Origin of the sequence: Nonomuraea helvata (assembly GCF_039535785.1) — a bacterium.
Taxonomy (GTDB): Bacteria; Actinomycetota; Actinomycetes; order Streptosporangiales; family Streptosporangiaceae; genus Nonomuraea; species Nonomuraea helvata.
Genome location: NZ_BAAAXV010000001.1, coordinates 740,230 through 795,072 on the forward strand (window position 1 = coordinate 740,230; position 54,843 = coordinate 795,072).

General features: G+C 71.0%; 55 protein-coding genes (2 of these 55 cut by a window edge). 27 read left to right on the forward strand and 28 right to left on the reverse strand.

Features of this window, described 5'->3' with window-relative positions:
• Positions 1-13 carry the 3' portion of a phosphotransferase family protein gene (locus ABD830_RS03240; RefSeq protein WP_344984773.1) on the forward strand. The gene continues 983 nt to the left of window position 1, outside the view, so the window shows 13 of its 996 coding nt (coding positions 984-996); its start codon lies off the left edge, out of view; it ends in the stop codon at positions 11-13.
• A 142-nt stretch (positions 14-155) separates the two neighbouring features.
• Here ABD830_RS03240 and ABD830_RS03245 read toward each other — a convergent pair whose 3' ends face one another.
• Positions 156-1,070, reverse strand: coding sequence for an anti-sigma factor (locus ABD830_RS03245; protein WP_344984774.1), 915 nt, complete (start codon positions 1,068-1,070; stop codon positions 156-158).
• 120 nt (positions 1,071-1,190) lie between these two features.
• Here ABD830_RS03245 and ABD830_RS03250 point away from each other — a divergent pair, with 120 nt between their 5' ends.
• The 3 genes from ABD830_RS03250 (at position 1,191) to ABD830_RS03260 (ending at position 4,812) form a co-directional block, all read left to right on the forward strand.
• Positions 1,191-2,387 (forward strand): FAD-dependent oxidoreductase, encoded by a 1,197-nt coding sequence (locus tag ABD830_RS03250; RefSeq protein WP_344984775.1) that lies wholly within the window; start codon positions 1,191-1,193, stop codon positions 2,385-2,387.
• Between the two features lie 102 nt (positions 2,388-2,489).
• A complete protein-coding gene (locus ABD830_RS03255; RefSeq protein WP_344984776.1) occupies positions 2,490-3,827 on the forward strand; it encodes a class II 3-deoxy-7-phosphoheptulonate synthase in 1,338 nt (445 codons plus the stop codon).
• 208 nt (positions 3,828-4,035) lie between these two features.
• The gene (locus tag ABD830_RS03260; protein ID WP_344984778.1) at positions 4,036-4,812 is read left to right on the forward strand and encodes an SAM-dependent methyltransferase; all 777 of its coding nucleotides are present in this window, start codon (positions 4,036-4,038) and stop codon (positions 4,810-4,812) included.
• Here the strand turns inward: ABD830_RS03260 and ABD830_RS03265 are convergent.
• Positions 4,809-5,174 (reverse strand): thioredoxin family protein, encoded by a 366-nt coding sequence (locus tag ABD830_RS03265; protein WP_344984779.1) that lies wholly within the window; start codon positions 5,172-5,174, stop codon positions 4,809-4,811. The genes ABD830_RS03260 and ABD830_RS03265 overlap by 4 nt on opposite strands.
• Before the next feature lie 396 nt (positions 5,175-5,570).
• Between ABD830_RS03265 and ABD830_RS03270 the strand changes: the two genes are divergently transcribed.
• Positions 5,571-6,935 carry a pentapeptide repeat-containing protein gene (locus ABD830_RS03270; RefSeq protein ID WP_344984780.1) on the forward strand — a complete coding sequence of 455 codons (1,365 nt, stop codon included), beginning with the start codon at positions 5,571-5,573 and terminating at the stop codon, positions 6,933-6,935.
• Here ABD830_RS03270 and ABD830_RS03275 read toward each other — a convergent pair.
• From ABD830_RS03275 to ABD830_RS03285, 3 genes are read right to left on the reverse strand one after another with little or no spacing between them, the layout of a single operon-like run.
• On the reverse strand, positions 6,932-7,381 hold the full coding sequence (locus ABD830_RS03275; RefSeq protein ID WP_344984781.1) for an SRPBCC family protein: 450 nt from the start codon (positions 7,379-7,381) through the stop codon (positions 6,932-6,934). The two genes, ABD830_RS03270 and ABD830_RS03275, sit on opposite strands and share 4 nt — an antisense overlap.
• Positions 7,359-7,703, reverse strand: a complete 345-nt coding sequence (locus tag ABD830_RS03280; RefSeq protein ID WP_344984782.1) for an ArsR/SmtB family transcription factor — start codon at positions 7,701-7,703, stop codon at positions 7,359-7,361. Before ABD830_RS03280 ends, ABD830_RS03275 begins: the two co-directional genes overlap by 23 nt.
• Positions 7,700-8,053 carry a VOC family protein gene (locus tag ABD830_RS03285; RefSeq protein WP_344984783.1) on the reverse strand — a complete coding sequence of 118 codons (354 nt, stop codon included), beginning with the start codon at positions 8,051-8,053 and terminating at the stop codon, positions 7,700-7,702. The genes ABD830_RS03280 and ABD830_RS03285 overlap by 4 nt, the downstream gene beginning before the upstream one ends.
• 106 nt (positions 8,054-8,159) lie before the next feature.
• On the opposite strand from ABD830_RS03285, the gene ABD830_RS03290 reads away from it, so the two are divergent.
• Positions 8,160-8,828: a permease prefix domain 1-containing protein gene (locus ABD830_RS03290; RefSeq protein ID WP_344984784.1), complete on the forward strand. Its 669-nt coding sequence runs from the start codon at positions 8,160-8,162 to the stop codon at positions 8,826-8,828.
• Here ABD830_RS03290 and ABD830_RS03295 read toward each other — a convergent pair.
• Positions 8,800-9,156: a PadR family transcriptional regulator gene (locus tag ABD830_RS03295; RefSeq protein WP_344984785.1), complete on the reverse strand. Its 357-nt coding sequence runs from the start codon at positions 9,154-9,156 to the stop codon at positions 8,800-8,802. The two genes, ABD830_RS03290 and ABD830_RS03295, sit on opposite strands and share 29 nt — an antisense overlap.
• 147 nt (positions 9,157-9,303) lie before the next feature.
• Between ABD830_RS03295 and ABD830_RS03300 the strand changes: the two genes are divergently transcribed.
• The 9 genes from ABD830_RS03300 to ABD830_RS03340 all read left to right on the forward strand — a co-directional run bounded on the left by ABD830_RS03300 (position 9,304) and on the right by ABD830_RS03340 (position 17,418).
• Positions 9,304-10,473, forward strand: a complete 1,170-nt coding sequence (locus ABD830_RS03300) for a cytochrome ubiquinol oxidase subunit I (protein WP_344984786.1) — start codon at positions 9,304-9,306, stop codon at positions 10,471-10,473.
• 11 nt (positions 10,474-10,484) lie between these two features.
• A complete protein-coding gene (locus ABD830_RS03305; protein ID WP_344984787.1) occupies positions 10,485-11,249 on the forward strand; it encodes a cytochrome d ubiquinol oxidase subunit II in 765 nt (254 codons plus the stop codon).
• A 6-nt stretch (positions 11,250-11,255) separates the two neighbouring features.
• Positions 11,256-13,022, forward strand: a complete 1,767-nt coding sequence (gene cydD, locus ABD830_RS03310; RefSeq protein WP_344984788.1) for a thiol reductant ABC exporter subunit CydD — start codon at positions 11,256-11,258, stop codon at positions 13,020-13,022.
• A gap of 59 nt (positions 13,023-13,081) precedes the next feature.
• The gene (cydC, locus tag ABD830_RS03315) at positions 13,082-14,782 is read left to right on the forward strand and encodes a thiol reductant ABC exporter subunit CydC (protein ID WP_344984789.1); all 1,701 of its coding nucleotides are present in this window, start codon (positions 13,082-13,084) and stop codon (positions 14,780-14,782) included.
• Positions 14,783-14,864: 82 nt separating this feature from the next.
• Positions 14,865-15,488, forward strand: a complete 624-nt coding sequence (locus ABD830_RS03320) for a hypothetical protein (RefSeq protein WP_344984790.1) — start codon at positions 14,865-14,867, stop codon at positions 15,486-15,488.
• A complete protein-coding gene (locus tag ABD830_RS03325) occupies positions 15,485-15,808 on the forward strand; it encodes a winged helix-turn-helix domain-containing protein (protein WP_344984791.1) in 324 nt (107 codons plus the stop codon). Before ABD830_RS03320 ends, ABD830_RS03325 begins: the two co-directional genes overlap by 4 nt.
• Positions 15,805-15,942 (forward strand): hypothetical protein, encoded by a 138-nt coding sequence (locus ABD830_RS03330; RefSeq protein ID WP_344984792.1) that lies wholly within the window; start codon positions 15,805-15,807, stop codon positions 15,940-15,942. Before ABD830_RS03325 ends, ABD830_RS03330 begins: the two co-directional genes overlap by 4 nt.
• Positions 15,943-15,947: 5 nt before the next feature.
• Positions 15,948-16,685, forward strand: coding sequence for an ATP-binding cassette domain-containing protein (locus tag ABD830_RS03335; RefSeq protein ID WP_344987612.1), 738 nt, complete (start codon positions 15,948-15,950; stop codon positions 16,683-16,685).
• Positions 16,678-17,418 carry an ABC transporter permease gene (locus ABD830_RS03340; protein ID WP_344984793.1) on the forward strand — a complete coding sequence of 247 codons (741 nt, stop codon included), beginning with the start codon at positions 16,678-16,680 and terminating at the stop codon, positions 17,416-17,418. The genes ABD830_RS03335 and ABD830_RS03340 overlap by 8 nt, the downstream gene beginning before the upstream one ends.
• A 70-nt stretch (positions 17,419-17,488) precedes the next feature.
• Here ABD830_RS03340 and ABD830_RS03345 read toward each other — a convergent pair whose 3' ends face one another.
• The 7 genes from ABD830_RS03345 to ABD830_RS03375 all read right to left on the reverse strand — a co-directional run bounded on the left by ABD830_RS03345 (position 17,489) and on the right by ABD830_RS03375 (position 25,437).
• Complete coding sequence (locus ABD830_RS03345; protein WP_344984794.1) at positions 17,489-18,727, reverse strand: S1C family serine protease; 1,239 nt, start codon at positions 18,725-18,727, stop codon at positions 17,489-17,491.
• A 154-nt stretch (positions 18,728-18,881) separates the two neighbouring features.
• On the reverse strand, positions 18,882-20,417 hold the full coding sequence (locus tag ABD830_RS03350) for an acyl-CoA synthetase (RefSeq protein WP_344984795.1): 1,536 nt from the start codon (positions 20,415-20,417) through the stop codon (positions 18,882-18,884).
• Positions 20,418-20,529: 112 nt separating this feature from the next.
• On the reverse strand, positions 20,530-21,351 hold the full coding sequence (locus tag ABD830_RS03355) for a MetQ/NlpA family ABC transporter substrate-binding protein (protein ID WP_344984796.1): 822 nt from the start codon (positions 21,349-21,351) through the stop codon (positions 20,530-20,532).
• Positions 21,352-21,360: 9 nt separating this feature from the next.
• The gene (locus tag ABD830_RS03360) at positions 21,361-22,017 is read right to left on the reverse strand and encodes a methionine ABC transporter permease (RefSeq protein WP_344984797.1); all 657 of its coding nucleotides are present in this window, start codon (positions 22,015-22,017) and stop codon (positions 21,361-21,363) included.
• Positions 22,014-22,970 carry a methionine ABC transporter ATP-binding protein gene (locus tag ABD830_RS03365; RefSeq protein WP_344984799.1) on the reverse strand — a complete coding sequence of 319 codons (957 nt, stop codon included), beginning with the start codon at positions 22,968-22,970 and terminating at the stop codon, positions 22,014-22,016. Before ABD830_RS03365 ends, ABD830_RS03360 begins: the two co-directional genes overlap by 4 nt.
• A gap of 291 nt (positions 22,971-23,261) precedes the next feature.
• Positions 23,262-24,437 carry an alpha-amylase family protein gene (locus tag ABD830_RS03370; RefSeq protein ID WP_344984800.1) on the reverse strand — a complete coding sequence of 392 codons (1,176 nt, stop codon included), beginning with the start codon at positions 24,435-24,437 and terminating at the stop codon, positions 23,262-23,264.
• Entirely contained in the window at positions 24,421-25,437 is a 1,017-nt protein-coding gene (locus ABD830_RS03375) for an FUSC family protein (RefSeq protein WP_344984802.1), read from the reverse strand. Before ABD830_RS03375 ends, ABD830_RS03370 begins: the two co-directional genes overlap by 17 nt.
• 113 nt (positions 25,438-25,550) lie before the next feature.
• On the opposite strand from ABD830_RS03375, the gene ABD830_RS03380 reads away from it, so the two are divergent.
• Complete coding sequence (locus ABD830_RS03380) at positions 25,551-25,979, forward strand: MarR family winged helix-turn-helix transcriptional regulator (RefSeq protein ID WP_344984803.1); 429 nt, start codon at positions 25,551-25,553, stop codon at positions 25,977-25,979.
• A 3-nt stretch (positions 25,980-25,982) separates the two neighbouring features.
• Here the strand turns inward: ABD830_RS03380 and ABD830_RS03385 are convergent, their stop codons facing one another.
• On the reverse strand, positions 25,983-27,113 hold the full coding sequence (locus tag ABD830_RS03385; protein ID WP_344984804.1) for a Fic family protein: 1,131 nt from the start codon (positions 27,111-27,113) through the stop codon (positions 25,983-25,985).
• A 67-nt stretch (positions 27,114-27,180) separates the two neighbouring features.
• Positions 27,181-29,538 carry an endopeptidase La gene (lon, locus tag ABD830_RS03390; protein WP_344984805.1) on the reverse strand — a complete coding sequence of 786 codons (2,358 nt, stop codon included), beginning with the start codon at positions 29,536-29,538 and terminating at the stop codon, positions 27,181-27,183.
• 141 nt (positions 29,539-29,679) lie between these two features.
• Here lon and ABD830_RS03395 point away from each other — a divergent pair, with 141 nt between their 5' ends.
• From ABD830_RS03395 to ABD830_RS03410, 4 genes are all read left to right on the forward strand, one after another.
• A complete protein-coding gene (locus tag ABD830_RS03395; RefSeq protein ID WP_344984806.1) occupies positions 29,680-31,041 on the forward strand; it encodes a phenylacetate--CoA ligase family protein in 1,362 nt (453 codons plus the stop codon).
• A 142-nt stretch (positions 31,042-31,183) separates the two neighbouring features.
• Positions 31,184-31,825 (forward strand): biliverdin-producing heme oxygenase, encoded by a 642-nt coding sequence (locus tag ABD830_RS03400; protein WP_344984807.1) that lies wholly within the window; start codon positions 31,184-31,186, stop codon positions 31,823-31,825.
• A 73-nt stretch (positions 31,826-31,898) separates the two neighbouring features.
• On the forward strand, positions 31,899-32,504 hold the full coding sequence (locus tag ABD830_RS03405; RefSeq protein WP_344984808.1) for a TetR/AcrR family transcriptional regulator: 606 nt from the start codon (positions 31,899-31,901) through the stop codon (positions 32,502-32,504).
• A complete protein-coding gene (locus ABD830_RS03410; protein WP_344984809.1) occupies positions 32,501-33,913 on the forward strand; it encodes an MFS transporter in 1,413 nt (470 codons plus the stop codon). Before ABD830_RS03405 ends, ABD830_RS03410 begins: the two co-directional genes overlap by 4 nt.
• Positions 33,914-33,925: 12 nt before the next feature.
• On the opposite strand, the gene ABD830_RS03415 is transcribed toward ABD830_RS03410, so the two are convergent.
• Positions 33,926-35,155: a cytochrome P450 gene (locus tag ABD830_RS03415; RefSeq protein ID WP_344984810.1), complete on the reverse strand. Its 1,230-nt coding sequence runs from the start codon at positions 35,153-35,155 to the stop codon at positions 33,926-33,928.
• Positions 35,156-35,275: 120 nt separating this feature from the next.
• On the opposite strand from ABD830_RS03415, the gene ABD830_RS03420 reads away from it, so the two are divergent.
• Positions 35,276-36,652 carry an FG-GAP and VCBS repeat-containing protein gene (locus ABD830_RS03420; RefSeq protein ID WP_344984811.1) on the forward strand — a complete coding sequence of 459 codons (1,377 nt, stop codon included), beginning with the start codon at positions 35,276-35,278 and terminating at the stop codon, positions 36,650-36,652.
• Here ABD830_RS03420 and ABD830_RS54085 read toward each other — a convergent pair.
• The 6 genes from ABD830_RS54085 to ABD830_RS03455 are packed head-to-tail and all read right to left on the reverse strand — an operon-like array spanning position 36,612 to position 42,623.
• Complete coding sequence (locus ABD830_RS54085; RefSeq protein ID WP_425567063.1) at positions 36,612-38,204, reverse strand: histidine kinase dimerization/phospho-acceptor domain-containing protein; 1,593 nt, start codon at positions 38,202-38,204, stop codon at positions 36,612-36,614. The genes ABD830_RS03420 and ABD830_RS54085 overlap by 41 nt on opposite strands.
• Entirely contained in the window at positions 38,201-38,893 is a 693-nt protein-coding gene (locus ABD830_RS03435; RefSeq protein ID WP_344984812.1) for a response regulator transcription factor, read from the reverse strand. The genes ABD830_RS54085 and ABD830_RS03435 overlap by 4 nt, the downstream gene beginning before the upstream one ends.
• Entirely contained in the window at positions 38,890-39,453 is a 564-nt protein-coding gene (locus ABD830_RS03440; RefSeq protein ID WP_344984814.1) for a hypothetical protein, read from the reverse strand. The genes ABD830_RS03435 and ABD830_RS03440 overlap by 4 nt, the downstream gene beginning before the upstream one ends.
• 10 nt (positions 39,454-39,463) lie before the next feature.
• A complete protein-coding gene (locus tag ABD830_RS03445; protein WP_344984815.1) occupies positions 39,464-40,717 on the reverse strand; it encodes an ABC transporter permease in 1,254 nt (417 codons plus the stop codon).
• On the reverse strand, positions 40,714-41,487 hold the full coding sequence (locus tag ABD830_RS03450; RefSeq protein WP_344984816.1) for an ABC transporter ATP-binding protein: 774 nt from the start codon (positions 41,485-41,487) through the stop codon (positions 40,714-40,716). The genes ABD830_RS03445 and ABD830_RS03450 overlap by 4 nt, the downstream gene beginning before the upstream one ends.
• On the reverse strand, positions 41,484-42,623 hold the full coding sequence (locus ABD830_RS03455) for an efflux RND transporter periplasmic adaptor subunit (RefSeq protein ID WP_344984817.1): 1,140 nt from the start codon (positions 42,621-42,623) through the stop codon (positions 41,484-41,486). Before ABD830_RS03455 ends, ABD830_RS03450 begins: the two co-directional genes overlap by 4 nt.
• Positions 42,624-42,799: 176 nt before the next feature.
• On the opposite strand from ABD830_RS03455, the gene ABD830_RS03460 reads away from it, so the two are divergent.
• Complete coding sequence (locus ABD830_RS03460) at positions 42,800-44,353, forward strand: efflux RND transporter periplasmic adaptor subunit (protein WP_344984818.1); 1,554 nt, start codon at positions 42,800-42,802, stop codon at positions 44,351-44,353.
• Positions 44,354-44,594: 241 nt separating this feature from the next.
• On the opposite strand, the gene ABD830_RS03465 is transcribed toward ABD830_RS03460, so the two are convergent.
• The 3 genes from ABD830_RS03465 to ABD830_RS03475 all read right to left on the reverse strand — a co-directional run bounded on the left by ABD830_RS03465 (position 44,595) and on the right by ABD830_RS03475 (position 47,634).
• The gene (locus ABD830_RS03465) at positions 44,595-46,139 is read right to left on the reverse strand and encodes an alkaline phosphatase D family protein (RefSeq protein ID WP_344984819.1); all 1,545 of its coding nucleotides are present in this window, start codon (positions 46,137-46,139) and stop codon (positions 44,595-44,597) included.
• An 89-nt stretch (positions 46,140-46,228) separates the two neighbouring features.
• Positions 46,229-46,816, reverse strand: a complete 588-nt coding sequence (locus ABD830_RS03470) for an HAD family hydrolase (protein WP_344984820.1) — start codon at positions 46,814-46,816, stop codon at positions 46,229-46,231.
• A complete protein-coding gene (locus ABD830_RS03475) occupies positions 46,813-47,634 on the reverse strand; it encodes a hypothetical protein (RefSeq protein ID WP_344984821.1) in 822 nt (273 codons plus the stop codon). Before ABD830_RS03475 ends, ABD830_RS03470 begins: the two co-directional genes overlap by 4 nt.
• A gap of 168 nt (positions 47,635-47,802) precedes the next feature.
• Here ABD830_RS03475 and ABD830_RS03480 point away from each other — a divergent pair, with 168 nt between their 5' ends.
• A complete protein-coding gene (locus ABD830_RS03480) occupies positions 47,803-48,081 on the forward strand; it encodes a helix-turn-helix domain-containing protein (protein ID WP_344984822.1) in 279 nt (92 codons plus the stop codon).
• A 28-nt stretch (positions 48,082-48,109) separates the two neighbouring features.
• Here ABD830_RS03480 and ABD830_RS03485 read toward each other — a convergent pair whose 3' ends face one another.
• Positions 48,110-48,886: a hypothetical protein gene (locus ABD830_RS03485; RefSeq protein ID WP_344984823.1), complete on the reverse strand. Its 777-nt coding sequence runs from the start codon at positions 48,884-48,886 to the stop codon at positions 48,110-48,112.
• Between the two features lie 133 nt (positions 48,887-49,019).
• On the opposite strand from ABD830_RS03485, the gene arfB reads away from it, so the two are divergent.
• On the forward strand, positions 49,020-49,427 hold the full coding sequence (gene arfB, locus ABD830_RS03490; RefSeq protein ID WP_378520879.1) for an alternative ribosome rescue aminoacyl-tRNA hydrolase ArfB: 408 nt from the start codon (positions 49,020-49,022) through the stop codon (positions 49,425-49,427).
• 4 nt (positions 49,428-49,431) lie between these two features.
• Here the strand turns inward: arfB and ABD830_RS03495 are convergent, their stop codons facing one another.
• A complete protein-coding gene (locus tag ABD830_RS03495; RefSeq protein WP_344984824.1) occupies positions 49,432-49,872 on the reverse strand; it encodes an NUDIX domain-containing protein in 441 nt (146 codons plus the stop codon).
• A 77-nt stretch (positions 49,873-49,949) separates the two neighbouring features.
• On the opposite strand from ABD830_RS03495, the gene ABD830_RS03500 reads away from it, so the two are divergent.
• A complete protein-coding gene (locus ABD830_RS03500) occupies positions 49,950-50,879 on the forward strand; it encodes an acyl-ACP desaturase (RefSeq protein ID WP_344984825.1) in 930 nt (309 codons plus the stop codon).
• A gap of 51 nt (positions 50,880-50,930) precedes the next feature.
• Here the strand turns inward: ABD830_RS03500 and ABD830_RS03505 are convergent, their stop codons facing one another.
• A complete protein-coding gene (locus ABD830_RS03505; RefSeq protein WP_344984826.1) occupies positions 50,931-51,881 on the reverse strand; it encodes an aldo/keto reductase in 951 nt (316 codons plus the stop codon).
• Between the two features lie 108 nt (positions 51,882-51,989).
• On the opposite strand from ABD830_RS03505, the gene ABD830_RS03510 reads away from it, so the two are divergent.
• Entirely contained in the window at positions 51,990-52,523 is a 534-nt protein-coding gene (locus ABD830_RS03510) for an NADPH-dependent FMN reductase (RefSeq protein WP_344984827.1), read from the forward strand.
• 82 nt (positions 52,524-52,605) lie between these two features.
• A protein-coding gene (locus tag ABD830_RS03515) for an AfsR/SARP family transcriptional regulator (protein ID WP_344984828.1) crosses the window boundary here: on the forward strand, positions 52,606-54,843 show its 5' portion. Its footprint extends 501 nt past the window's final position; 2,238 of the gene's 2,739 nt are visible here — the first part of the coding sequence; its start codon is at positions 52,606-52,608; its stop codon lies off the right edge, out of view.

The following is a 54,843-nucleotide window of genomic DNA, read 5'->3' on the forward strand; positions in this document are numbered from 1 at the left end:
CGCCCGCGGATAGCGCCCCGACACACGGCGCCGAGCCCTTGCTGGGCACGCTGAGGTCCACGGGCTGCTCTCCGCGCACACCAGGGCGCCCCTGACCGTGGTGCCCGACAGGATCGGCGCCGTGTTGCCCGCCAGCAGCGCCGCGCCACCAAGGGTCAGGCCTCGGGAAGATCGGCCAGGAGGATGGGCCGGGTGGTCGGCTTCCCTGATCCGGCCGCGGGCTCGACCGTCAGCGCCACCCGGTCGTCCTCCCGCTCCGGCGTGACCAGCAGGGGCGTGGTCAGGCCGTCCCCGGCGCGGTCCAGCATGCCGGCGGGGCGGGGGCCGTCGCGGCCCATCAGCCACAGCTCGTACCCCTTGGTTCCGGGCAGCCGGGGCAGGCCGGACGAGGCGAACACCATGCGGCCGCTGGACCGGGAGATGACGAGCGTGGCGGTGCCGCCCGCGGTCACGGGCCGGCGTACCGTCTCGGCGTCGGGCGCGGCCAGCACGGCGATCACCTCCCCGTTCCGCGCGGCCAGGTCGTCCAGGTCGCGGCGGGCGTCGATGGCGACCGCGCCGAAGGCGACGGCGGCTGCCACGGACACCGCCGCCAGGCCCGCCAGCACCTTGCTCCGCCCGCGCCTGAACGGCACGACCCGGCCTTCCCCGGGCGCCGCCTGCACCTCCGGCGCCCCCGTGGCGGCGGGCTGCCACGCCCCGGGCGGGACACGGATCGTCGGCGGGTTCGCCAGGCCGGGCGGGAGCGCGAGCGTGGGCGGGTTCGCCGGATGCGGCGGGAGCGCGAGCGTGGCCGGGTTCTCGGATCCGCGTTCGGGCGGGTCCGCGTGCTCCGGCGGGGCGGCGGGACGCCGGGACCCGTGCGCGGCGGCGAGCAGGCGCAGGCGGAGCGCGGCGGGCGGTGGCGTGGCCACCGTCGCCGCCAGCCTGGCCGCCGTCTCCCGCAGCCGCCGTACCTCCGTCCCGCACACCTGGCACGCCGCCAGGTGCTCCTCGAACAGCACCCACTCGGCGTACGGCAGTGCGTGCACGGCGTAGGCGCCAGAGAGGGTGTGGAGTCCGTCGGTCATGTCCACTCCCTTTGTGAGAGGCGGCTCACGCATGTACTTCGGCCGCTCGGGCATGTCGGATTGCCATGAAGGGGTTGCTCTTTTCCCATGACGTGAGACAATCTCATCGGGTGATGAATTATGGACTGCGTAATCGCGGGAGGCGGCCCGGCAGGCGCGATGCTCGCGCTGCTGCTGGCCAGGGCGGGCGTCGAGGTGACGCTGCTGGAGAAGCACGGCGATTTCCTGCGTGACTTCCGGGGCGACACGATCCATCCGTCCACGTTGCAGGTGCTCGACGAGGTCGGGCTGGCCGAGGATTTCCTGAAGATCCCGCACCGCAAGGCGTACGAGATCAGCATGGTGACCGACGTGGGGGACGTCAGGCTGGCGAGCCTGCGCGGCCTGTCCGGCGCCTACGACTACATCGCGTGGGTCCCGCAGTGGGATTTCCTCAAGCTCGTCACGTCGGCCGCCGAGAAGTACCCGGGCTTCCGGCTGCTCATGAACGCCGAGGCGCACGACCTGATCCGCGAGGGCCGGGCCGTACGCGGGCTGCGGTACCGCGACGCGTCCGGCGAGCACGAGATCAGGGCCGACCTGACGGTGGCCGCCGACGGGCGCCACTCGATCCTGCGCGAACGGGCGGGGCTCGTGCCCGAGGAGCTCGGCGCGCCGATGGACGTGGTGTGGTTCCGGCTGCCGAGGCACGCCTCCGACCGCGACGACACGTTCCTGCGGATCTCCAGCGGCCGCATGATGGTCGCGATCAACAGGGAGAGCTACTGGCAGCTCGCGTACGTGATCCCCAAGGGCGGGTTCGACGAGCTCGTACGCGAGGGCATCGGCGCGCTCCGTGAGCCGGTCGTGTCGCTGCTGCCGTGGCTGGCCGACCGGATCGGGCAGATCGAGAGCTACGACCACGTCAGCGTGCTCACGGTCGTGATCAACCGGCTGCGCCGCTGGCACCGGCCGGGGTTCCTGTGCATCGGGGACGCCGCGCACGCCATGTCGCCGGTGTTCGGGGTGGGGATCAACCTGGCCGTGCAGGACGCGGTCGCCGCGGCCAACCTGCTGGCGGGCTCGCTCAGGTCCGGCGCGCCGATCCCCGAGTCGACCCTGCACCTGCTGCAGAAGCGGCGGATGCCACCCACCAGGGTGACGCAGGCGGCCCAGCGAGTGGTCCAGAACATGGTGATCAAGCGGGCGCTGAGGCAGGAGTTCGACCCGTCGCCGCTGCCGCGCGACCTCGCGAGGATCCCGCTGGTGAACCGGATGGTACGGCGGTTCATCGGGCTCGGCGTCCGGCCGGAACACGTGACGGTACGGGAGTCCTGACCTCGGTCTCTGCCGGGAAACCTTTTTCTCACGCGCCAGGTGCATCCAAAACGTGGACAACACGGTCGGCAGGGCAGAGCCGGTGGATTACCCTCGTATCTCGTGAGCAGCAATCTCGTGGATCTCGATACCTGGCGAGCCCTTCCCGTGGCGCAGCAGCCAGACTGGCCCGACCGCGGCGAGCTCGACAAGGTCGTCGCCGAGCTGGGCGGCCTGCCCCCGCTGGTCTTCGCCGGGGAGTGCGACCAGCTCAAGGAGCAGCTGGCCGCCGTCGCCCGCGGTGAGGCCTTCGTCCTGCAGGGCGGCGACTGCGCGGAGACCTTCTCCGGCGCCACCGCCGACAACGTGCGCAACAAGCTCAAGACGCTGCTGCAGATGGCGATCGTGCTGACGTACGCGGGCAAGGTGCCGGTCGTGAAGATCGGCCGGGTGGCGGGGCAGTTCGCCAAGCCGCGCTCCAAGCCCACCGAGACCCGCGACGGGATCGAGCTGCCGGCCTACCGGGGCGACATGGTCAACGGCTTCGACTTCACCGCCGAGGCGCGCAGGCCCGACCCGTGGCGGCTGCTCAAGGCGTACCACTCCTCGGCCGTGACCCTCAACCTCGCGCGCGCGTTCACCAAGGGTGGCTACGCGGACCTGCGCCAGGTGCACGCCTGGAACCAGGACTTCGTGGCCGAGTCGCCCGCCGGGCGCCGCTACGAGCAGCTGGCCAGGGAGATCGACCAGGCCCTCGCGTTCATGCGGGCCTGCGGCGCCGACCCGGAGGAGTTCCACACCGTGGAGTTCTACTCCTCGCACGAGGCGCTCATCCTCGACTACGACCGGGCGCTCACCCGGATCGACTCGCGTACGGGGCGGCCCTACGACGTGTCGGCCCACATGGTCTGGATCGGCGAGCGCACCCGCCAGCTGGACGGGGCGCACGTCGACTTCTTCTCCAAGATCCGCAACCCGATCGGCGTCAAGCTCGGGCCCACGACGACGCCTGACGAGGCGCTCGCGCTCATCGACAAGCTCAACCCGGGCAACGAGGAGGGGCGGCTCACGTTCATCACCCGGATGGGCGCCTCCAAGATCCGCGAGCGCCTGCCCGCCCTGGTCAAGGAGGTCACGGCCACGGGGGCGCGGGTGGCCTGGATCTGCGACCCGATGCACGGCAACACGTTCGAGGCGCCCAGCGGGCACAAGACGCGGCGGCTCGACGACGTGCTCGACGAAGTGGCGGGGTTCTTCGAGGTGCACCGGTCGCTGGGGACGCACCCCGGCGGCATCCACATCGAGTTCACCGGCGACGACGTGACGGAGTGCGTCGGGGGCGGGCACGAGATCGTGGAGGGTGACCTCGCGACCCGCTACGAGACGGCCTGCGACCCCAGGCTCAACCGCGGCCAGTCCCTCGACCTCGCCTTCCGCGTCGCCGAGCTCTACCGCGGCTGACCCCTGCCCCCCGGGCGGTTCACTCCGCTCGGGGCGGACGCGTAACATCGCGCGGCCCCAGGAAACGGAATGAAGCGGCCCCGATACGGGACGCTGACAACCCGTGATGTGCGTCTCATCAGGGCGAAAAAGAGAACTGAATTCGGGGGAAATTTAGGGTTCCGCGGATATGATCGCCCGGAAAGAGGGCGAAATTTCGGGAGTAACCGTGGACAGTGCCCCCGAAGGGGTGGACCCCAATGTCCCCAACGTCGCGCGTATGTACGACTATTACCTCGACGGCAAGGACAATTTCGCGGTCGACCGGGCTGCCGCCGAGCAGATCCTGGAGACGTTCCCCCACACCAAGGAGGGCGCCCGCGCGAACAGGGCGTACCTGCGCCGCGCGGTGCGGCACCTGGTCGAGTCGGGGGTGCGGCAGATCGTGGACCTCGGCGCGGGGCTGCCGACCCAGGGGAACACGCACGAGATCGCCCCGGAGGCGCGCGTCGTCTACGTGGACAACGACCCCGTGGTCTGCGCGCACGGCAGGGCCCTGCTGGCCAGGACCGACGATGTGGACGTGCTGCAGGCCGACGTGCGCGAGACGGACGCGCTGCTGGACAAGCTGGGCGGCCTGGTGGACTTCGACCGGCCGGTGGCGTTCCTGATGCTGGCCATCCTGCACTTCATCCCGGACGACTTCGCGTACGACCTGGTGGCGAAGGTGCGCAAGGTGAGCGTGCCCGGCAGCCGGCTGGTGATCAGCCACGCCGTCGACGCCACGCCGGACACCACCCCGCAGGCCATCGAGATCTACCGCAGGGCCACGGCCGCGCTCAGCCTCAGGACCCGCCAGGAGATCCTGCGCTTCTTCGACGGCTACGAGCTGGAGGCGCCCGGGTTGACGTACCCGAACGGCTGGCGTCCCGACGACCCGGACGCGCCGGGCAACGGGATCACGTTCGGGTACGTCGGAGTAGGCCGCAAACCGGACAACGCCTAGTTCTGCTTGAGCTCCTCCGCGAGCTCGGCCCTGATGGCGTCCATGTCGAGCGCCCGGACCTGCCGGACCAGGTCTTCCAGCGCGGGCGCCGGGATGGCGCCGGCCTGGGCGAAGACCACGATGCCGTCGCGGATCGCCATGAGGGTGGGGATCGAGGTGATGTCGAAACCCTGTGCCAGCCCCTGCTCGGCGTCCGTGTCAATCTTGCCGAACGTGATGTCGTCGTGCTTGTCGGAAGCCTGCTCGAAAATCGGGCCGAACTTCTTGCACGGCGGGCACCACTCCGCCCAGAAGTCGAGCAGCACGATCCCCTTGTCGGCGATGTCGTTGAAGTTCTTCTCGGTTACTTCGATGGTCGCCACAAGTGGCTCCTCGTTCGTCGCTGATAATTTTCCATCGGTATGAACCCCTACCCGCTCCCGGGCATTCCACTGACTATGCCACGCGAACTCCGCCACGTGGCAGGGATGGCCGGAGAACGTCGGGACGGGGCCCTGCGGCCGGCTGGGGACCCGCAGCGGCAACCTGGTGGCCGGCGCGATGCCGGAGGACCCCACCGGTTCGGCAGGTGTTGTGACGTTCGCCACTCTACTCCGACAGGCCGGCTCGACGGGATCAGCCTGACAGGCGCCACGGTCGTGAATGGTCTCGTCCGAAAACAACCGTCCATCGAATCCTCTTCAATTACGGCCGATCCCTGAATAGAACGTCAAAACCTCGAACCTTGACATCGGCGTCCCGCGGGTATGAACCAGGGCATGGACTGGGTCACCTGCGCGTATTCGGCTGCCTGCACCGGAATCGCTAGCCGTCCGACCGGCTTCTGCTTCGCCCACCTCACTCCTGACCAGCTCTCCGAGGTCCTTGACGAGATGGTTCCCGGTCGCCTGCTCGACCTGCGCGGCACAACGGTCAACAGCGAGCTGCTGTCCAGAGTCCTCGAGGCCGCCGGCGCCAGGCCGGGCAGGGCCCGGCTCGACCGGGTCAGGTTCACCGGCGACGTGCGGTTCGCGGGCGTGACGTTCATGGGCGACGTGTCGCTGGACGGAGCCAGGTTCGAGCGGCTGGCCTCGTTCTTCGGCGCCCGCTTCGAGGGCAACGTGTCGCTGGCGGGCGCCAGGTTCACCCGCGAGCTCTCCTTCCACGGCGTCGCCGTGCGCGGGCACGTCTCGCTCGACCGGGCCGTGATGTCCCGGGACGCGCTGTTCAGCCAGGCCGTCTTCGGCCACGGGCTGTCGTGCGAGCGGGCCAGGTTCGACGGGTACGCCACCTTCGACGGCGCCAGGCTGGGCGACGGGGCCACGTTCAGGGGGGCGCGTTTCGGCCGTACCGTGTCCTTCCGCAAGGTCAGCGGGCACGCCGGGTTCGAGGGCGCGCACTTCGCCGCCGACGCGTACCTCTCGGCCACCGGCCGGCTGTCGGTGGCCAGGGCCCGCGCCGACGGGCTGCTGGACGTGGCGGTGGCGCGGTGCGGCGTGGACCTGCGCGGCGTCGAGGTGGCCGGCTCGACGACGCTGCGGCTGACCGACTCGCAGGCCGACCTCGAAGGCGCGGTGCTGCGCGGGCCCGCCACCGTGACCGGCCGGGGCAGGTCCATGCTGTCGTCGCTGCGGCTGGTGGATGCGGCCAACCTGGCGCTGTTCGGGCTGGACCTGTCGGCGTGCAGGTTCGCCGGCCTGGCGCATCCCTCGGGAGTGCGGGTCAAGGACTGCACGTTCGCGCTCACGCCGCGCGGCGTGCGGGTGAGCCTGCGCTGGCCGATGCTGCGCTGGTTCTCCCGCCGCCGGGCGCTGGCGGACGAGCACACCATGCGCGGCTGGGCGGCGGCGGGCGACCCCGGCGCGACGCCCGACGGGCTGGCCGCGCTCTACGCGGGGCTGCGGCCCAGCGACAGCGCCACCTCGACCGACTTCGCGTTCGCGGCCATGGAGATGCGCCGCCAGGCCGATCACCGCTGGTGGCTGTCGGTCTCCTGGCTCGTGTGCGGGTACGGCCTGCGCATGGGGCGGGCGGCGGGCTGGTTCGCGATGCTGCTGACGCTCGTCGCGGCCGCCGTGCTGTGGACCTCGACCTCACACGCCGAACGCCAGGCCGAGCCGCCCCAGCCGGCCGTGCATCCCTAGAGCTCGTCGAGGAGTGCGGCGATGGCGCGGAAGACGTGCGAGCGCCAGCCGCCGCCCATGATCCGGCGGGAGAGCTGCTGCACCTCGTCGTCCGGGTCGAAACCCTCGTGGTCGAGGAAGAGCCTGGTGCCCTTGCCCTCGGACTCCAGCCGCCAGGTGACCGTCCAGTCGGCCTTCTTGCGGTCGCTCCAACTGATCTTCAGCAGCTTCTCCGGCTCCAGCTCCAGCACCTCGCAGTGGACGGTGCCGTCGAAGCCCACCTGGGGTTTGGGCTCGGTCGTGAACGTGAACCGGTGCCCCACCTCCGGCTTGAAGTCGTTGGGCATGAGCCAGCGGGCCAGCAGCTCGGGCTCGGTGAGCGCCCGCCACACCTTCGCGGGCGGGTGCGCGACGAACTGGTCGAGCCTGATCGCGCGCAGGTCTTCAGCTGTCCTGTCGTGGGGCATGGTCGTCGTCTTCCATCTCGTCGAGCAGGGTCGTGAGGTCGGCGAGCTTCTCCCGCCAGAACCGTTCGTACGGGGTCAGCCAGTCGCGGATCTCCATGAGCGGCGCCGCCTCCAGCCGGTAGTGCCGTTCCCGCCCGCTGCGGGTCTCGGCGACCAGCCCCGCGTCCCTGAGCACCTTGAGATGCTCCGACACGCTGGGCCTGCTCATGTCGAACCGCTCGGCCAGCCGCCCGGCGGGCTGGGCGCCCTCGTCGAGCAGCAGGCGCAGCAGCTCCCGCCTGGCCGGGCTGGCCAGCGCGGCGAACACGTGGTCCGCGGTCATGCCTGGCTGACCACGAACCCGTTGCCGAACGGGTCGTGGAACAGCAGTTGCCGGCCCCACGGCTCGTCGCTCGGCCCCTCGAAGGCGACCTCGTGCTCGCGCAGCCGCGCGGCCAGCGCGTCGAGGTCGGGCGCGGCCACCACCAGGCCGCCGATCGGCGCCATACCGGGGAACCAGGAGGCCAGCAGCAGCGTGGTCCCGGCCTCCTTGGGGGCGACGGTGAGCCAGCGGCCCATCGGGAAGGGGTTGTCGGTGCGTACCTCGAACTCGAGCACGCCCGCGTAGAAGGCCAGCGCTCTCTCCTGGTCGGCGACGGGCACGGTGACGGTGAGGATCTGAGATATCGGCATGTCGAACACTATACGTAGGATTTTTCCTACATATCAAGCCGCCCGCGGCAGATATCGGGGACTTCCCCTATGGGCCCCCGAGATCGCTCTCCGTAGACTGGGTCTCATGCTCATCGACGACTATGTGGCAGAGCTCGACCGCACCCTGGCCGGTCCGCACGGGGCCAAGCGCGACCTGGTCGTCGAGGCGCGCGACAGCCTGACCGACACCGCCGACGCGCTGGAGGCCGAGGGGCTGGACCGGGTGGAGGCGGAGCGGGTCGCGGTGGCGGAGTTCGGGGAGGTCACCGAGGTCGCGCCCGGCTACCAGGCCGAGCTGACCGCCTCGGCGGGGCGCCGGCTGGGCTTCCTGCTCTTCATCAGCGTGCCGATGACCGCGCTGATGTGGTCGGTGATCTGGCGTGTCTATCCCGGCAACGAGCTGGCCTGGCGGCACGCGCCCGTCTGGTACGGGCCCGTCTCGCGGCTGCTCGACGTGCTCCAGCTCTGCGTCGGGCTGTACGGCGGGCTCGCACTGTTCGCCCTGAGCCGGGGCGCCCGCTGGATCCGCCGGCCGCGGCTGGTGACCAGGTCGCTGGGCGTGCTCGTCTGGGCCATGCTGCCGGTCACCGGGATCCTGAGCGTGGCGCTGACCGTGGGCGCGAAGGGCGCGAGCCAGGTGGACGTCCTGCCCTCCATGCTCGCCAACGTGGTGACGTCGGCCTTCTGGGGCCTGCAGATCTACGGCGCCACGCGCTGCCTGCGCGTCAGCCGTCCGCGGCTCGTACGGGGCTGACCTCGGCGGCCTCGGGGCGCAGCACGCCGCCGATCACGGTGGCGAACTCGTGCCACGCCGAGCGCTCGCCTTCCAGCCGCTTCCTGCCCGAGTCCGTCAGCCGGTAGGTGCGGCGCTTGCGCCCGCCCACGGTCGCCCACTCGCTGGACAGGTAGCCGATCCGCTCCAGCCTGCGCAGGGCGGGGTAAACGGTGCCGGTGGGCACGTTCAGCGCGCCTCCGCTGCGCTCCAGCAGCGCCTCGATGATGGCGTAGCCGTGCAGCGGCTCCCGCTCCAGGACGGAGAGCAGGAGCGCGTCCATGTGCCCGCGCAGCGCGTCCGGATTCATGACTTCGATCCTAGGTGCCGCTCCGAGGGTGCGTCCTCCCTCTCATCCCTCAGGGATCCGGCCGGAGTACGAAGGCGTGCGCTCATGTAGACAGTCTACATGTAGGCTGTCTATATGTAGGTAGGCATAACAACTCACGGAGTCGTGATGGATGTACTCGAACTGGCACGTACGCAGTTCGCGGTGACGGGCAGCCTCCACTTCCTGTTCGTCGTGCTCACGCTGGGCCTGGCGCCGCTGGTGGCGATCATGAACACGCGCTGGGCGCTCTCCCGCAAACCGGTGCACGGGGCGATGACCCGCTTCTGGGGGCAGGTCTACGTCGTCAACTACGCGCTGGGCATCGTGACCGGGCTGGTGATGGAGTTCCAGTTCGGTCTGTCGTGGAGTGGTCTGTCCCACTACGCGGGCGACGTGTTCGGCGCGCCGCTGGCCATGGAGACGCTGGTCGCCTTCTTCCTGGAGTCCACCTTCCTGGGCCTGTGGATCTTCGGCTGGGGGCGGCTGCCCCGGTGGCTGCACCTGGCGTGCATCTGGCTCGTCACGCTGACGGCGTACGCGAGCGCGTTCTCCATCATGGTCGCCAACTCGTTCCTGCAGAACCCGGCCGGCTCCGTCGCCCGCGGGGGCCGCCTGGAGCTGGTGGACGTCGGCGCCCTGCTCACGAACAAGGCGCTGATCTTCTCCTTCCCGCACGTCATCGGGGCGGGCCTGTTCACGGGGGCCATGGTGCTGGTGGGCGCGAGCGCGTACCAGCTGCGCCGCCGCACCGAGCATGTGGAGTTCTTCACCAGATCGCTGCGGACCGGCGTGGTCGCCGCGGCCCTCGGCATCTTCCTCACGATCGGGTTCGGGTACGCGCAGTTCGCCGGGGTCCAGGAGGGGAAGTTCGACGGGAACCCGGGCGCGGCGATCCCGCTCGGGTTCATGATCGAGTTCGGCCAGCTGCTCGCGCTGGTCATGCTGTTCGTGCTGCTGCCGATGGTCGGCGTGCTGCACCGGTGGCGCTGGACGCATCCGCTGCTCATGCTGATGACGCCGCTGCCGTTCATCCTGGCGATCATGGGCTGGCTGGCGCGCGAGGTGGGGCGGCAGCCGTGGATGATCTGGGGGAAGCTCACCGTGGCCGACGCCATGTCCCCCGGACTGACCCAGGGCATGATCACGGGCTCGCTCGTCGGGTTCGCCGGCGTGCTGGGTCTGCTGGCGGTCGTCGACTACGTGCTCATCGCCAGGATCATCCGGCGCGGGCCGCGCGACCTCGACCTCGGCGCCGTTCCCGCCACTGAGTCCCGCTCCCCCGCACTGAGCTACTGAGGAGTGCTGACATGGAAATGATCTGGTTCATCCTCTTCGCGATCCTGCTGGCCGGATACTTCGCCCTTGAGGGGTTCGACCTGGGGGTGGGGCTGCTGCTGCCGCTGCTGGGCAGGACGCGTGAGAGCCGCGACCGCATGGTGGCCGCGATCGCGCCGTTCGTGCTGGCCAACGAGGTGTGGCTGGTGGCGGTCGCCGGGGCGCTGTTCGGGGTCTATCCGCTGCTCGAGGGCGAGGTGCTGTTCAAGCTGTACCCGCTGGTGGTGGCCATGCTGCTGAGCTGGGTCGTACGGGACGCGGGGCTGTGGTTCAGGCGCCGGCTGGACGGGGCCAGGTGGCGCGGGTTCTGGGACGCGATGATCGCGTTCGGGTCGCTCGGGCTGTCCTTCGGATGGGGCATGGCGATCCACGCGGCGGCCACGGGGTTCGAGACGCCGGTCGTGCATCCGGTGGGGATCATGCTGGGAGCCGTCGTGACGCTGCTGTTCGCCTTCCACGGGTGGACGTTCCTGGCCTGGCGGACGCCCGGGACCTTCGGGGCGTCCAGGTCGGGGCGTGCCCTGGCGGTGTCGGCGCTCGTGGCGGCGGTCCCGGCGCTGGGGATGCTCGTGGGCGCGATGCCGTACCTGCTGGACCACAGCGCGCCCCCGGCTACGTTGAATGTGCTCAGTGTCATGGTGCTACCGTTCGCGCCCATCGTGCTGGGCGCGCAAATATGGGTATGGCGCACTTTCCGCCCAGGGAAGGACGCTTTCCGGCTCCCATCGTTCTTCTGAGGGCACGTGCATAAGGATCTCCTCCGGCTCATGCGGGCCGAGCGGTCGGTACGCCGCCATCTGGCCGTGACCATGGTCGCGGCGGTGCTCGCGGGGCTGCTCGTCCTGGTGCAGGCCGAGTTGCTGGCCGGGGTGCTGTCCGGCAGGTTCACCGCCGCCGCCCTGGCGGGGCTGGCGGCGGTGGTGGGCATGCGGGCGCTGCTCACCTGGACGCAGGGCGTCTTCGCGGGGCGCACCGCGACCGGCGTGAAGTCGGCGCTGCGCCACCGGCTGCTGGGCCGCCTGCGGGACCTCGGGCCCGGGCGGCTCACCGCCCACCGCTCGGGCGAGCTGGTCACGCTCGCCGGGCGCGGCCTGGACCGGCTCGACGCGTACCTCACCGGCTACCTGCCGTCGATCGCGGTGGCCGGGGTGGTGCCGCTCGCGGTGCTGGTACGGCTGTTCGCCGCCGACCTGGCGAGCGCGGTCATCGTCCTGGTCACGCTCCCCCTGATCCCGATCTTCGGCGCACTGGTGGGCATGACCACCAAGGCCGTCACCGAGCGCCAGTTCCTGGCCCTGTCACGGCTCGGCGGCCACTTCCTGGACGTGGTGCGCGGACTGCCCACCCTGCGGGCCTTCGGGCGTGCCCGGTACCAGGCGGGCGTCATCCAGCAGGTCGCGGACGCGCACCGGAGCACCACGATGCGGACCTTGCGGGTGGCGTTCCTGTCGTCGCTGGTGCTGGAGCTGTGCGCGTCGCTGTCGCTGGCGCTGGTGGCGGTGCCGATCGGGCTGCGGCTGCTCGGAGGGTCGCTGGATCTGACGACGGCGCTGCTGGTGCTGCTGCTGGCGCCGGAGGCGTACCTGCCGCTGCGGGCGATGGGGACGCGCTTCCACGCCTCGATGGAGGGGGTCGCCGCCGCCGACGCGGCCTTCGCCGTACTCGACGGACCCGGCTCGGAGCCGGCCGATCCGGTGCGGCGGCCCGCCCCGGCGGCGTCGGGCGGCGCGCCTGAGATCCGCCTCGAGAACGTGACCGTCCGCTACCCCGGCCGGGACGGCGCCGCGCTGGAGAACGTCTCGCTCACCATCGGCCCACGCGAACGGGTGGCGCTGGTCGGCGAGAGCGGCGGCGGCAAGAGCACGCTGCTCCACCTCATCCTCGGCTTCATCCAGCCGTCGGAGGGCCGGGTCCTCGTCGACGGGACGGACCTGAGCGAGCTGGACCTGGGGAGCTGGCGGGCGCGGCTGGCGTTCGTGGCGCAGCGGCCGCACCTGTTCGCCACGTCGGTGGCGGGCAACATCCGGCTCGGGGCTCCCTCGGCCACCCTGGACGAGGTCCGGAGGGCGGCCGCCGCCGCGCACGCCGACTTCGTGGACGGGCTGCCGCAGGGGTTCGACACGGTGGTGGGCGAGCGCGGGACCAACTTCTCGGCGGGTCAGCGGCAGCGGATCGCGCTCGCGCGGGCCTTCTGCCGTCCCCATGCCTCGGTGCTGCTGCTCGACGAGCCCACGGCGCGCCTGGACGGGCGGAGCGAGGCGGCCGTGGTGGCGGCCACCTCGGACCTGGCCCAGGACCGTACGGCCGTCATCGTCGCCCACCGGCCCGCCATGATCGACCTCGCCGACCGCGTCATCCGCATCCACGAGGGCCGGGTCGTCTCCGACACCACCCGCTCGGCGGAAGGGGGTGGTGTCGCCTCGGGAGGTGCGCCGGAGACCGGCCCGCGCGCTCACCGGGCGCGTGATGAGGTGACAGTGGTGTGGCCGGGCGAGGGAAGCGGACAATGAACCAGCACGAACATGCGAGCCATGAACCGGCGCATCCGGTGGGCCGAAGGGAGCGCACGGTGAACCGGCGCATGGGAGTGCGGCTGGTCTGGGCCGTGCTGGCCGGGGCGGCGGCCGATCTGGCCGGGCTCGGGCTCATCGCCGCCGCCGCGTGGCTGATCACCCGGGCCGCGCAGCAGCCGTCACTCGCCGCCCTGAGCGTGGCGATCGTGGCGACCAGGGCGTTCGCCACCAGCAAGGGCGTCTTCCGCTACGCCGAGCGCCTCACCGGCCACGACGTCGCGCTCCGCGCTCAGGCAGGCACCCGCGAACGCCTCTACCAGGCCCTCATCCCGCCCCAGCAGCCCAGGCACGGCGGCGCCGATCTGCTCAGCCGCATGGTGGACGACACCGAGGCCGTACAGGACCTGCTCGTACGCTGCCTGCTCCCCGCCGCCGCGGCCGCCGCCGCGGGGCTGGCGGCCGTGGTCATCGGGCTGACCGTGCTGCCGGTGACGGCGCTGGTGCTGGTGGCCGGGCTGGTGCTGGCCGGGGTGGCGCTGCCCGCCGGTACGGCCGCCGCCGCCCGCCGCTGGTCGGCCAGGATCGCGCCCGCCAGGGCGGCCCTGGCGGGCCGGGTGGCGGACCTGGTGCACGGCTCCGCCGACCTGGCCGCCTACGGTGCCGACGACGAGGCGCTGGCCAAGGCGCTGGACGCCGACGAGTCCCTGGCCGCGCTCGAGCACCGCCAGGCCCGCGTCCACGCCGCCGCCCTCGCCGGAGGCACGCTGGTGCAGGGGCTGACGGTGGCGGCCATCGTCCTGCTCGCCCAGGGGGCGGGCGCCGATTCGGTCGCGACGGCCGTGCTCGCGCTGACCGCTCTGGTGTCGTTCGAGCCGGTGCTGCCGCTGGCCGCGGCGGGCGAGCGCCTGGCGGGGATCACGGCCGCGCTCCGGCGCCTGCGCGAGGTCCGCTCCGCCGCCCCGGCCGTCACGGAGCCCCCGGTGCCCGCGCCGCTGCCCGCGTCCCCGCTGACCATCAAGATCGACGACCTCGTGGTCCGCCACCCCGCCCCTGCCGCGGAAACAGGCCCAGGGGTGCGGCCCGCGCTGGACGGGGTGTCGTTGACGCTCACCCCCGGCAAGCGGGTCGCGATCGTCGGTCCCAGCGGCGCGGGGAAGAGCACGTTGCTGGCCGCGCTGATGCGGCTGGTCGAGCCCGAGTCGGGCAGCATCCGCGTCAACGATGTCGACGTACGCGATCTCGCGGGTGACGACGTGCGGACGCTCATGACCGGGCTCACCCAGGACCCGTACATCTTCCGCACCACCCTCCGCGACAACCTGCGCCTCGCGGGCCCCGAGGCCGGCGACGAGGCGCTGGAGCGCGCCGTACGGGATGCCAGGCTCGACGGATGGGTCGAGCGGACCGGGTGGGACGCGGAGCTGGGCGAGGACGGCAGGACCGTGTCCGGCGGCCAGTTGCAGCGGCTGGCGCTGGCCAGGGCGCTGCTGTACGACCCGCCCGTGCTGCTGCTCGACGAGCCCGCCGAGGCGCTCGACGAGGAGACGGCCGACCGGCTGATGGGCGACCTGCTCGACGTCACCAGGGACCGCACCACGCTCCTGGTCACACACCGGCTGAGAGGGCTGGAGAGCGTGGACGAGGTCGTCGTGCTCGAGGAGGGCCGGGTCATCCAGAGAGGGCGGCATGACGAGCTCGTCGCCGTGCCCGGTTACTACCGCGATCTGTGGGAGTCCGAGGTCCTGACCAGGCGCTGAGTCCCTGCCCGAAAGGCGGATTAGGTTGGCGCGGCAATCTGGTTTAAAGTACAAACCAGTTTGAGGGAGCGAGAGGTTTGCGATGTCGAGCGACGACGAGGACGTGGCGAGTCCCGAGGAGATGCTGCGTGTCATCGAGGAGCAGCGCGTCGCCACCGCGCGGCGGCTGTACGGCGACCCGCTCCTGCTCTACGTCCCCTGGGGCGTCGCCTGGTTGCTCGGCTTCACCGCGCTTTTCCTGCACTACGGCCTGGACGGCCATCCGTACGCGCCGATCTCCCAGACGCAGGCGCTGGCGGTGCTGATGAGCGCGCAGCTCGTGGCCGGGGCGGTGGCCGCGTTCGGGTTCGTGCGGATGAACCGGGGAGTCCGCGGCGACCACACGGCCAGAGGCACGATGTACGGGTACGCGTGGTTCGCCGGCATGGCGCTCGTGTGGGTCATCTGCATGAGGCTGAGCCCCCTCCTGCCTCCCGATGAGAGCGGCCTCGTCTGGGGAGGCGCGTCGCTCATGATCGTCGCGGTCCTGCAGATGGCCGGGGGCTCGATCTGGCTCTACTGGCCGATGTTCTTCATCGGCGTCTGGGTCGCCGCCGTCGACGCCCTGGGCGTGCTGCTCGGCGCCGGCTGGCACGCGCTGCTGACGGCCGTGCTGCTGGGAGGCGGCTTCATCGTCGCGGGCCTGTGGCTGAGGCGCCGCCGGTGAGCGCGGACCAGGCGCCGCCCGAGCTCGACCCGGTGATCCACGCGCAGGCCCGGCTCCGGGTGGTCGCCGCGCTGAACATGCTCGGCGAGGGGGACGAGATGGCGTTCCCGGCGCTGAAGGACCTGCTCGGCATGACCGCGGGCAACCTGTCGGTGCACCTCAGCAAGCTGGAGGACGCCGGATACGTCCAGATCACCAAGACGCACAAGGGCCGCACACCCGTCACGTACGTGGCGCTCACCAAGCGCGGGCGGCTGGCCTTCGAGGACTACACCAAGGCGATTCGCGCCTTGCTCGGCAACGCAGGAGGAATGTCATGACGGTCCTCGCCAGGGCGATCGAGGTCAGCCGCCGCTACGGCGACGTGCTCGCGCTCGATCGGCTCTCCCTCGACATCAAAGCGGGCGAACTGGTCGGCTGCTCGGCCCGAACGGCGCGGGCAAGTCCACCCTGATCAACCTGTTCGTGGGGCTGCGCCGCCCGACGTCCGGCACGGTCGAGCTGTTCGGCGGCTCCCCGCAGAACCCGGCGATGCGGCGCGGCATCGGCGTGACCCCGCAGGAGACCGGGCTGCCGGAGTCGTTACGGGTCCACGAGATCGTCGACTTCGTATCCTCGCATTTCCCGAAAAAGGCGGAAAAGGGGGAGCTGCTGTCCCGCTTCGGCCTCGACGATCTGGCCAAGCGGCAGATCGGTGGCCTGTCCGGCGGGCAGAAGCGGCGGCTGGCCGTGGCGCTGGCGTTCGCGGGTGACCCGAAGCTGGTCTTCCTGGACGAGCCCACGACCGGCCTGGACGTCGAGGCCAGGCGTTCGCTGTGGGACGGCGTCAGGGCCTTCCACGAGGGCGGCGGCACCGTCCTGCTCACCAGCCACTACCTGGAGGAGATCGAGGCCCTGGCCGAGCGGGTCGTGGTGGTGGGCCACGGCCGCGTGCTGGCCGACGACACCGTGCGGGCCGTACGCGACATCGTGGGCGTGCGGCGCGTCTCGCTCGTCGCGGCGGACCTGCCCGAGCTGCCCGGGGTGATCGGCTCCGAACGCGAGGACGGCCGGATCCACCTGATGACCACCGACCCCGACCGGCTGGTCGTCGAGCTGGTGCGGAGCGGCACGCCGTTCTCCGGGCTCGAGATCAGGCCGACCACCCTGGAGGAGGCCTTCCTCACCATCACCTCGAAGGAGTCCGCGCATGCCTAGCCTGGTCCTCGCGCACACCCGCTACCTCATGCTGGAGCAGATCAGGGTGCCGATCAGCATCCTGGCCAGCGCGTTCTTCCCGGCCGTTTCGCTGCTGGCGTTCGTGGTGCCGTTCGCGGGCGGCGATCCCCAGGCCGCCACGACGGCGACGGCGTCGCTGATGTTCTTCGGCGCGATGTCCGGCGCGCTGATCGGGCTCGCCATCAGCGTCGCCCAGGACCGCGAGCAGCCCTGGAACCCGTACCTGCGCACGCTCCCCGCCGGCCCGTTCCCCCGCTTCGCCGGGCGGATCCTCACCACGGTGGCCGTCATGCTGGTCTCGGTGATCCCCGTGCTGCTGTTGGCGGCGTTCTTCACGGAGGCCACGATCACGCCGGTCCGGCTGCTGCTCGGGCTGATGGCGCTGGTCGTGGGCGGGATCCCGTTCATGCTGATGGGTCTGCTGATCGGCTTCCTGATGAGCTCGAAGGGCGCGATCGCGGTGTCGCAGATCATGTTCTTCCCGCTGGCGGTGATCGGCGGGCTGCTGCTGCCGCCCGCGGTGCTGCCCGGCTTCATCGAGACCGTCTCCCCGTTCACCCCGGCCAGAGGGGCGGCCGAGCTGCTCTGGGCGGCGACCGCAGGCCTCAGGCCCAACCCGGTCGCCCTCGTCATGCTGGCCGTGTGGACCGTCGCTCTGGCGCTGGCGGCGGGCTGGGCCTACCGGCGCGACGAGGGCCGGCGCTTCTCCTGAGAGAAATGGGGGGGTGTGCCGCCGAGTCCGCAGCGATCTCGACGGCACACCCGTCCGGGAGGGGGTCCTGTTATTTCTTCTCTTCGAGGGTCACGGTGACATCGCTGGTCTTGCCGTCCCTCATGTATGTGATCTTGACCTGTTGGCCCGGTTTGAAACCTCTGACCTGCCCAACTACAGTATCGCCGCCGTCAACCACCTTGCCACCGATCTTTGTGATCAGGTCGCCCTGCTGCAGTCCTGCCTTCGCCGCCGGGCTTCCCTCGGTGACCTGCCTGATGAGGGCGCCCGGCACGTCGCCCGTCGCGTCGGTGACGCTCACGCCGAGGAAGGCGTGGCTGACCTTGCCGTCGCTGATGAGCTGCTCGGAGACCTGCTTGGCGGTGTTGACCGGGATGGCGAAGCCGACGCCACCGCCCGCGGCGTCCGAGGCGATGGCGGTGTTGATGCCGATCAGCTCGCCCGCGGCGTTCACGAGCGCGCCGCCGGAGTTGCCGGGGTTGATGGAGGCGTCGGTCTGGATGGCGCCGCCGATCGTGGTCGTCCCGCTCCCCTGGCTCTGCTGCTCCTGACCCCAGCCGGGCGGGATCTGCTGGCGCTGCTCGCCGCCGACGGTGAGCGTGCGGTCGAGTGCGCTGACGATGCCGGCGGTGACGGATCCGTCGAGGCCGAGCGGGCTTCCGATGGCCAGTACGGGGTCGCCGACCTTGACGATGTCGCTGTCGCCGAGCGTGGCCTTGGTCAGCCCCGACACGCCCTCCGCCTTGACGACGGCGAGGTCGGTGGTGGGGTCGGTGCCGACGACGGTGACCTTGGCGGTCTTGCCGTCGTTGAACTTGACGGTCATCTGCCCGCTGCCGCCCTGGTTGGCGCCCTCGACCACGTGGTTGTTGGTGAGGATGAGCCCGTCCTCGGAGAGCACGACGCCGGAGCCCTCGCCGCTCTGACCCTGGATCATCACGACGCTGGGCTGCACCTTGGCGGCCACCTGCGCGATGGTGAGCTGGTTGGAGGCGGACTTGAAGACCGGGCTCGGCGTGGCGCTGCTGGCGAGCGGCTCGGGCTGGAACGCGTTGGCGACGACGGCCCCCACGACGCCGCCGCCGATGGCCGCGGCCGCGAGCGCGAGGCCCGCGATGGCCCTGCGCCCCATGGAGGACAGGCCGGGCTTCTTCGGTGGCGGGGGCGGAGGAAGCGGCTGTCCAAGGATCTGTGTGTCTCTGCGGGGGAAGCCCCCGGGGGCCGGCGGGGTGTTGCCGAACTGGCTCCACCCGCCGGTGCCCTGCTCGCGAGGCTCATACGCGTTCATCTGTCATCTCCCTCGAGTCCCGATGACTCAAGGGTGCCAAGACTGGCGTAAGAGCTGCTTAAGCCGGTTCTTTGAGGTTTCTGAGAGGGTTGACGGCTGCTTTATCGATCGAGGTGGGGACCCGGGGTGGGGAGCGGACGAGATTGCCAAGTTTTTACTTGCGAACCGGCCAGTACTCGTCTCTGAGCAGGCGCTTGTAAAGCTTGCCCGTCGGGTGACGCGGCAGTGCCTCGCGGAAGTCCACCGATTTCGGGCACTTGTAGTGTGCCAGACGCTCGCGGCAGTACGCGATCAGCTCCGCCTCCAGCTCCGGACCCGCCTCCGCCATGGACACCGGCTCCACGACGGCCTTGACCTGCTCCCCCATCTCCTCGTCCGGCACCCCGAACACCGCCACGTCCGCCACCTTCGGGTGCACCGACAGGACGTTCTCGGCCTCCTGCGGGTAGATGTTCACGCCCCCAGAGATGATCATGTACGAGCGGCGGTCGGTGAGATAGAGGAAGCCCTCGTCGTCCAGGCGGCCGATGTCGCCGAGCGTGGTCCAGCCCTTGCCCTGGGGGTCCTGCGCGGAGCGGGTCTTGTCCGGGTCGCCGTGGTACTCGAACCGGCTGCCGTTCTCGAAGTAGACCGTGCCGTCCACGCCCGGCGGCACGTCGTTGCCGTCCTCGTCGCAGACGTGCACGACGCCGAGCAGCGAGCGGCCGACCGTGCCCTTGTGCCGGAGCCAGTCCTGGGAGTTGACATAGAGGAAGCCGTTGCCCTCGGTGCCCGCGTAGTACTCGTGGATGATCGGGCCCCACCAGTCGATCATCTGCTCCTTGACGGGGACGGGGCAGGGGGCGGCGGCGTGGATCGCGCACTGGAGCGAGGAGAGGTCATATTTTGTACGAATTTTGTCGGGCAGCTTGAGCATCTTGATGAACATCGTCGGCACGAGCTGCGCGTGCGTCACCCCGTACCGCTCCACCAGCGCCAGGAACTCCTCGGGGTCGAAGCGCTCCATCACCACCACCGTGGCCCCGAGCCGCTGGAACGTCAGGCTGTAGCGCAGCGGCGCGGCGTGGTAGAGCGGCGCGGGCGAGAGGTAGACGCTCTCCGCCGACGGCGTGAAGAGCGCCTGGACGAGATGGAGCAGCGTGCCCGGCTCGGTGAGCGGACCGTGGGTGGAAGGGATCTTGACGCCCTTCGGCCGTCCGGTGGTGCCCGACGAGTAGAGCATGTCCGCGCCCATGCACTCGTCATCGACCGGGGTGGGCGGCTGTTCGGCGACCGCCTCCTCGTACGGCTCGAAGCCCTCGGCCACCCCGTCCAGCATGAGCCGCACCTCGACCCCGGGCGCGGCGGCGCCGATCGAGCCGGCCACGGGGGCCAGGTCGGCGCTGGAGACGAACGCCCGGGCGCCGCAGTTGTTCACGATGTAGGCCAGCTCGTCGGTGTGCAGGCGCGAGCTGATCGGCGTGTAGTACAGGCCGGAGCGCAGCGCCGCCCAGGCGACCGCCAGGAAGAGCGGGTGGTTGGGGAGCATGAAGGCGATGTGGTCGCCCGGGCGTAGGCCGGCGGCGCGGAACAGGTGGGCCAGCCGGTTCGACTCCTCGTCGAGCTCGCGGTAGGTGATGATCCGTCCGGAGCCCGCCATGATCACAGCGGGCTTGTCTGGGGTGACTGCTGCGATGGCTCCCGGATACATGACCGAACACTATTCGGCCCACTGGCGCCACGCCACCACCCACCCGGGAAAGCGCGAAGCCGCGACCTCGGTATCGAGGTCGCGGCTTCGCGTGGTCGGCGACATTCCGTGGTCACTCCGCAGGGATGACCGAGCCCTCGTACTTCTGCTTGATAAAGTCCTTCACCTTCGGGTCCTGCAGGAGCTTGCCGAGGGTGACGATGTTGGCGTCCTTCTCGTGGCCGGCCTGGACGACGAGGCCGTTGACGTACGGGTTGCCCTCGGTCTTCTCCAGCACCAGCGCCTGCGAAGCGGGCTTGAGCCCCGCCTCGATGGCGTAGTTGCCGTTGATCACGGCGGCGTCCACGTCCTCGAGCGAGCGCGGGAGCTGAGCCGCCTCGAGCGGCTTGAACTGCAGCTTCTTCGGGTTGTCCACCACGTCGCGCTCGGTGGCGGCGGTGCCGACGCCGTCCTTGAGCTTGACCAGGCCGTTGTCGGCGAGCAGCTTGAGCGCGCGGCCGAGGTTGGTGGCGTCGTTGGGGACGGCCACGGTGGCGCCGCCGGCCAGCGCCGACAGGGAGGTGATCTTCTTGGAGTACAGGCCCAGCGGCTCCAGGTGGACCGGCGTGACGAAGGTCAGCTTGGTGCCCTTGGAGGCGTTGAAGTCGTCAAGGTACGGCTTGTGCTGGAAGAAGTTCGCGCTCAACTGACCCTCGTCAAGCTGCACGTTCGGCTGCACGTAGTCGGTGAACTCCACGACCTCCAGCTTCAGCCCGGCGGCCGGGGCCAGGTTCTGCTTGACGAAGTTGAGGATCTCCGCGTGCGGCACCGGGCTCGCGCCCACCTTCAGCACGGTGTCGGCCGACTCGGCCGTCTTCGTCGCGGACTGCGACGTACCGCATGCGGCGAGCGACAAGGCCAGCGCAACAGCGCCCGCTATATAACGAAATTTCATGATTTTTCCTTACTTGTGGGATAGACGCCGGGCGACCCAGTCGCCCAGGCTCTGCAGGAGTTGCACGATCACGAGGAGCAGGACGACGGTCACGATCATCAGCAGCGTCTCGAACCGCTGGTAGCCGTACCGGACGGCGAGGTCGCCCAGGCCGCCGCCGCCGAGCGTGCCCGCCATGGCGGAGTAGCCGATGAGCGCGACGACGGTCACGGTCAGGCCCGCGACCAGCCCGGGCAGCGCCTCGGGCAGGAGGACCTTGCGCACGATGGTGGTGCGGCTCGCGCCCATGGCCTGCGCGGCCTGCACCACGTCCGCGCCGACCTCCCTGAGCGCCGTCTCGACGAGCCGGGCGTAGAAGGGCACCGCGCCGACGGTGAGCGGCACGACGAACGCGGCCGTCCCGATGGTCGTCCCGACGACGACCCTGGTGAAGGGGATGATCGCGATCATCAGCACGATGAACGGCAGCGACCGGCCGACGTTGACCACGAAGCCGAGCCCCGACTTGAACGCCGGGAGCGGCCGCAGCCCGCCTCGGTCGAACACCACCAGCGCCACGCCGAGCGGCAGCCCGAGCAGCGCGGTGAACAGCGTCGACCAGCCGACCATCTGCGCCGTCTCCAGCGTCGCCGGCCAGAGCAGCGGCAGGATCTCGTCCCAGGTCATGAAGCTTCCACCTCCACGATCAGGCCCGCGTCGCGCAGGAACGCCAGTGCCGCGGCCGATTCGGCGCCGTCGAGCGCGACGCGCAGGCGGCCCACCGAGCCGCCGGCGAGGTCCTCGATCGAGCCGCCCAGGATGCTCAGGTCCACGTCGAACTTCCTGACGACCTCCGACACCACCGGCTGCCGCGGGTCGCCGGTGAACGTGAGCGTCACCGAGCCGGCCGGGGCGGGTTCCGGCAGCGGGAAGATCTCCCTGGTCAGGCGGGATCCCGGCGTCCTGATGAGGTCGGCGATGGCGCCGGACTCCTCGATGCGGCCGTTCGCCATGATGGCGACCGAGTCGCAGACGCTCTTGACGACGTTCATCTCGTGGGTGATGAGCAGGATCGTCAGGCCCAGCTCGGTGTTGAGCCGCTTGAGCAGGGCGAGGATCGACTGGGTGGTGGCCGGGTCGAGCGCGGAGGTGGCCTCGTCCGACAGCAGCACGGCGGGGTTGCCCGCGAGTGCCCTGGCGATGCCGACCCGCTGCTTCTGGCCGCCGGAGAGCTGGTTCGTGCGGTCCTTGCCGCGGCCCTCGAGCCCGACCAGCTCCAGCAGCTCGGTGACGCGCCGTTCGCGCTCGGCCCTGGGCACGCCCATGATCTCCAGCGGGAAGGCGATGTTGCCCGCGACCGTGCGCGAGCTCAGCAGCGCGAAGTGCTGGTGGATCATGCCGATGCGCTGCCTGGCGCGGTTCAGGTCGGCGCTGCGCAGCGCGGTCAGGTCCTGCCCCGCGACGGTGACGGTGCCCGCGGTGGGGCGTTCGAGCAGGTTGACGCAGCGCAGGAGCGTGCTCTTGCCGGCGCCGCTCTGACCGAGCACGCCGTAGATCTCGCCTTCGCGCACGTGCAGGTCGACGCCGTCAAGTGCGACGGTGTCCCCGTACTTCTTGCGCAGGCCGGAAGCCTGGATCACGGAATTTCCCCACGACTGAGAGCGGCCCGTCGGGGGCCGCGGAAACGTACATCACCGGAAGAAAGCGCGTGGTGTCAGCGCGTGCCGGGGTGGAAGGGCAGGTGGCTCAGCCTGCGCAGCACGAAACTTGGTGCGATCATGTGGAGAGCTTTCGACGAGAACGGGGCATCGGGGCGGAGGGTCGCTTCAGCGGCTCAGCATTCGGCCCGGACAACACGCGGCGTTCTCTGTCACGCCTGTCCTAACGAGATCTTTACTCGGCTCCATTCCTGATGCGCGGTGTGAGTTGACTCACTTCTCCTCGATGATCTCCCAGCCGTGCGGCGGGACCTCCCCGATGCCGGGGAAGCGGTGCGGCTCGTCGCCCACGTTGAGCAGGAGCGTCATCCCCGCGTCGGAGCGCAGGACGGCGGCGGTGCCGGAGAGATGTTCGACGGTGGTGCGGGCGCTCGCCGCGCCCTTGTGGCGCCTGCGCGCGCCGATGAGGCGCTGGTGCGTGCGGTAGACGGGCCAGCCGTGCGGCGCGAGCCCGGCGGGGGTGTCGGGGAAGGCGGGCCTGATCGCGTCGTCGCCGCCTTCGCGCTCCTCCTTGAGCCCCTGGAACGCCTGCTCGTCGCCGTAGTACACGCTCGGCACGCCGCCCACGGTGAACAGCACGGCCAGCGCGTGCCCGAGGTGGCGGGGGTCGTCGAGCCTGGTCGCGAGCCTGGTGACGTCGTGGTTCCCGGCGAACGTCTGAGGCGTGAACGTCTCCAGCATCCGGTTGTGCCGGTCGAGCGCCCAGGCCAGCTCGAACAGGTTGCGGTCGTTGAGCGAGCTCCAGATCGCCTTCCACAGCTCGTACTGGGTGACGGAGTCCAGCCCCGACCGTTCGACGTAGTCCGCGTAGTCGCCGTGGATGACCTCGCCGGAGAACCAGGCGTCCGGGTGGCGTTCGCGCACGCCGGGCAGCACCTGCGCCCAGAATCCGGCGGGCACCGCGTACGCCGCGTCCAGCCGCCACCCGGCCGCTCCCCTGCCGAGCCAGTGGTCCATGACGGCCGTCACGTGCTCGCGCACGGCCGGTTCCGCGTGGTCCAGCACCACGAGGTGGTGGTGCCCTTCGAACGTCTCGTAGTCGCCGGATCCGGGCCGGCGCCGCAGCCAGCGCTCCCCGGCGGGGAACGAGCGGGCCACGTGGTTGAACACGCCGTCCAGCACGATCCGCAGCCCGCGGTCGCGTGCCTGCTCGACGAGGTGGTCGAAGTCCCGCTCGTCGCCGAGGCGAGGGTCGATCGAGAAGTGGTCGACGGTGTCGTACCCGTGCGTCTCGGAGGCGAAGATCGGCCCCAGCATGATCGCAGAGCAGCCCAGCTCGACGGCGTAGTCGAGCCAGCCGGCCAGGTGCCGCAGCGGGCGCGGCCGGCCCGCGCCGAAGCCGAGCGGGTAGACGTGCCAGAAGATCGCATGTTCAGCCCACGGCGGCACGAAGCGCCTCCTTCTTCCGTATGTAGGGCGCACAGGCCAGTCCGAGGGCGATCGCGCAGCCGATCGCCGTGTCGGCCAGGCGGTAGCCGAGCGTGGCCGGGGACACGTGGCCCATGAGCAGCAGGACGAGCGGGGTCATGACGGTCGCGTACATGGTGTAGTTGCGCTCCTTGAGCGCCGGCCTGGCTGCGGCCAGCGCGGCGACGAGCAGGACGAGCAGCCACGAAGGCGGTACCCACAGCAGCACGACTGATCCCGCGATCACTCCGGCGGCGGTGCCGGCGGCCCGCTCGACCGACCGCCGCGCCGATCCGTCCGGTCGCCGCCGGACGATGATCACGACGGTGACGGCGATCCATGAAGCGGTCGGCTGGGGCCACAGGAGTCCGACGGCCTCGGCGGCGGCGAGGGACACGGTCAGGCGGATGGGGTACTGCCATCCGCGTACGCTCCCCAGCGTCCCCCACCAGCGCCGCAGCAGCGCTCTCGCCGTGGGGGCCGGTCGAGCGGCGGCTGTGTGGCCTTCTTGGGCGCCACTGCGGGTGCGTCTCACGTGGACACAGAGAGCGGTGACCAGCAGGCCCCAGGCCGCCCCCTCGGCGAACAGCACGGCGGCGGCGACCGGCTCGACGCCCTGCGGCACGCCGGTGCTGATGACCATGAAGATGATGAAGCGCGTGCTGTGCTCGGCCATGGGACGGCTGATGCCCCCTGCCGTCGCGAGCACGCCCGCGACGAGCACGACGGTCACCGCGGTCAGCCATCCGCGCCCCGCGACGGCGACCCCGGCGAACCCCGCCGCGGCCGTTCCCGCCACCACGGCGGCTCCCTGGGCCAGGGCGCGCGCAAGCGGGCCTCCGTTCAGGGAGACGCCGTTCACAGCGAGGGCTCCGAGAGCGGCCAGGGCGCCGAGCGCGGGCCATCCCGAGGCGACACCCCACGCGACCGGCCCGCCGAGCCCCAGCGCGGCGGCGGCCATGGGTCGCAGCTCGATCCGCATGCGGCACACCTCCTCGACGCGGAAGCCTACTCCACTTTCCTACGCACTGCTTACTAATTTATGCCAGTTTCGATGGTCTATCGGGTCAATTAGTAAGTGCTATCGTAGTAATCATGGACGACGAGGAGCTGCGTGCCACAGCCGTGGCACTCCGCCGGGCGACCATCGGCCTGGCGAGGCGGCTACGTGACGAGCGGCCCGCGCACGGTCTCGGCCGCCTGGCTCTCTCCCTGCTCGGCCACCTGCACAGGCGCGGCGCGCTGACGGCGGGAGAGCTCGCCGCCGCCGAGCACCTCCAGCCCCAGTCCGTCACCCGCGTGCTCGCCTCCCTGGAGGAGCAGGGCCTGATCCGCCGGTCGCGCGGCGAGACCGACCGCCGCAGGCACCACATCGTCCTCACCGAGCGCGGCGCCACGGCGCTCACGCAGCAGGTCGGCACCACGGATCTGTGGCTGGCCGAGGCGCTGGCCGGCAAGCTCACCCACGCTGAGTGCCGCATCCTGGCAGTCGCGGCCGACCTGCTCGAACAGCTCCAGGCGTGAGGGCTACTGACGGTAGGGGTCGCGCAGCGGGGTGACCCGTTCGGCGAAGTCCGCCTTGATCCGCTCCATGCGCGGCCCTGGGGCGTAGAAGCGGCCCTTGGTCTCACCGTAGGGCCGCAGCCATCCCTTGGCGGCCAGATCGCGCAGGTCGCGAGCGGCCTGCCCCTGGCTCAGGCCCTCGTCGGCCTGGTAGCGGCTCCTGCGCAGGCGCCTGTTGACGAACACCTCGTAGAGCGCGGAGACGGTACGGCTGTTGAGCCCGTCGGCGTCGACCTGTTCCTCCAGGAGCATCCAGATCTCTCCGGCTTCGGCGAGGCGCTGGCGGACCCGCTGGGCCTGCATGTGATGCGCCTTGAGACAGAACCGCACCCACGGCAGCGTGTCCCCGTGAGGGCCCCATCGCCGCCCGCCGACCTGGCCGAGCACGTCGTAGTAGTCGAGCGTGACGCGCTGCTGGCCGAGCCACTCCTCAATGGAGCAGAACTCGGGCAGCAGGATCTGTTCGCGGCCGAGGACCAGCGTCTGCAGCGCCCTGGACATCCGGCCGTTGCCGTCGCGCCACGGGTGGATCTTGACGAGGTTGAAGTGGGCCATGGCGGCCCGGACATAGCCGGGGGCGTCCAGGTCTCCCTCGTTGAGCCATACGACCAGCTCATTCATCGCGCCGGGCACCAACTCGACGTCGGGGCCCTCGTAGACGACCTCTCCCGTGTCGGAGTCGCGGATGTAAATGGCTCCCGGCCGGATGACGCCCGGCCCCTTGTTGCGGTGGTGACCGATGACCATGAAGTTGAGCGCGTTGAGCATCCCGACGTCGTAGTGGAACACCGGCGCCCGCGACAGCATCTGAATGTAGGTCAGCGCCTGCTGGTAGCCCGCGATCTCCTGAGCCACCGGCGCCGACGTCTCCAGGGGCTCCTCCCCCGCCATGATCGACTGGATGTCCTCGACGCTGGCCTGATAGCCCTCGATCGAGTTCGAGCCCTGGATCGCACGCGCCTGCAACTGCCTGCGGAGCTGCCCGTCCCAGCGGTGCGTCTCGGCGAGCCGGTACTTCAGGTCGCGCCGCATCTCCTCGATCTCCTCGAGGACGCCTTTGTCCGCGGGCTCCAGCGCCGGGGTCTCGTACAGCATGCCCCCATAACAGCATGGGCGAATCATCCAGTCAAGCGACTGAATGATTCGCCCATTTATGCCTGGATTATGCGGCGACCGTAGAGGCCACTTGGGCCGGGGTCAAGGCGATGTCGAGGACCTCACGCACGTCGCTCACCGCGTGGATGGTCAGCTCGTTGCGGACCTCCTCGGGCACGTCGTCCAGGTCCGGCTCGTTGCGGGCCGGGATGAGGACGGTGGTGATGCCCGCCCGGTGGGCCGCCAGGAGCTTCTGCTTGACGCCGCCGATCGGCAGGACCCGCCCGGTCAGCGAGATCTCACCGGTCATGGCCACGTCGCCACGTACCAGACGGCCGGACAGGAGGGACGCCAGCGCGGTCGTCAGCGTCACACCGGCCGAGGGGCCGTCCTTGGGCACGGCGCCCGCGGGGAAGTGGACGTGCACCGAGCGGTCCTTCAGCGCGGTGACCGGCAGCTCCAGCTCCGCCCCGTGCGAGCGCAGGTAGGACAGCGCGATCCTGGCCGACTCCTTCATCACGTCGCCGAGCTGGCCGGTGAGCGTGAGGCCGGTCTCGCCGGTCTCCGGGTCGGCCAGGGACGCCTCGACGTACAGGACGTCGCCGCCGGCGCCGGTGACCGCCAGGCCCGTGGCCACGCCCGGCACCGAGGTGCGCTGGGTGGCCTCGGGCAGGGACGACTCCGGCACGAACCGCGGCCGCCCGATGTAGCCCACGAGGTCGTCCTCGCCGACCGTGACGGGCAGCTCGTCCTTGGCCGCCACCTTGCGCAGGATCCTCGCGACAGCGCGCTCCAGCGACCGGACTCCCGCCTCGCGGGTGTACTCGGCGGCCAGCTTGCGCAGCGCGTCGTCCTCGACCGTGATCTCCTCCGCGGTCAGCCCGGCCAGCTCCCGCTGCCTGGGCAGCAGGTGGTCGCGGGCGATCGCGACCTTCTCGTCCTCGGTGTAGCCGTCGAGCGTGACGACCTCCATCCGGTCCAGCAGCGGCCCGGGGATGGCCTCGAGAACGTTGGCCGTGGCCAGGAAGAGCACGTCGGACAGGTCCAGCTCGACCTCGAGGTAGTGGTCGCGGAACGTGTGGTTCTGGGCGGGGTCGAGCACCTCCAGCAGGGCGGCCGTCGGGTCGCCGCGGTAGTCGGCGCCGACCTTGTCGACCTCGTCGAGCAGGACGACCGGGTTCATCGAGCCGGCCTCGCGGATGGCGCGGACGATGCGGCCGGGCAGCGCGCCGACGTAGGTGCGGCGGTGGCCGCGGATCTCGGCCTCGTCGCGTACGCCGCCGAGCGCGACGCGTACGAACTTGCGGCCCATCGCGCGGGCCACGGACTCGCCCAGAGACGTCTTGCCGACCCCGGGAGGACCGGCGAGAGCCAGCACGGCGCCGCTGCGGCGGCCGCCCACCACGCCGAGGCCCTTGTCCTGGCGGCGCTTGCGCACGGCCAGGTGCTCGATGATGCGGTCCTTCACGTCCGACAGGCCCGTGTGGTCGGCGTCGAGCACGCTCCGCGCGCCGGTGATGTCGTAGTTGTCCTCAGTACGGGTGTTCCAGGGGATGTCGAGCACCGTGTCCAGCCAGGTGCGGATCCAACCGGTCTCGGGCGACTGGTCGGAGGTCCGCTCGAGCTTGTCGACCTCCTTGAGCGCGGCCTCGCGCACCTTCTCCGGCAGGTCGGCGGCCTCGACGCGGGCGCGGTAGTCCTCTTCCTCGGTCTCGGTGTCGCCGTTGAGCTCCTTGAGCTCCTTGCGCACGGCGGCGAGCTGCTGGCGCAGCAGGAACTCCCGCTGCTGCTTCTCCATGCCCTCCTGGACGTCCTTGCGGATCGTCTCGGCGACGTCGAGCTCGGCGAGGTGCTCGCGGGACCATTCGACCAGCTTGGCCAGCCGGTCGGCGGGGTCGGCGGCCTCGAGCAGCTCGACCTTCTGCGCCGTGGTCAGCCAGGGGGTGTAGCCGGAGCTGTCGGCCAGCACCGAGGGGTCGTCGATCTGGTTGACCTGGTCGACGACCTGCCAGGCGCCGCGCTTCTGCAAGATCGTGGTGGCGAGGGCCTTGTACTCCTTGGCCAGCTCCTGGGCGCGCTCGCCGGCGGCGACGGTGTCGATCGTGTCGGCCTCGACCCACAGTGCGGCGCCGGGGCCGGTCGTGCCGGTGCCCACGCGGACGCGGTCGACGCCCCGCACCACGGCGGCGGGCTCGCCACCGGGCAGCCTCCCGACCTGCTCGACCACGGCCTGTACGCCGATGGCGCCGTAGCGGCCGTCGATGCGGGGAACGAGGAGGACCCGCGGCTTGTTGCCACCGGATGCACGGGCCGCGTCGATGGCAGCGCGCACCTCGGAGTCGGACAGGTCCAGGGGGACCACCATGCCCGGCAGTACGACCTCGTCGTCCAGCGGCAGGACCGGGAGGATCAGACTCTCACTCATGCGAACTCCAATGGGTTGAGTTATACCGACTCAATTCATTGGAGCCCGGCATTGTTCCCTCTCTTGATGATGTTCGCTCACGGCGATCGTAATCTTGTAAGCCAAGCCTGAGAGTTCGGGCCTCCGCCGTACAGTCGGCTGATGGACCCGGTTGAGCTCTTTCATCAGGTGGCGCAGACCGTACCCGCCTACCAGGCCTTTCTGGCGGAGCACCGCATCGACCCGCAGGATGTCACGACACTTCAGGACTTCGTACGGGTGCCGATGACGTCCAAGGACAGCTACACCCACCGCCACCCCCTCCCTGACCTGTGCAGGAACGGCGTGATCGGGGACATCATCGCCGTGTCCTCCGGCTCCACCGGCGTCCCGTCCTTCTGGCCGCGTTCGGCGGACGACGAGCGGGTGATCGCGGCCCGGTTCGAGGAGGTCTTCAGGGACTCCTTCGACGCCCGCGAGCGCCGCACCCTCGCCGTCGTCTGCTTCGCCCTCGGCACCTGGGTCGGCGGTCTGTTCACCGTCAACTGCTGCCGCCACCTGGCCGAACGCGGCTACCCGATCACGGTGGTCGCCCCTGGCACCGACCGGAGGGAGATCCTGCGGGTCATCCCCGAGTTGGCACCCCACTTCGACCAGGTCGTGCTCCTGGGCTATCCGCCGTTCCTGAAGAACGTCATCGACACCGAGGACCTCCCGTGGGCCGACTGGAACATCAAGCTGGTCACGGCCGGAGAGGTGTTCAGCGAGGAGTGGCGCAGCCTCGTCGCGCGGCGGGCCGGGATCGCGGACCCGGTCAAGTGCATCGCCTCCCTGTACGGCACCGCCGACGCGGGCGTCCTGGGCAACGAGACGCCGCTGTCGGTGGAGATCCGGCGCTTCCTGTCCGCTCATCCGGATACGGCCAGGGAGCTGTTCGGTGAATCCAGGTTGCCGACGCTTGTGCAGTACGACCCCGATGTCCGGTTTTTCGAGGAGTACCAGGGCACGCTGCTCTTCTCCGGCGACAACGGCATCCCGCTCATCCGCTATCACATCGCCGACGAGGGCGGTGTGCTGCCGTACGACGAGCTGCTCGGCTTCGCCCGCCGGCACGGCTTCGAGCCCGCGGCCGAGGGGCCGGAGCGGCCGTTCGTGTACGTCTTCGGCCGCGCCCACTTCACGGTGTCCTACTACGGCGCGAACGTCTACCCGGAGAACATCGCCATCGGTCTGGAGCAGCCCGAGGTCAGCGGGTCGGTGACGGGGAAGTTCGTCATGGAGGTGGTGGAGGACGCCCAGCGCGACCGGCATCTGACGATCACGGTGGAGCTCGCGCCCGGCGAGAAGCCGTCCGACCAGACGGCCCAGGCCGTGGGCGAGTCGATCCTGGCCCAGTTGCTGAGGCTGAACAGCGAGTTCGCCAACTACGTGCCCGCCTCGCAGCAGATGCCGTTCATCCGGCTGCGGGAATCCGGCGATCCCGAGTATTTCCCACCCGGCGCCAAGCACCGCTATACCCGCTGACACGACCTCTTGACGTGGTGTTTACTGGGGCACGAAAGAGGAAACGCGGGTTTTCATGACATAGTGTCGCTATCGGCTTGACGCAAGATACCGACGTTTGTGACACTTCGTCATAAAACGTACATGCGAGTTGAGGTAGTCCGTGACCACGTCGTTCTCCGAAATCCTGAGGAACGCCACCTGGGCCGACCACGAGTCCGCCGAGTCCGAGAGCTATCTCGCCGAGCTCATGGACGGCCGGTTGAGCGAGCACGAGTACGGCGAGATGGTGGCCCAGCACTACTTCGCGTACGTCGCCCTCGACGGGGTGTCGCGGCAGCTCGCCGGCCACCCGGTGGCCGGCCGGTTCGTCTTCCCCGAGCTGTATCGGGAGCGGGCGCTCGAGCGGGACCTGGAGAGGATCTACGGGCCGGGCTGGCAGCACCGGATCGCGCCGTCCAAGGCCACGCGCACGCTGGTCGCGCGGATCCAGCAGGTGGCCGACTGGCCGGGCGGTTACATCGCGCACCACTACACGCGCTATCTGGGCGACCTGTCGGGCGGGCAGTTCATCCGGCTGGAGCTGCAGAAGATCTACGGCTACGGCAAGGGCGGGGGCGTCGACTTCTACATCTTCGACGAGCTCGGCAGCCTGCCGAAGTTCAAGAGCGAATACCGCACGCGCCTCGACGGGCTGGAGTTCGACGAGCGCGAGCGGCAGCGCGTCATCCGCGAGGTCCGCCTGGCCTACCAGCTCAACACCGAGGTCCTCACCGAGCTGCACCACACCCGCCAGGCCGCCTGATCGGCTCCTGGCGAGGGCGCCGGGAACGGTTGGTATCGGATGGAAGCAGCCGGAAGAGGCCTACGATGGGCCTATGCCCCGGATCTCGGCCGCCACCATCGGCGAGCATCGCGCGCAGACGCGCGACCGCATCCTGCAGGCCCTCTCCCGTCTGTCCAGGATGCACGGCATCGACGCCATCTCGATGACGGACGTGGCCGGCGAGGCAGGCATCACCCGGACCGTCCTGTACAACTACTTCCCGGACAAGGCGGCCCTGCTGCTGGCGTTCACCGAGCGGGTGACCCAGTACTTCATCGACAGCTACGAACGGGAGTTGCCGGAGAGCGCCTCCCCCGCTGACCGGTTGCGGGCGTTCGTACGGTTGCAGCTGGCGGGCCTGCTCGCCCATCCGCACCCCGGGGCCGCCGATCTCGGCGCCGCTCTCGGCCCGGACGCCTTCCAGCAGCTGGCCGAGCACGTCGCGCCCATGCAGCGCGTCCTCGTGGACATCCTGGACAGCGGGGTCGAGTCCGGTGACTTCCGCGTGCTCGAGGTGGGGGCCACGGCCCGGATGGTCCTCGCCGTCATCGGCGCCGAGCGCGTTCCGCTGATCAGCGGCGACGTGACGGTCGACCGGGCCGCGGAGCTGGTGTCCGAGTTCGTGCTGCGGGCCCTCCGCGCGGAAAGCGCCGCATGACCGGCCCGGAAACGGTGGTGCCCGGGGACGGCCACATCGAGCTCAAATCCGCCCGCGGCCGCTGGATCCTCGCCGCGACGGTGCTCGGGTCGGGGCTGGCCCTGCTCGACAGCACCGTGGTCAACGTCGCGCTCCCGTTCCTCGGCAAGGAGCTCGACGCGGGCATGGACGGCCTGCAGTGGACGATCAACGCCTACACCCTCACCCTCGCCGGCCTGATCCTGCTGGGCGGATCCCTGGGTGACCGCTACGGGCGGCGGAAGGTCTTCGTCATCGGCACCGTGTGGTTCGCCGTCGCGTCCGCCCTGTGCGGCCTGTCACCGAACATCGAGTTCCTGATCGGAGCCAGGGCCCTGCAGGGCATCGGCGGGGCGCTGCTCACGCCCGGCTCCCTGGCGATCATCCAGGCGTCGTTCGTACGGCACGATCGGCCCCGGGCCGTCGGGATCTGGTCGGGGCTCGGCGGGGTGGCCGCCGCGATCGGGCCGCTGCTGGGCGGGTGGCTGGTGCAGACGGCCGGGTGGCGCTGGGCGTTCCTGATCAACCTGCCGTTCGCGCTGCTCATCGTGCTCGTCACCGTGCGGCACGTGCCCGAGAGCAGGGACGAGGAGGCGGCGGGGCGGTTCGACGTGCTCGGCTCGGTGCTGGCGGCGCTGGCGCTGGCCGGGATCACGTACGGGCTGATCCAGAAGGGCGCGCCCGTGCCACTGATCGCCGGAGTGGTGCTGGGCGCGGCGTTCGTGGTGCTCGAGATCCGCAGGTCGCCGGACGCCCTGGTGCCGGTGGGGATCTTCCGCAACCACGTGTTCACGGCCGTGAACGTGGTGACACTGATCATGTACGCGGCCATGGGCGTGGTGTTCTTCCTGCTCGTGGTGCAGCTCCAGGTGGTGTCCGGCTTCGGGCCCATCGCGGCGGGGCTGGCCATGCTGCCGACGACGATCCTGATGCTGTTGCTGTCGGGGCGGGCCGGGGAGGTGGCCAAGCGGATCGGGCCGCGCTGGCCGATGACGGCCGGGATCCTGCTCGCCGGCTGCGGGTTCGTCGCGATGAGCACGATCGGACCCGGTGCCTCGTACCTGCTTGGCGTCCTCCCCGCGGTGACCGTCTTCGGGCTGGGGCTCTCGGCGGCGGTCGCGCCGCTCACCTCGACCGTCCTCGCCACGGCCGACGAGCGGTACGCGGGCACGGCCAGCGGCGTCAACAACGCCGTGGCCCGCACCGGCAGCCTGCTCGCCGTCGCCGCGGTGCCGCCGCTGGTCGGGCTGGTGGGCGACGCGTTCAAAAATCCGCCGGTGTTCGACGCCGGGTTCCGGATGGCGATGCTGATCAGTGCGGGGATGATGGTGGTGTCGGCGCTGATCACGTTCTTCACCATCAGGACGAACGTGCTCGCGGTCGACGAGTGAACCGGATATCGGCTAGAAGGTGAAGGCCTGGGTGCGGACGCTGTTGTCGAAGTTCGACAGGAGCAGTTCGGGCTCGCCGACCGCGCGGATGCCGGGCAGCCTGGTCAGCAGCTCGCGGAACATCGTACGCAGCTCCTGCCTGGCCAGGTTGGCGCCGAGGCAGAAGTGCGGGCCCGGCCCGCCGAAGCCGACGTGCGGCTTGGTGTCGCGGGTGATGTCGAACGTGTCGGCGTCCGGGAAGACCGACTCGTCCCGGTTGGCCGAACCGTAGAAGAGGACGACCTTGTCCCCCTTCTTCAGCTCCAGCCCGCGCAGCGAGCAGTCCTCGGTGACCGTGCGCCTGAACTGCATGATCGGTGACACGTACCGGACCATCTCCTCGATCGCGCCGTTGACGTGCGCGTCGAAGTCGCCCGTCAGCAGCTCGCGCTGCGCCGGGTTGTCGGTGAGGAGCTTGATGCCGTGGGCCATCGTGTTGCGGGCCGTCTCGTTGCCCGCGACCAGCAGCAGGGCGAAGAACGAGCCGAGCTCCTTGTCGGTCAGCCGCTCGCCGTCGACGTTGGCGTTGACCAGCAGGGACACCAGGTCGCCCTTGGGGTCGGCGACGCGCTCGTGGCCGAGCTTGATGACCATGCGCTGCAGGGCGAGCAGGGCCAGCATGTTCTGGCCGGCCAGCTGGACGCTGCGCGCCAGGCTGGGGCGCACGCCGGTGTACGCGGTGGAGATGTCGGCGTGCTGGTGGACCTTCTCCCGCAGCTCCTGCGGGACGGCCAGCATGTCGCAGATGACGTGGATGGGCAGCCGGGCCGCCACCTGGGCCACGAAGTCGCGCGGGCCCTCCTCGACGACGTCGTCCACGATGCGGGCGCAGGCGGCCTCGATGTCGCTCTGCAGGCCGGCCAGCATCTTCGGGCTGAAGGAGCGGGTGACGATCCTGCGCAGGCGGGCGTGGCGCGGGTCGTCCATGTTGACCATCGACTCCCCGAACACCTGCTTCACCCAGCCGGGCGGCTCCGGGTTGGTCACGGCCGGCTCGCTGGAGAAGATCCTGGCGTTGCGGCTGGCCTCGACCACGTCCGCGTGCCGTACGAGAGCGTAGAAGCCCTTGCCTGACCGGAGGAAAGGGACTTTCTTCTCCGGGAAGAACACCGGATGCTCCAACTGGCGGAGCCGGGCGAACGCCTCATTCCGCTCCTTGAGCGGCCTCCGCCAGAAATCCAAATCCGCGAGGTCGATGTCCACGCGACCATCGTGGCACGTTCCCATGCCCCTGGGCATGGGCAACCGATGTGCATCCGCATCTCCAGGGCCGTTCTCGCGCCGTTCAGGCACGGTTCGACCTGTGTGGACATTACTTCCGGTATGAAGCTGCTGCTCGCCGCGTGTCTGGTTCTTCCACTCACTTCCGGTACGACTCCCACCGCGGCTCGGTCATGCGGTGGGCACTCCCTCGACTTCGACGGCGACGGACGGCCCGACCTCGCCGTGGCCGCTCCCTACGACGACTCCCGGGCCGGGTCGGTGACCGTGATGTACGGGTCCGGGAAGAAGGTGAAGCTCACGCAGGCCGGGGCGGAGCCGGGCGACTCGTTCGGGTCGGCTCTGGCCGTGGGGGACTTCAACGGGGACAAGTGCGCCGACCTGGCCGTGGGGGTGTCGGAGGAGTTCACGGGCGCCCGCGTGCCCGGCGGGGACGGGAACGGGGTCGTCCAGATCTTCAACGGGTCGGCCGAGGGGCTGGTCCCGGGCAAGGAGCTGGCGCTGGCCAGGCCGTCCAGCGACCGGTTCGGCGCGTCGCTGGCCGCCGGGGACCTCGACGGGGACGGCCGGGACGAGCTGGTCGTGGGCGCGCCGAGCCACCGGTCCGGCGGGGCGGTGACCGTCTACTGGATGAAGGGGCGCAAGCCGTACCAGATCACGCAGAAGACGTCGTGGGTGCGGCAGGCGGCGAACGTGACCGACCAGTGGGGGGCGGCGCTGGCGACCGGGGACTTCGACGGCGACGGCAAGGACGAGCTGGTCGTCGGCGCGCCCGCCGACAGCGTCACGCTGGACGGACAGGGCTCGGTGACCGTGCTCGACCTACGGGCGAAGCGGGCCCGGCAGCTCACCCAGAGCAGCCCCGGGATCAAGGGGGCCTCCGAGAAGTGGGACGCGTTCGGCGCCGCGCTGGCCACGGGCGACTTCAACGGCGACGGACGCGCCGACCTGGCCGTCGGGGTCCCCGGCGAGGGCCTCAGCGCCAACCAGCGGGCCATGGACTACGGCGACGGCACCGTGGACGTCCTGTACGGGTCGCGCAGCGGCCTGACCACCCACAAGAGCGAGGCGTGGTCGCAGAACACGCTGGAAGGCGTGCCCCGGTACTACGACCGGTTCGGGGCGTCCTTGGCGGCCGGGGACTTCAACGGGGACGGCAACGACGAGCTGGCGATCGGCGTGCCCGGCGAGAAGGCGGTCCAGGTGCTGGCCGGGCGCGCCTCCGGCGGGCTGACCCGGGTGGGGAACCTGCTGGTCAAGGGGAAGGGCCGGGACTTCGGCGCCGCGCTGGCCGCGCTGCCCCTCAGCGAGCGCTACCACACGCTGGACCGGCGGCGGCCGCTCTACGGGCTGGTGGTGGCGGCCCCCGACCAGGGGCTCGTCATGTACGCGCCCGGCTCGCGGAAGCGGGGGCTGAAGCTGGGCAAGGTGCGCCGTCTCAGCCAGGGCAACGGCCTGTACGGCTACACCTTCGGCTGAGGCCTTCAAGGCCTTCAAGGTCCTCAGCGTCCTCAGGGGTCCTCAGGAGGGAGCAGGGCGGGGTGCGGCGCCGTTGACGGGCAGGATCACCCTGAACAGCGCTCCTTTGCCCGGCGCGCCCTCCGCCATAACGATGCCGCCGTGCGCCTCCACCAGCGTGGCCGCGATCGACAGCCCCAGCCCCGACCCGCCGGCGCTCCGGGCCGGGTCGGCGCGGTAGAACCGCTCGAACACCCGCTCGGCCACCTCCGCCGGAAACCCGGGCCCTTCGTCGGCCACCTCCACCACGGCCTGGTCGCCGTCCAGCCCGACCCGCACCTGGAAGGACGTGCCGGCCGGCGTGTGGGTGAGCGCGTTGGTGACGAGGTTGTTGAGCACCTGCCCGAGCCGCGACTCGTCGCCCGTCACGGTCACGTCCCCCCTCGCCGCCGAAGAGCCGCACCAGCTCGATCTTCCGGTCCGGCGCCAGCGTCTGGGCGTCGATCACCACGGTGGCCGCGAGGCTGAGCAGGTCCACGGGCCGCATCGCCAGCTCCCGCCGCTGGTCGAGCCGGGCCAGCAGCAGCATGTCCTCCACGAGCAGCCCCATGCGCGCCGCCTGCCCCTCGATGCGGCTCAGCAGCCGTACGGCCTCGGCCAGGTCCTTCTCCTCCCCCAGCCGGTACAGCTCCGCGAATCCCCTGATCGAGGTCAGCGGCGTGCGCAGCTCGTGCGAGGCGTCGGCCATGAACCGGCGCATCAGCTCCTCGGACCGCCTGGCCGCCGTGGCGGACCGGCGGGCCGACTCGGCCGCCGCCTCCCGCTCGCCCGCCGCCGCCTCGATCTGGGCGAGCATGCTGTTGAGCGAACGGCCGAGCTTGCCGACCTCGGTGGTGCCCGCCCAGAGGGGCACGCGGCGCGACAGGTCGCCGCCCGCGATGTCCTTGGCCGTGCGCGCGATCTCGCGGAGCGGGCGCAGGCTGCGGCGTACCAGCCAGTAGCAGGCGAGCCCGAGCACCACCAGCGTGCCACCGCCCGCGACCGCGACGATCAGGACGAGCTGGGAGACCGTGGCGTCCACCTCACTCAGGTTGACGGCGATCACCCGGCTCTCGCCGTCGCGGCCCGGCACGGCGACCACGCGCCAGCTCGGGCCCCCGGTCCCGAGCGACTCGACGGTGAAGGGACGGCCGTTGAGTGCCACGACCTTGAGGAGGTCGAGCTTGGGCAGGGCGGGCGTGTGCTCCTCTGTCGACTCGCTGAGCGTCCGGATCGGGGTGCCGGAGGGGTCCAGGAGCACCGCGTAGAACAGGCCGAAGAAGCGCTGCGGGCGCCCGCCGGGGCGGGGCTGCTCGGCCATCGGGGGCGGGTCGCGCAGCGGGCGGGTGGCCGCGATCAGCTGCTGGTCCACACGCTCGACGAGGTAGCCACGCAGCAGCCGCACCGCGAACACGCCCGTGAGGGTGATGGCGAGGGTGACCAGCAGGAGCGTGGCGGAGACGAGGCGGAGCCAGAGCGGGGTCCTGGCCAGGTGTTTCCGCAGCCGGGCGACCCTCGTCGAGAACGTGCTCATATCCGGGGCGGGCGCAGGATGTAGCCGACTCCGCGCAGCGTGTGCAGGTACTTGCGCTCCCCCGTGTCCACCTTGCGCCGCAGGTAGGAGACGTACGACTCGACCAGGCCGACGTCGGTGCGCCAGTCGCCGTTCCACACGTGGTCGAGGATCTGCGTCTTCGACAGCACCCGGCCCACGTTGAGCATGAAGTACCGCAGCAGCCTGAACTCCGTCGGCGACAGCTTGATCGGAATGCCGTCGCGCCACACCTCGTGGCTCTCCTCGTCGAGCTCCAGGTCGGCCACCCGCATCCGGTTGGGCGGCGGCGCGCCGCGCCGGGTCCTGCGCAGCACCGCCCGGATCCTGGCGATGACCTCCTCCAGGCTGAACGGCTTGGTCACGTAGTCCTCGCCCAGCCCCAGCCCCGCGATCCGGTCCTCCGGCGTGTCCTTGGCGGTCACGAAGAGCACGGGGACCCGGCGGCCGCGGGACCGCAGCCTGCCCGCGACCGCCAGGCCGTCCAGATCGGGCAGCATGACGTCGAGCATCACCAGATCAGGTGAGCTCTCCTCAGCGACCCGAAGCGCCTCCATGCCGTCGGCCGCGGTCAGCACCTCGAACCCGGCCATGCGCAGGCTGGCCGAGAACAGCTCCCTGATGTTGGGCTCGTCGTCGACCACCAGCAGCCTGGCCTCGGGCTCGCTCATCGAGGGCCTCCTCCCTGGGCTCCCTGGGCTCCCTGGGTGATCGAGGTGGCCGCCACCGAGCCGTCACCGCCCTGCCGGCCGCGTACCACGACCGAGGTGCCGGTCTGCAGGTCGGACACCTTGCCCGGCTTGGAGATCTGGACGGTGGTCTGGTCGCTCACGGTGACCGTGACAGTGGAGCCGTCCATGGTCTTGACATAGATCTTGCCGCCCTCGACCTTCTGGACGGTGCCCACCGTACCTCCCCCGCCGCCCATCCGCTGGCCGCCGCCGTAGCCCGGGGGCTGCCCGAACCCGTTGCGCTGCTGGCCGAAACCTCCTGGCGGCTGAGCGTACCCTTGCTGCGCGCCGTACCCGCCGCCGCCGGGGCGCTGCCCGCCGGCGGCGGACGCGGACGAGGAGCCGAACAGGCTCTGCGCCTGGATGCCGATGAGGATGCCCGCCACCAGCACCACGCCGGCGGCCAGCGCCAGCGTGAGCTTCGAGGGGCCCCTGCTGGGCTGGACGGCGAGCTCCTCTCCCAGGTCGTCGGGGAAGGGTGAGGAGTCGAGCTGGGCCATGTCATTCTCCTTACTCGTGGCGCAGGGCCTGGATCGGCCGCAGCTTGGCCGCCCGGTTGGCGGGGTAACTCCCGAAGAACAGCCCGATCCCCACCGACACGCCCAGCGCCAGCGCCACCGAGGACGGCACGAGGACGGGTTCGATGCCGGCGATGGTGAACCTGGTCCCGATGAACGCCACCAGCACCCCCGACAGCCCGCCGACCAGGCTCAGCAGCGTGGCCTCCAGCAGGAACTGGCCCAGGATCGCGCTCCTGGGCGCGCCGATCGCCTTGCGGATGCCGATCTCGCGCGTGCGCTCCGTGACGGTCACCAGCATGATGTTGGTGATGCCGATGCCGCCCACCAGCAGCGAGATCGCCGCCACGGCGCCCAGCAGCACGGTGAAGGTGCCGGTCGCCGCGCTGACGGTCTCCTGCAGCGTGGCCTGGTTGAGGATGCGGAAGTCGGCGTTGTCGTTCTTGATGCCGTGCCGCTGGTTGAGGATGGCCGTGACCTCGGCCTGCGCCGCCGTCGTGGTGTCCGCTCCGGTCGCCTGCACGACGACCGAGCTGAGCGAGCCGAACCCGCTCAGGCTCTGCTGTACGGCGGGCAGCGGCGCGATGGCCACGTCGTCGGCGTCCTGCATGCCGGTGGACCCGGTCTCCTTCAGCACGCCGACGACCGTGAACGGCACGCCGGACACGCTGATCTGCTTGCCGATCGGATCGACGGTCCCGAACAGCTCCTCCACGACGGTCTGGCCGAGCACCACGACCTTCCTGGCGGCCAGCACATCGTCGTTGAAGAAGTAGCTGCCCTTGGCGACGGGCTTGTTCACGGCCTCGAAGTAGCTGGGATAGGTGCCGACGAACTGCGAGATCGCGTGGCTGGCGGCCCCGTACGCGGCGGTCGAGGAGGAGGCGGTCACGACGGGCGAGACGCTCCTGACCGAGGGCGCCAGGGTCTTGTCGGTCAGCGCCTTGGCGTCGGCCAGGCTGAGCTGCCTGGCCTGGGTACGCGGGCCGGTGTTCCCGCCGCCGCCCTGGCCCCGCAGGCCGCCACCGCCGCCGCCGCCGCCCGAGAACTGCGGGGAGATCGTCAGGGTGTTGGCGCCGAGGCGCTGGATGTTGCGCTGGATGCTCTGCGAGGAGCCCTCGCCGACGGCGACCAGCATGATGACCGCGGCGACGCCGATGAGGATGCCGAGCGTGGTCAGCGAGCTGCGCATCTTGTTGGCCAGCAGGCCGCGCAGCGCGAAGCGGAGGATCTCGAGCTGGTTCACCTGGCCGCTGCCTTCTCTGTCATACGCGGCGGCGGGCCGTCCACCGGCGCCTGGCGGCGGTCCTCCACGATCTCGCCGTCCACCAGCCTGATCACCCGCTTGGCGTGCGCGGCCACGTCGTTCTCGTGGGTGATGAGCACGATCGTGCGGCCGGACGCGCTGAGCCGGTCCAGGATCTCCAGGACGTCGCCCGTGGAGGCGGTGTCGAGGTTGCCGGTCGGCTCGTCGGCCAGCAGCAGCGCGGGCGCCGTGACCAGCGCCCTGGCCACGGCCACGCGCTGCTGCTGGCCGCCGGAGAGCTGGTTCGGCTCGTGGTGCACGCGGTCGGTCAGCCCGACCTGCTCCAGCGCGGCCAGCGCCCGCGCGCGCCGCTCGGCCTGGCCGATGCCGCCGTAGACCAGCGGCAGCTCGACGTTGGCCAGCGCGCTCATGCGCGGGATCAGGTTGAACGACTGGAACACGAACCCGACCCTGCGGTTGCGCAGGATCGCGAGCTGGCGCTCGTCCAGCCGTCCCACGTCGGAGCCGTCGATCTCGTACGTGCCGGAGGTCGGGATGTCGAGGCAGCCCAGGATGTTCATGAGCGTGGACTTGCCGGAGCCGGAGGCGCCCATGATGGCGACGTAGTCACCGCGCTCGACGTCCAGGTTGACGCCGCGCAGGGCGCGTACCCTGGCGTCGCCCTCGCCGTACTCCTTGATCAGGTCCCGCACGCGCAGGACGGGCGGGGTCGCGTCAGTGGAAGGGGTGTCGGCCGAGGGGGCGCTCATCGCCCGCCTCCCGGCACGCCGCCGGGGCCGCCGCCCGGGAATCCGCCGCCGCCGAAGCGCAGGTTGCCGCCCGTGGTGCCGGTCGTGGTCACCGGGGGCACGAGCTGGTCGCCCTCGGACACACCCGACTTGATCTCGGTCAGGCTCGTGCCCTGCACGCCGACCTCGACCGGGGTCCTGGTCTGGCGTCCGTTCTGGAGCAGGGTGACCGTGGTCTGGCCGCCGCTGGTGGAGACCGCGGTGGAGGGGACGGTGACGACGTTGTCGGCCTGGCCGACCACCACCTCGACGGTGGCCGTCTGGCCCAGCCGCACCTGGCTCGGAACCTTCGCGAACGTGACCGTGACCGGGTACTGCACGACGTTGTTGCTGGTGGAGGCGACCGGATCGATCTGGGTGACCTTGCCCGTCGCGGTCACCCCGGGCAGGGCGTCGAAGGTGACCGTGGCCTCTTGGCCCTGCTTGAGCTTGCCGGCGTCGGACTCCGTGAAGGAGCCCACGAGCTGCAGCTTGCCGGTGTCGGCGATCTCGATGAAGCCGCTGGAGCCCGTACCGGACGACGAGCTCGCGCCCTGTCCCGAGCCCTGTCCTGAGCCCTGTCCTGAGCCCTGTCCCGTGCCCGAGGTGGAGCCGGAGCCCGAGCTCGCGCCCGAGCCGGAGCTGCCGCCGCCGACCGAGCCGTTCACCGCCGTGATCGTGCCCTTGAACGGGGCCTTCAGCACCGTGGCCGCCACCGTGCGCTGGGCCTCGCGGTAGGCGTTGCGGGCCTTGATGTAGGAGGCGTAGAGCTGGGCCGTCGAGGTCCCGTCGTCCACGGCGCTGTCGTACGTGGCCTTGGCCGCCGACAGGCTCTCCTGGGCGGCGTCGTCGTCGAGCCTGGCCAGGATGTCGCCCTTGCTCACCTTGTCGCCGGCCTTGACGTAGATCTTCTCGACCGTGCCCGTCGTGCCGAAGGAGAGCGCTCTGGACTTGGAGCTCGTCACCGCGCCCGACGCGGACACCGCGGCCACCACCGAGCCGCGGGTCGCGGTCACGGTCCTGACGGTCGTCTCACCGGCCGCCCGATCCGTGCCGAGCTGGGAGTAGGCGAGCACAGCACCGCCCAGCAGGAGCACCGCCAGTGCTCCGTTGGTCATCAGCGCTCTGCGCCTTGTGGACACCTTCACAGGCGGTGACCCTTGCACATGATGCTGCGCCGGAGCCGCGAGCAAGCTGAACGTTCGCTGACAACCCCGGAACCTCGACGGGCACTCAGGTAACTCTTAGGCTGCTCGCAGCCGGGCGCGAACCTCCTCCGCCAGGATGGGCCGCCATGAGACCGACTATCGCGCTGGGCGGGCTCGCCCTTGCCGTGCTCGTGGCCGGGAGCGGCCTGGCGCTGGCGCTGCGCGACGACGCCCCGCCCACTGTCCAGGTACGGCTCGCCGCAGCCCAGCGCGGCCAGGTCACGGCCACGGTCAGCGCGGCGGGCAGCACTCTGGACGGCTCGCGGAGGGACCTTGCGTTCGGCTCCTCGGGGACGCTGACCAAGGTGTACGTCAAGGTCGGGAGCAAGGTGAAGAAGGGCCAGGTGCTGGCCAGGATCGACAGCCGGGGGGCTCGGGAGGCGTACACGGCGGCCAAGGCCGACCTGGCGGCGGCCGAGGAGGCACTGGACGAGGCCCAGGAGAAGGCCGCGTCCCCGGCCGCCTCGACCCCCGCGGCCTGCGCGGGCGGCGGGGCGGGCGGCGTGCTCGGGCCGACGGCGCCGTCCGCACTGGACGTGGACCCGGCGCCGACCTCCACCCCGCATCCCACCACGACGCCGCACCCCACCACCACGCCGACCACCGGACCCACCGATCCGGGCCCCGAGCCGCAGCCCACGGTCACCGTCACCGTGACGGCCACCGTCACCAGGACCGTCACCGCCGCCCCCACCGGCGGCTCACCCGGCGGCGGCTCACCCGGCGTCGAGATCCCTGGCGACCGGGCGACCGGCCGGCCGGAGGGCCATCCCTCCGCGACCGGCACACCCTCCGGCAAGCCGTCCGCCGGCGCGAAGCCGTCGCCGAGCCGCAAGCCCACGAGCAGCGGCAGGCCGTCGGCCCAGCCAAGTGGCCGGCCGAGCGGCAGAACGACCGCCCGGCCGAGCGGTGGGCCGACCAGCGGTTCCCGGCCGTCCACCCAGGGCTCCTGCAGCCGTGACACGGGCTCCGCGGGCCAGGGCGGCGGGATCAGCGAGGAGCAGGCCGCCGCGAACGTGGACCGCGCGCAGGCCGCGCTCGAGCAGGCGGCAGACGCCGTACGGGCCACCCGCATCGTCGCCCCGGCGGCGGGCACGGTCCTGTCGGTGGCGGGCGCGTCCGGCGACACGGCGGGCACCGGCACCTTCATCAGCCTGGGCAACCTGAACGAACTGCAGGTCCAGGCCATGGTCACCGAGTCCGACGTGAACCGGCTCAAGCTCGGTCAGAAGGCCCAGATCACTCTGGCCACCCGGAACGGCGAGCGCTACCAGGGAACGGTGACGGCCATCGCGCCGACCGCGACGGTGGATGGCCAGCTCGTCCGCTACTCGGTCACCCTCGCCTTCGACGAGCCGCCCACGGGTCTCATGCTCGGGCAGACCGCCTCGGTGACGGTCATCACAGGCTCGGCCAAGGACGCGATCTACGTGCCCGCCGCCGCGGTACGCACCCGGTCGGACGGCACGCAGGTGGTCACGGTCCGCTCGGACGGCCGCGACTCGGCCAAGGCGGTGCGCACGGGGGTGCGCGGCGACCAGTACGTGCAGGTCACCTCGGGTCTGCAGGAGAGCGAGGAGGTGGTCATGTCGGGCACCACCTCCGGCGAGTTCCCGGACGCGAGCTGGCCGGGCGCCTGAATCCCGGAACCGGCCCAACGGCCTGAGAGCCGGACCGGCAACGGCCGGCCGGGCGCTGAGCCCAGGACCGGCCCGGCACTCCTCCTGCCGGGCCCTGGGCCCCGGGCGTGCGTGCGGCACGCCCGGGCCCACACGCCCCCGGCGAACGCCTCAAGCCGGTGCGGCGGGCGGGCGTGGCGGTTGAGCGAATCCTCAGCCCGCTCCCAGCGAACGTTCAGGCAGCGCGTCCCGGCGGAACCGCTCAGCCGACGCGCGGAGCGCCCGCCTGGGCGGCGGCCGCGCCGCCGGTCGTCGCGGGAAGGGTGAGGCGATGGGAGGTCTTGGCGCGGGCGCCGCGGCGGGAGATGTAGTCCAACGTCCGGAAGTCGACCGAGAGCTCGTCACGGGTCAGCTTCGCCATGAGGTATCCACGCCGCTGGTCGATGAACGAGATGTGCGGGTTCTCCTGGAGCGCCTCCGCGATCCACGTACGGTCCCGGTACCCGTCACCGTCGCTGGCGATCGACGAGGCCACCAGCTCCCTGGCCACCACCGGCGAGTCCGGGTCGTCGAAGTCGGTCTTGAGCTCCGCCAGATGGTGCATGTGTGCGTCCCCGGTCAGCACCACCGGGTTGGACGTCCCGGCCAGCGACCCCAGCAGGCGCGTGCGCTCGGCCGCGTACCCGTCCCACGAGTCCAGGTTCACCTCGCGTCCCGGGCCGACCTTGTAGTCGCGCTGCGCCATCAGGATCTGCTGCCCGAGCAGGTTCCAGCGGGTGGTCGAGCCGCGCAGCCCGCTCTCCAGCCAGCGCCACTGGTCGGCGCCGAGCAGCGTCCGCCCGGACGCCAGCCGGTCGTCGCAGCCGGCCCGTACCCCGTCCAGGCAGGCCTGGTCGTCGCGGAACTGGCGCGTGTCCAGCAGGTGGAAGCGGGCCAGGGTGCCCCAGGAGATGCGCCGGTTCACCCTGAGTACCGCCCCTTGGAGGCTGGCGCGGCGCAGCGGCATGTTCTCGTAGTACGCCCTGAACGCCTGCGCCCTGCGCCTGGTGAAGCCGGGCGCGCCCGTGCTGGAGACCGAGCCGGCCCAGTTGTTCTCGATCTCGTGGTCGTCGAACGACATCAGCCAGGGCCCCACGAGGTGTGCGGCCTGCAGGTCGTGGTCGCTCTTGTACTGGGCGTGCCGCAGCCGGTAGTCGGCGAGCGTCTCGCACTTGCCGGGCGTGTGGGTGCGTACGCGACCGGCCAGGGCCGTGTAGCCGCTGGGGCCGTACTCGTACATGTAGTCGCCGAGGAAGACGACCAGGTCCGGCTCCTGCTCGGCCAGGCGGCGGTAGGCGGTGTAGTAGCCGTGCTCGTAGTGCGCGCACGCCGCGACCGCGAACGTCAGCGGCGTCTCCCTGGTGGGCGTCGTCCTGGTGCGGCCGGCAGGCGAGAGGCGGCCCTCGCTCCTGAACCGGTAGAAGTACTCGCGCCCGGGTTCCAGCCCGGCCAGCTCGACGTGGACGCTGTGGGCGTCACGGGCCCTGGCCGTGGCCGTGCCCGACCTGACGATCGTGGAGAAGCGCTCGTCGGCCGCGACCTGCCAGTCCACGTCGATGTCGCGGGCCGGCATGCCGCCGCGGCCGTCGCCGCCCAGCGGGTCGACGGCCAGCCTGGTCCACAGGACGAAGCCGTCGGCCGAGGGGTCGCCGGAGGCCACGCCCAGCGTGAAGGGGTCGGATCTGAGGGTCCTGGCCGCCGCCGGGGTGGCCGTCTGCGGGAGGAGGAGTCCGGCTGTCGCCGCTGTCAGGAAGGCTCTGCGGTCCACGTTCACAGGTATGTCCGCCCGCGCTGACCCGGCCGTGACCGCCGAGTCAAGCGCGGGTGAACAGCATCAGTCGTCCTGGCCCTGGGTTGTTACAGCGCCGCGGAGAGCGCGCCGCGGAGCGTTGCGGCGTCCGTGAAGTGCACGCCCGTCAGGCCCGCGCGCTCGGCGCCCGCGACGTTCTCCTCGCGGTCGTCGATGAAGACGATCTTCGACGGGTCGGCGTCCAGCGCACGCACGAGCTCGTCGTAGATCTCCCGGTCGGGCTTGACCAGGCCCATCCTGCCGCTGTAGAAGCGCTGAGCGATCTCCGCGATCCAGGGCAGCTGGTCCAGGCCGTCGCCGACGCAGACGGGCGCGTTGGACAGCAGCGCCACGTTCCGTCCCGCCGCGATCAGCTCGCCGAGCAGGGCGACCGTGCCCTCGTTCGGGTACGCCCAGCTCGCGACGTCCATGGCGACCAGGCGCGCGACCTCGGTCTGGGTCGCGGGCCGGCCCAGCACCGCCGACCAGTAGGCCGGCGGGCTCAGGCTCGCCCGGTCGAACTCGAGCCGGTGCTCCCAGTAGTTCCGCTTGAAGTCCTCGGGGTCCGCGTCCACCGCGCGCGCCATGGCATCGGCGTCGGACTCGGGCTGGGGAAGGGACAGGACACCGCCGTAGTCGAAGACAATCCACGTCATGCCAGGAATGGTCGCAGATGCGGGTCCAGCGCCGGGCAGCCCAGATACTTCTCGGCGGTGTGAAAATCGATCCAGTCCAGATTGACCAGCTCTTCGGCGTCCACGCCGGTGAAGCTGACGGCCAGGTTGGGCGGGATGGCGGCGATGTCGTCCTTGTCGGCGATGTTCACCCAGCGCCTGACGCCTTTCGGGCGCTCGCCGCGGCCGTTGATGGGGGCGGGCAGGAGCTGCTCGAAGATGACGTTGCGCATGCCGAGCGGGCTGCCGAGGGTGATCAGGAGATCGATCTGGAGGTCGGGGTTCGCCCAGAGGGCCTCGTAGGTGACGACGCTGCCGAGCGAGTGGGCGATCACCACCTCGGGCCGGTTCCTCCGGATCACGTCGGCGACGACCTGCCGGCACTTCTCGCGCCTGCCCGCATCGGTGAGGTACGCCGCCACCTCCGGCGCGAACAGCTTGGCGAACGCCGCCGACCTGCCGTCCAGCCTGTCCAGCAGCCAGCCGGTGAACGACTTGAGCGCCCCCGTGACGTGCTCGCCCACGCCCCGGTTCCTCGCCCAGGCGACGAGCACCTGCTGCGCCGGCCGCTCCATGGCCGCGGCGGACCTCGGCGTCCGGCCGCCGCGGCGCCCGTCGTGCAGGTGGTGCGAGAAATAGGCGATCTCGCTGAAGTACGCCCGGGTCTCTCCCCCGAGCGCCACGTGCAGGTAGCGGTCCCACTTGATCCGCATCGCCTCGGCCGCCCCGCCCACGGACCGCCCGGCCTCGAGGTAGTAGTTGTACTTGCCGATCCCGTGCACGCCGACGATCCCGGCCACAGCGCCTCCCCACCACGTGATCTTCTCGCCGTGATGGTGGCACACGCCCCTTGCAATCCGCCATCGGCCCGCATGCCCAAACTTTAGGCTTGCCTAAAGATTTAGGTAGAGCTAAAGTGGGAACACCAGTAGGTGAGCCCGTAGCTGAGCGTCGAGAGCGAGACCGTGATGGCCTTCCGCCGGAGCACCCGCGACGAGGTGGGCGGTCTCGCCCAGAACGTCGTGGACGAGATCACCTGGTACATGCGGGAGCACAAGATCTCCCGTGCCGACCTGGCCGCGTCGATGGGCGTCTCCGCGGGCCGGGTGAGCCAGATCCTGTCCGGCGACGAGAACCTGACGCTCCGCACGCTCGAAACCGTCGTGGGCGCGCTCGGCGCCCGCCTGGAGTTCACGCTGGGCGACGCCGAGGGCTCGGAGATCCTGCTCCACGACCCCGCCGACTGACGCCGCGCCCAGCCTCATCCCGTACGCCTCATCTCGTACGCACCCCCGTGTCGCGCCGGTCCATGGTGTGCGGCACGAACGCGGGCAGCGACCGGTAGCCGGCACGGTAGGCCGCCGCCAGCAGCCGCAGCACCTCGGCCTCCGCGTCGTGCCTGAGCACCCCGTGCAGCCGCGTCAGGTCGTTCAGATACCGCTCGTACCTGGCCAGCCGCGTGTGCCGCGACCCGTTCAGCGCCGTGACGACCTTCGGGCGCGAAGCCCCGTCCTCGACCAGCGCCGCCACGTCCAGCCGCCGCTCGATCGCGTCCAGCCTGGCGTGGATCCGCTCCCGCCTGCGCTCCTCCGGTGAGAGCCGCTCGGCGATCCGGGCGTGGTAGCGGTTGGCGGCCAGGCTGAGCTCGTAGACGTTCCAGGAGTCGTCCACCCGCTTCTCGCACCAGGTCCGCTGGTCCTCGGCCATCGCCTGGTCGAGCCGGGCCAGCAGCGACACCAGCCAGAACGTCGCCGCCTCCCGCGCCAGCGAGCGCCGCTCGTCCTCCTGGCCCCGCATCTGGCTCAGCCACAGCCCGCTCGGCGCGACGGCGCCCAGCACCGTGGCGAGGTTCTCGCTCAGGACCATCCCGCTCACCAGCGCGACCCCGGCGGACAGGCAGCCCGTCAGCGTGGTGATGGCGATCGCCAGCCACCGCCCCGCCGGCCCGAACGGACGTCCCTTGCCCTGACATCGCAGGAGCAGAAATCCGACCGCGGAAACAATGGCCAATGCCACGGTCAGGCCGACCTGTGCGGCCGAGGGTGGCTGCATGGAATTTCGCCTCTCCTGCGGGACGTTCATTCCATATTCGCAGTGACGGCAGTGATTGAAAATGCCGTTGCGGGTGGCATATGTCCCTCATATACGGTTACACCCGTTTACCGAAGGAGAACAGGAGCCAGCCATGCCCGGCCCGCTGGTCGTCAACGACTCGGTCGTCATTCCCGACGCCGAGCTCGTCTGGCGTTTCTCACGTTCGTCGGGCCCCGGGGGCCAGGGCGTCAACACCACCGACAGCCGCGTGGAGCTCACCTTCGACGTGGCCGCGACCACCGCGCTGCCGCCCGCGCTCAAGGCCAGGGCGCTCGACCGGCTGGGCGCCTCCACGATCACGATCGCCGCCTCCGAATACCGCTCCCAGCTGCGCAACAGGGAGGCCGCGGCGCACCGGCTGGCGCAGCGCCTGCGCGAGGCCATCGCCCCGCCGCCGCGGCGCCGCCGCCCGACCAAGCCCAGCCGCGGCGCCGTCGAGCGCCGCATCGCCGCCAAGAAGCAGCGCTCCGACCTGAAGCGCCTGCGCCGCGAGCCCTGAGGGCCTAGGCGATCAGGCGGGGCAGGGCGGTGACGTTCTCGGACAGGTAGCCCGCCACCGCCTCGGGGATCAGATGGCGTGAGGTGATCTCCGACCGGTCCAGCCGTACGCGCTCCACCTCGTACAGCCCCCTCGACGGATCCTCGAACTCGGGCCCGTGCCGCAGCGCGGGATCCATCGACACCAGACGGCAGCCGTACACGTGCTGCGTCTTCACCTCGCCTTTCCACGGGTACGAGACCGTGACCAGAGGCGTCACCGACGACACCGTGGCGCCCAGTTCCTCGAGCATCTCCCTGTGCAGGGTGTGCTCCAGCGTGTCGTCTTCGGGCTCCACGTGTCCACCGGGGATGCTCCAGTAGATGTCACGTCCAGGCACCGTACGCCGGAAGAGCACCAGTCGTTCGTCGTGGTCGAGCAGGACACCGCGGACACTGGGTCGCATACGGCCACCCTATTTGACCGGTATGTCCTTCCGGTAGCCTAACCTACGGTACCGTAACCTGAAGGAGAAGATCTTTTATGGCGATGACTCAGACGGAGCTGCTGCACGAGCTTGAGCCGGTCGTGGCCGTGGAGCTCGACCGCCACGAGAAGATGGCCAAGGAGTGGTTCCCGCACGAGTACATCCCGTGGAGCGAGGGCCGCGACTTCGACGGCATCTACGGGGGCGAGGCGTGGCAGGAAGGCGACTCGAAGATCCCCGAGGCGGCTCGGGTCTCGCTCATCGTCAACCTCCTCACCGAGGACAACCTGCCCAGCTACCACCACGAGATCGCCAGCACGTTCGGCCGCGACGGCGCCTGGGGCACCTGGGTGCACCGGTGGACGGCCGAGGAGGACCGTCACGGCACCGCCCTGCGCGACTATCTCACGGTCACCCGGGCCGTCGACCCCGTGGCGCTCGAGCGGGCGCGCATGCACCACATGGCCAACGGCTTCACCTCCGAGTACGACACCATGCTCGGGCAGCTCGCGTACGTCTCCTTCCAGGAGCTGGCCACCCGCATCGCGCACCGCAACACCGGCAAGGCCTCCGGCGACGAGGGCTGCGAGCGGCTGCTCGCCAGGATCGCCGCCGACGAGAACCTGCACATGCTCTTCTACCGCAACCTGCTCAAGGCCGCCTTCGAGCTCGACCCCAACCAGACCATGCGCGCGGTGACGAACGTCGTCACGACGTTCCAGATGCCGGGCACGGGCATCGACGGCTTCGCCCGCAAGGCCATGATCATCGCGAACGAGGGCATCTACGACCTCCGGCTGCACCTGGACGACGTGCTGATGCCGGTGCTCAAGCAGTGGGCCGTGTTCGACAAGACGGGGCTGGACGCAGGCGGCGAGCAGGCCCGCGAGGAGCTGTCCGCGTTCCTGGCCAAGACCGAGGCCACGGCCGCCCGGTTCGTCGAGCGCCGCGATGAGCGCCGGGCACGCGCCGCGGCCGCACGCTGACCGTCGCGAAGGGCCGCCTCCCGGCGGCCCTCGCCCATGCTCCTCAGACGATCACCACGCGTACCCGAACGGCTCCCGCGGCCGGTACGGCGCCTCCAGCGCGGCGCTCTCGTCGGGGGTGAGCCCGAGCTCGGCGGCGGCCAGCGCGTCGTCGAGGTGGTGCAGCTTGGTGGCACCCACCAGGGGCACGCTCCCCTTGCCGAGCAGCCAGGCCAGCGCTACCTGGGCGGGCGGCACACCGCGCCCTTCGGCCACCGCGCGCAACGCCTCCACGACCGCCTCGCTCTCCGGCGCCCGCGCCTCGTGCTCCGCCCTGACCGTGCCGCCACCCGTCCGCCCGGTGAGCAGTCCGCGCGCCAGCGGACTGTAGGCCAGCACGCCGAGACCGGCGTCGGCGCAGTACGGGATGACCTCGCGCTCCTCCTCCCGGTAGGCCAGGTTGTAACGCGTCTGCATGGACACGAACCGGGCCCCGCCCGCCCGCCGGGCGGCGTGCTGCATCTTGGCCAGCTGCCAGCCGTACATGAGCGAGGCACCCAGATGACGCACCTTGCCGGCCCGCACCGCGTCGTCCAGCGCCGCCATCGTCTCCTCGACGGGGGTCTCCGCGTCCCAGCGGTGCACCTGGTAGAGATCGATGTGGTCGGTGCCGAGCCGCCGCAGCGAGGCGTCCACCGACGCGAGCACGTGCTTGCGTGACAGCCCGCGATCGTTCGGCCCCGGCCCCATGGGGAAGCAGACCTTCGTGGCCAGCACGTACTCCTCGCGCCTGGCGAACAGCTTCCGCAGCAGCCTCCCGGTGATCTCCTCGCTCACCCCGGAGGAGTACATGTCCGCGGTGTCGAAGAGCGTCACCCCGCCCTCGACGGCCCGCCGCACGATCGGCTCCGCCCTGTCCTCGGGCAGGAACCACGGCGCTTGCGCCGGATCCCCGTAGGACATCATGCCCAGCCCGATCGCCGACACCTTCAACCCTGACGAACCCACCCGTATGTGATCCATCGGCTCATCATGCGGCATAGCGTGTGCGCCTCTTGACCGGGAGCTGGTCTTGGACATCCCCGGCATCGGGCAGGTTTCCCGAAAACCGGAACCCCTTGGGAGCAGAGGGTGAAAATCATCGGGATTGCCGCCGGCCTCCACGCGGGGTCGTTCATCAACAGGCTGCTGGAAGCGGCGGGCGGCGAGCTGCCCAAGGGCGTCGGTTTCTCGGTGTGGTCCGGGCTGGGCGAGATCCCGCCGTACGCGCGCGGTCCCGTGCCCGCTTCCGCGCGGGAGCTCATCCGGCTGGTGGCCGCGTCCGACGCGGTGCTGCTGACGGCTCCCGAGCACAGCCTGCTGCCGGTGGAGCTGACGTACGCGCTGGACTGGATGTCGGCGCGGGACGGGCTGTCGGGCAAGCACGTGGCGGTGATCAGCGCGAGCGCCCGGGCGTGCGGCGCCATGTGGGCGCAGGCCGAGCTGTACAAGCACCTGCAGGCGGCGGGCGCCGTGGTGATGGGGGACGAGCTGGTGATCTCTCCTGCCGGCCGCCACTTCGACGAGGACGGCCACCTCGCGGATCCCGCCCTGCGTGCGCAGGTGCGCGCGGTGATCGGCCGGCTCTGCCCCGCCGAGGTCATGGAGCCCGCGCTGCTGCTCTGACCCGCCTCGCCCGGCGAAGGCGTACCGCCCGCCCCAGGGTCTCGTTACGCTCGAAGATCCCAAGGCAGGGAGGTGGACCGTCGTGCTGATCCGGTTGCTCGGCCCGGTGGAGGTCGAACGTTCCGGGCAGGTCCGGGCCGTGCGGCCGCCGCAGGTCGCGCTCGCGCTGGCCGCGCTCGCGTGGGAGGTCGGCCGGGTCGTCTCCGTCGATTCGCTCCTCGCCCGGGTCTGGGGTGATCGGGTGCCGCCCGGCGCGCGGCACACCCTCCACACGATCATCACGCGTATCCGCCGCGACGTGCTCGCCGACGACGGCGCCGTGGTCCGCCGGGTCGGGGGCTACCTGCTCGACGTGGACGAATTCGCCGTGGACGTGTCCAGGTTCCGCGGCCTCGCCGATCTGGCGGTGGCCGGGCCGGACCCGGCGCCGCCGCTGGGCGAGGCCCTGGCGCTGTGGCGCGGCGATCCGCTGACCGGGCTGCCCGGCGAATGGGTGGAACGGGCCCGCCACCGTCTGCGCGACGAACGCAGGGAGATCCTCCTGCGCTGGGCGCGGCTCGTGACCGGCCACGACCCCGTGGCCGCGGAGACGGCGCTGTCGCCGCTGGCCGAGGAGTACCCGCTCGACGAAGCGGTGGCGGCCGCGCTGATCGAGGCGCTGCACGCCGGGGGGCGGACCGCCGAGGCACTGGCGCGCTTCGCCCAGGTACGCCGCACGCTCGCCGAGGAACTGGGCGTCGAGCCGGGTACGGCGCTGCGGCACCTCCATCGCAGGCTGCTGCGGTGCGACGACGCCGCAGTGCCCGCACGAGGGCCCGCCCGCCCGGTTCCGGCGCAGCTGCCGGTCGGTCTCAGGCACTTCGTCGGGCGGACGCCCGAGCTGGAACAGCTGGCCGCGATCGCGTCCGTCGAGCGGCCGGCGACCGCGACGGTCTGCGCGATCTCCGGGCCGCCCGGGGTGGGCAAGTCGTCACTGGCGCTGCGCTGGGCCCATCTGCACCGCGACCGCTTCCCCGACGGGCAGCTGTACGCCGATCTGAGCACGGTCGACCCGGCCGACGCGAGCGTGGTCCTGCCGCGCTTCCTCGGCGCGCTGGGCGTACCCGAAGCTCAGGTGCCGTCGGGCTTCGAGGCGCAGATCGGGCTCTATCGCAGCATGCTGGACGGCCGCCGGATGCTCGTCGTGCTCGACGACGCCCGCGGCGCCGCGCAGGTCCGCCCGCTGCTCGCCACCGCGCCGGGGTGCCTGACCCTGGTCACCAGCCGTTCCGAGCTGTCCGGTCTCGCCGTCACGGCGGGTGCGCACCTGCTGAATCTCGACGTCCTGCGGGGCGACGACGCGTACCGCCTCATGGTGGCGTGGCTGGGCGAGGCACGGCCGGCGGCGGAGCCGGAGGCCGCCGCGCGGATCATCCGGCGGTGCGGCCGGCTGCCGCTCGCGCTGGCGATCGTCGCCGCCCAGCTGGCCCGGCGCACCGATCTGCCGCTGGCCGAGGTGGCCGCGGACCTGGAGCGGGCCGACACGGATCTGGAGCCGTTCGCCCACAGCGACCCAGCGATCGACCTGCGCAAGGTGTTCGGGCGCTCGTACCGGGATCTGCCCGAGGCCGCGACCCGGCTGTTCCGGCGCCTGGGGCAGCATCCCGGGCCGCACCTGCCGCTGGGCGCGGCGGCGAGCCTGGCCGCCCTGCCGGTGGAGCGCACCCGTGAGCTGGCCGCGCACCTCGACCGCGCGAACCTGGTCGAGCTCCGCTCCCCCGGCCGCCTGCGCCTGCACGACCTCCTGCGCGCGTACGCGTCGGAGCAGGCCCGCGCCGGCGACACCCGTACGGCACGGCGGGCGGCGACGCGGCGGCTGCTGGACTACTACCTGCACTCGGCGTGCGCCGCGAACGATCTGTGCTACCCGCACCGCGACAGCCTGCCGCTGGACCCGCCGGCTCGGGGCGCCGTGGCCGAGCGGTTCGACGGGCCGGCGAAGGGCCTGCGCTGGTACGCCGATGCGTCGGTGGCGCTGCCGGCGCTGCTGGCGGAGGCGACCGCGGCCGGGCTCGACCGGCACGCGTGGCAGCTCGCGTGGGCGTTCGCGGAGTTCATGCAGCGCCGCGGCCTCTGGGAGGAGATCCTGCGCGTCCAGGGGGTGGCGCTGGACGCGGCCGTACGGCTCGGCGACCGGCTGGCCCAGGCCCGCTGCCACAACAGCATCGCCCGCGCCCACGTCAGACTCGGCCGTGACAGCGAGGCGGTCGAGCACTTCGAGCAGGCGGTCGAGCTGCACCGGGACCTCGGCGAACCGGTCCTGCACGCCCACGTGCACCTG

What these genes read in the sequence shown, in the direction of transcription:
- ABD830_RS03405 (WP_344984808.1), top strand. Translation starts at nt 31,899, where the DNA reads ATGCCCCGGATCTCGGCCGCCACCATCGGCGAGCATCGCGCGCAGACG.
- ABD830_RS03380 (WP_344984803.1), top strand. Translation starts at nt 25,551, where the DNA reads ATGGACGACGAGGAGCTGCGTGCCACAGCCGTGGCACTCCGCCGGGCG.
- ABD830_RS03460 (WP_344984818.1), top strand. Translation starts at nt 42,800, where the DNA reads ATGAGACCGACTATCGCGCTGGGCGGGCTCGCCCTTGCCGTGCTCGTG.
- ABD830_RS03410 (WP_344984809.1), top strand. Translation starts at nt 32,501, where the DNA reads ATGACCGGCCCGGAAACGGTGGTGCCCGGGGACGGCCACATCGAGCTC.
- ABD830_RS03500 (WP_344984825.1), top strand. Translation starts at nt 49,950, where the DNA reads ATGGCGATGACTCAGACGGAGCTGCTGCACGAGCTTGAGCCGGTCGTG.
- lon (WP_344984805.1), bottom strand. Translation starts at nt 29,538, where the DNA reads ATGAGTGAGAGTCTGATCCTCCCGGTCCTGCCGCTGGACGACGAGGTC.
- ABD830_RS03440 (WP_344984814.1), bottom strand. Translation starts at nt 39,453, where the DNA reads ATGGCCCAGCTCGACTCCTCACCCTTCCCCGACGACCTGGGAGAGGAG.
- ABD830_RS03295 (WP_344984785.1), bottom strand. Translation starts at nt 9,156, where the DNA reads ATGAATCCGGACGCGCTGCGCGGGCACATGGACGCGCTCCTGCTCTCC.
- ABD830_RS03485 (WP_344984823.1), bottom strand. Translation starts at nt 48,886, where the DNA reads ATGCAGCCACCCTCGGCCGCACAGGTCGGCCTGACCGTGGCATTGGCC.
- ABD830_RS03330 (WP_344984792.1), top strand. Translation starts at nt 15,805, where the DNA reads ATGACGGTCCTCGCCAGGGCGATCGAGGTCAGCCGCCGCTACGGCGAC.
- ABD830_RS03305 (WP_344984787.1), top strand. Translation starts at nt 10,485, where the DNA reads ATGGAAATGATCTGGTTCATCCTCTTCGCGATCCTGCTGGCCGGATAC.
- ABD830_RS03495 (WP_344984824.1), bottom strand. Translation starts at nt 49,872, where the DNA reads ATGCGACCCAGTGTCCGCGGTGTCCTGCTCGACCACGACGAACGACTG.
- ABD830_RS03385 (WP_344984804.1), bottom strand. Translation starts at nt 27,113, where the DNA reads ATGCTGTACGAGACCCCGGCGCTGGAGCCCGCGGACAAAGGCGTCCTC.
- ABD830_RS03450 (WP_344984816.1), bottom strand. Translation starts at nt 41,487, where the DNA reads ATGAGCGCCCCCTCGGCCGACACCCCTTCCACTGACGCGACCCCGCCC.
- ABD830_RS03435 (WP_344984812.1), bottom strand. Translation starts at nt 38,893, where the DNA reads ATGAGCGAGCCCGAGGCCAGGCTGCTGGTGGTCGACGACGAGCCCAAC.
- ABD830_RS03245 (WP_344984774.1), bottom strand. Translation starts at nt 1,070, where the DNA reads ATGACCGACGGACTCCACACCCTCTCTGGCGCCTACGCCGTGCACGCA.
- ABD830_RS03480 (WP_344984822.1), top strand. Translation starts at nt 47,803, where the DNA reads ATGGCCTTCCGCCGGAGCACCCGCGACGAGGTGGGCGGTCTCGCCCAG.
- ABD830_RS03270 (WP_344984780.1), top strand. Translation starts at nt 5,571, where the DNA reads ATGGACTGGGTCACCTGCGCGTATTCGGCTGCCTGCACCGGAATCGCT.
- ABD830_RS03505 (WP_344984826.1), bottom strand. Translation starts at nt 51,881, where the DNA reads ATGGATCACATACGGGTGGGTTCGTCAGGGTTGAAGGTGTCGGCGATC.
- ABD830_RS54085 (WP_425567063.1), bottom strand. Translation starts at nt 38,204, where the DNA reads ATGAGCACGTTCTCGACGAGGGTCGCCCGGCTGCGGAAACACCTGGCC.
- ABD830_RS03345 (WP_344984794.1), bottom strand. Translation starts at nt 18,727, where the DNA reads ATGAACGCGTATGAGCCTCGCGAGCAGGGCACCGGCGGGTGGAGCCAG.
- arfB (WP_378520879.1), top strand. Translation starts at nt 49,020, where the DNA reads ATGCCCGGCCCGCTGGTCGTCAACGACTCGGTCGTCATTCCCGACGCC.
- ABD830_RS03290 (WP_344984784.1), top strand. Translation starts at nt 8,160, where the DNA reads ATGCTCATCGACGACTATGTGGCAGAGCTCGACCGCACCCTGGCCGGT.
- ABD830_RS03285 (WP_344984783.1), bottom strand. Translation starts at nt 8,053, where the DNA reads ATGCCGATATCTCAGATCCTCACCGTCACCGTGCCCGTCGCCGACCAG.
- ABD830_RS03470 (WP_344984820.1), bottom strand. Translation starts at nt 46,816, where the DNA reads ATGACGTGGATTGTCTTCGACTACGGCGGTGTCCTGTCCCTTCCCCAG.
- ABD830_RS03340 (WP_344984793.1), top strand. Translation starts at nt 16,678, where the DNA reads ATGCCTAGCCTGGTCCTCGCGCACACCCGCTACCTCATGCTGGAGCAG.
- ABD830_RS03375 (WP_344984802.1), bottom strand. Translation starts at nt 25,437, where the DNA reads ATGCGGATCGAGCTGCGACCCATGGCCGCCGCCGCGCTGGGGCTCGGC.
- ABD830_RS03360 (WP_344984797.1), bottom strand. Translation starts at nt 22,017, where the DNA reads ATGACCTGGGACGAGATCCTGCCGCTGCTCTGGCCGGCGACGCTGGAG.
- ABD830_RS03395 (WP_344984806.1), top strand. Translation starts at nt 29,680, where the DNA reads ATGGACCCGGTTGAGCTCTTTCATCAGGTGGCGCAGACCGTACCCGCC.
- ABD830_RS03300 (WP_344984786.1), top strand. Translation starts at nt 9,304, where the DNA reads ATGGATGTACTCGAACTGGCACGTACGCAGTTCGCGGTGACGGGCAGC.
- ABD830_RS03275 (WP_344984781.1), bottom strand. Translation starts at nt 7,381, where the DNA reads ATGCCCCACGACAGGACAGCTGAAGACCTGCGCGCGATCAGGCTCGAC.
- ABD830_RS03320 (WP_344984790.1), top strand. Translation starts at nt 14,865, where the DNA reads ATGTCGAGCGACGACGAGGACGTGGCGAGTCCCGAGGAGATGCTGCGT.
- ABD830_RS03280 (WP_344984782.1), bottom strand. Translation starts at nt 7,703, where the DNA reads ATGACCGCGGACCACGTGTTCGCCGCGCTGGCCAGCCCGGCCAGGCGG.
- ABD830_RS03350 (WP_344984795.1), bottom strand. Translation starts at nt 20,417, where the DNA reads ATGTATCCGGGAGCCATCGCAGCAGTCACCCCAGACAAGCCCGCTGTG.
- ABD830_RS03455 (WP_344984817.1), bottom strand. Translation starts at nt 42,623, where the DNA reads ATGACCAACGGAGCACTGGCGGTGCTCCTGCTGGGCGGTGCTGTGCTC.
- ABD830_RS03250 (WP_344984775.1), top strand. Translation starts at nt 1,191, where the DNA reads ATGGACTGCGTAATCGCGGGAGGCGGCCCGGCAGGCGCGATGCTCGCG.
- ABD830_RS03355 (WP_344984796.1), bottom strand. Translation starts at nt 21,351, where the DNA reads ATGAAATTTCGTTATATAGCGGGCGCTGTTGCGCTGGCCTTGTCGCTC.
- ABD830_RS03420 (WP_344984811.1), top strand. Translation starts at nt 35,276, where the DNA reads ATGAAGCTGCTGCTCGCCGCGTGTCTGGTTCTTCCACTCACTTCCGGT.